Consider the following 57,671-nt stretch of genomic DNA (forward strand, 5'->3'; position numbering starts at 1 on the left):
TCCGTTACGTGCAAAGGCTATCCCGTGACGGCCAATTCCTTCATAAAGCGGATGGAAGAGGCAATGCCCCGGCTGAAACGGTCGAGTCCGAAATGCTCGTTGGGCGAATGGATGGCGTCCGAGTCGAGTCCGAACCCCATCAGCACGGTATCGAGTCCCAGCGCTTCCTGAAAATCCGCCACGACCGGGATAGAGCCTCCCTCCCGGATAAACACCGGCTGGCGACCGAACTCATCACGCAGCGCCCGAAAGGCGGCCTGCATGGCCGGGATGGAGCGATCTACAAGAACCGGCATGCCGCCGTGCAGATCACGGAAGGTCACCTTCATGGTGGGCGGCGTTTCCCTTGTGAAATAGCGCCGGAGCATGGCTGCCACTTCGTTCGGACGCTGGTCCGGAACAAGCCGCACCGAAATTTTTGCACCGGCCCGGGACGGCAGCACCGTTTTGGCGCCCTCCCCCTGGTAGCCCCCTCCTATACCGTTTACATCCAGCGCCGGGCGCCCGCGTGTGGCTTCCAGTACCGAATACCCCGCTTCGGTACGCGCTGAGGAGATCCCTATATCCCGTTTCCACGCCGCTTCATCGAAGGGCAGGCTGCGAAACGCTTCACGCTCCTCGTCGTCGAGCTCCCGGACTGCGTCGTAGAATCCCGGAAGCGTAACCCGGCCTTGCTCGTCGTGTAATCCGGCAATCAGGCGGGTCAGCACATGAATCGGGTTTTCGACGGCGCCCCCGTACACCCCCGAGTGCAGATCCCTGTTCGGTCCATCCAGAATCACCTCTACGTAAGCCATGCCGCGCAGGCCATACCCGATAGAAGGAAGGCCTTCGGCGAAAAGCGCCGTGTCCGAGATCAATGCTACGTCGGCCGCGAGGCGCTCCTGATGCGTTTCGAGAAAAGGACGCAGGTGCGCTGAGCCGCTTTCCTCTTCGCCTTCGATCAGAAATTTCAGGTTGACGGGCAGTTCGCCGGCGGTGCGCAGCCAGGACTCCGCAGCCTTGGCGTGCATAAAGAGTTGTCCCTTGTCGTCGCTGGCCCCCCGGGCGAACAACTGACCCCCGCGTTCCGTGGGCTCAAAGGGAGGCGTCTCCCACAAGTCGAGCGGGTCCGGCGGCTGCACATCGTAGTGACCGTACACCAGCACCGTCGGGCGCTGTGCATCGTGCATGTGTGCAGCGGTGACAATGGGGTGCCCCTCCGTTGCGTGGATCTGTACTTCACCGATGCCGATTTCGTGGAGATGGTCGGCAATCCATACGGCAGCGCGACGCACCTCTCCCGCATAGGCCGGGTCGGTGCTGACGGACGGAATGCGCAGCAGGCTCTTCAGTTCGTCAACGAACCGGGGTTCGTGCTTCACAGCGTAGGCAAGCGCACTGGAAACAGACATAGGCCATCGCGGAAAGACCGGGTATATGCAGATGTCGGACAGGACTGATCGGGCGCCTATAATTCGCTTTCGTCCCGCCACCGGAGGAGCTTCCAGACAGCAGACGTATCTTCTCGAATAATAAGAAAATTCACATTGCCATCCCCCCGAAAGACATCGCCCCCTTCGAGCGAAATGGTCAGATTGAAAGGCCGCACGATCCGGGCGCGCAAATCCTCTTCAAAGAGGGTCTGAGAAAGGATCTGGTTCCAGCGCAGATTCACAAGCGTCGCATTTTCGAAGAGGCGCCGGGTGGTTTCGAGTTCCTGAGCAAATCCCCACTCGCGTTCAACCTGGGCATCGAAGTCATAGTAGATGAAAATGAAGGAGGAATCCAGCAGCGATTCATAAAGCGTCAAGTCCCGGAGCTCGTAGGCATTCCGGAAATTGGTAAAGAAGCCGTCAATGGTGGTGGGATCGCCCAGCAGGTCACCGAACGGACTGCCTTCTTCGAGTGCGGGGGCAAAGGGATTGCAGGCCGCAACGAGCACGACCGGCGTCAGGATCGCAAGCATGGCGCTCCAGCGTGTCCCCATCGGATCGTTTGCTTATTTGATAAAGGCCGCCTTCAGATCGCTCCAGGAAGCGGCGGTGCCGGTCGAGTTATCCGTCCAGGTTGCAATGTACCACAGGCCGTCCTGCCCCTTTTCGATCGACCAGGCGACACGGCCCTGCAGCCTGTTCGGCAATTCGGTGCTGCGATGGTTAAACACCAGCACATACGAGGCATCCACCGTATAACGCTCAGGGCCCGCCGTTTGCTCTACGTCGGTCAAGCGCAACTCGTTGCCGCTGGTAAGGCGGGCCGCCTCCACCAGTGCCCGAAAATAACTTTCTTCTTCCTGAACGCCCCATCCGTTCCAGATGGCGGGGTCATTCGCCTCTGCTTCCGCAGTGGGTTGGAAGTGCAAATCGTCCGAAAATGAACGCCGGTAATTCGGGGCATTCAATTCGGCAATGGCGAAGCGCAGATTTTCCAGCACCTGGTCGGGCGTATCCGGCTGGAGAAACGTGCCGGTCTCCGTGCCCGGCGGTTCCGGTGTGCGCGTCGCGAACAGGTCGCATCCCGTCGCACACACCAGCATGATCAGCACGCACGTCCGAATGGTCGAGCGCGGATCAACACGTGTCCGTCTCTGGCTTTTCGGCATACAAAATGAGCCGGGGGCTGGCATTCGAATGAGGATTTCCTTCGTAATCGCCGTACGTATGCCGGATCTGCAGGTCTGCCGAGGCATACATCGCCCGAAAATCCTCCAGCGTATAGAGACGAACGGATTCGAGGAAGGACTGTTCGTTTTCGCCCGTGTGAATCGTAATCCGCTTGTTGATTCGTCCGTTTTCTACCCATCGCCGCTGATGAATGGCCGATCCGGCCCGATCGAATCGGTCTTCCGGAACAAGATGATCGAGCACATAGGGGACATTGAAGAAATCCTGCACGAACCAGCCACCGGGACACAGGGACCGGTGCATGGCCCGCAGCGCACGCACATGGTCGTCGTCGTCCGCAAAATATCCGAATGCCGTAAACACATTGATGACGCCGTCAAAACAACAATCGCATACCGGGTTGCGCATGTCGCCGCGTCGAAACAGGACCGTAAGCCCCTCTTTCGCAGCGCGCCGGGCGGCTTCTTCGATAGCGTATGTGGAAAGATCCACGCCGGTTACATGATACCCCCGCCGGGCAAGGGCCCGCGCATGCCGCCCGCGACCGCACCCCATATCCAGAATGGAAGCACCGGACACAGGCCGGACGATGCGTTCCAGGAAATCCACCATCCGTTCCGCTTCGTCCTCATCCCGGTCCTGGTACACGAGCTCGTACTCAGGATGATCGAACCATTCCTCGTACCACATGGAATCGACCGGATTTATGCCGCCTTCCCGGAGGCAAAAGGAGCCAGGGCTTCGTCCAGGGTGCGGACATCCTCCGTCCATGCGATCATCTTGCGAATAACCTCATCCAGCAACGCGTCAGGACAGGAAGCGCCTGCGGTGAGTACGACATTTAGAGGACGCAAGGCCGGAAGCCATTCGGTTGTAACCTTTACCGCCCCTTCCCCCGGGTCGAAATGCCGGATCATGTCCGGAGAGATGATTTCTTCGGCATCACGCACGAAATACGCAGGCATCTTCTCCGCGCAAAGATCGAACAGATGGCTGGTATTGGATGAGTTGTAGCCGCCCACGACAATGCCCAGATCGCCCCCCGACGCAATCAGTTCCAGGGTGGCGTTCTGGTTCTCGTTGGTAGCGTAGCACAGGGTGTCACTGGTGTCGGCAAAACGGTCAGGCAATTCCGCCTCGCCGTACCGCTCGAGAATAGCCTGCCGGAGCAAACGGGCAATGGCTTGCGTCTCGGTAGCAAGCATGGTGGTCTGATTTACCACACCGATACGTTGCAGGTCGCGGAGCGGGTCGAAACCGGTCGAGTATTTGTCGCGGAACCGATCGAAGAAAAAATCAGCGTCGGCTTCTCCGCGAACGATCCGGGCAATATCTTCCGCTTCGCGTATATCGCGTACGATCACGGCAGGGGCATCCCGGCTGGCGCGGGAAAACGTAGCCCGCAATTCCTCGTGGTACTGTTTACCGTGTATGACCACGGTATACCCGCCCTGGCCGATCCGCTTACTCTTGTTCCATACTTTCTCGACGAACGGGCAGGTCGTGTCATAGGTCAGGGTGTCGACGCCGCATTCGGCCAACTGGCGCTTGACATCGAGCGAAGTGCCAAAAGCCGGAATGATCACTATGTCATCGGGGGTGAGCTCCTCGAAAGGAATCAATTGCTTGCCGGTGGTTGTCCGCAGGAAACGCACGCCGGCTGCTCGCAAATCCCCATTCACGCGGGGGTTGTGAATCATCTCCGAGACCAGAAAAATGCGCCGTCCGGGATTCTCCTCCAATGCGCGCCAGGCAATGTCGATAGCATGTTCGACACCGAAGCAGAATCCGAAATGCCGTGCAATCTTGAAGCGTATCGGACCAAAGTCCAGTACGGACGGTGTGAGATCCCTTTTACGCGGATCGGCCGCGCCGCGCGCGGCCTTGACCGTCGATACGATCGAACTCGCGTAGGCGCTGGGAACGTTGAATTTTCGGGCGGCCATTGGGCAACGAGGTCTGGGGGCAGGCCCTGGCTGGTACAAGCCGGGGGTAAATCGTTAACGCCGGGAAAGGATTCAAGTTCGATAACGGGCTACGAAGGACAAGGCTGTTTTACTAATCACAGCCCGGGGTTGCAGGTTGACCTTTATCACAGCCTGCGGCTGCAGGTTGGTTTTGATCACAACCTTCGGCTGATGTGGGGGGCTATTTCCTTCTTCCAGGAAAAAAACGAACCGTCGAGGATGGTTGCGCGCGCCTTGCGCATCAGCCAGGTATACAGAGACAAGTTCTGTACGGATGCAATGTGCAGACCGAGAATTTCGTCCGCCATAAAAAGATGGCGCACATACGCTTTGGAGAAGGTCCGGGAAACATACCCGTCCAGACCGGAATCAAGCGGCGAAAAGTCGTCGCGCCACTTCCGGTTCCGGATGTTGACGATGCCCTCCGTCGTGAACAGCATACCGTTGCGCCCATTGCGCGTGGGCATGACGCAATCGAACATATCCACGCCCCGTGCTATGTTTTCCAGCAGATTTTCGGGAGTGCCCACGCCCATGAGGTAACGCGGCTTGTCCGCAGGCAGTATGTCGTTCACGACCTCGACCATGGCATACATCTCATGATCGGGTTCGCCCACCGAGAGACCACCGATGGCATACCCCGGAAAGTCCATGTCCACCAGCCGCCGGGCCGACTCCTGCCGGATATCCGGAAACACCGTACCCTGTACGATGGGGAAGAGCGTCTGATCATATTCGTACAGGGATTCCGTTTCTTCGAACCGTTTTTTGCAGCGGGCCGCCCAGCGCAGGGTCATCTCGTGCGAAGCCCGCGCATATTCCCGCGACACATCCGCCGCCGGACACTCGTCGAGGACCATCATGATATCCGCGCCGATGCTGCGCTGGATATCCACCGCCGATTCGGGGGTAAGAAAATGGGAAGAGCCGTCGAGGTGACTGCGGAAGGCTACGCCCTCCTCGCTCAGCGTCCGGTGGCTGCCGAGCGAAAAGACCTGATATCCCCCGGAATCGGTCAGGATCGGACCGGGCCACGCCATGAGGCGGTGCAACCCGCCGGCTTGTTCGATCAGCTCCGGGCCGGGACGCAGGTACAAATGATAGGCGTTCCCCAGTACAATCTGTGCCCCTACGTCCTCGAGCAACGTGCGCGAATCAACCGCCTTGACGCTTCCGAGCGTACCCACCGGCATGAATACCGGGGTTTCGATCGGACCGTGGTCGGTCTCGATCTGCCCGGCCCGCGCCTCGGTACGGGGATCCCTGCCGGATACGGAAAATCGCATGGCCGAATCAGGGCATGACATCCACCTCTTCGTCCCTCAACTCGAACCGGATATGATCCCGGTAGGTCTTGTAGGCAGCCATGATCAGCGCAGTGACGGGAACCGCGATGATCAGCCCGACCCAACCCATGAAATGCGCGAAAATGAAGAGCGAAAGGATGATCAGAACAGGGTGGAGCCCCATCTGCTTGCTCATGATATTCGGGACCAGCACCGTCGATTCAAGAATCGACTGGCCCATCAGAACAGCCACGATTTTGAGCACATCGACGTACCAGGGATCGCCGAGAAACAGCCCGATGCCTATCCCGATGATATTCGTGACGATAATGCCGATGTTCGGGATAAGATTGAGGATACCCCCAAGAATACCGATCACGAGGGCGAACGGCACGTCGAGAAGGGTAAGAACCACCGACACATTGAAACCGGCGATGGCGCAAATGATGAGTTGGCCGCGCAGGTAGTTTCCGACCACCTCGCCGGTTCGGAACAGATAGTCGCGGCGGCCTCCGAGGGTTGGAAACAGTTCGACGATCCGCCTTTTGATGGGCGGGAAATCTTTCAACAGGTAGTAGTGCACGACCGGCAGCACAGCCACGAGCGCCACAGCGCCAAGCACCGTGCCGATCTGCGTCAGAACGGATTGCAGAAGGGTCGGAATCCTCGTCGCCAGATTCGTAGCCTGTTCCTGCAGGAAACTGGTAAGATCCCGTACGATTTGATCCCGGTCGACCCCCACCTCTTCGAGATTGTCGAGCAACGTGGCAGATTGCAGCCAGGCGCGAAAGTCGTCCATGGTGTCCATCAAACGCAGAAACAGTTCTTCAAACTGGGTTAACAGCGTGGGAACGACCAGAAAGATGAAGGATGCGAAAACCCCGATCAGGGCAGCCGTCACAGCAAGGGAGGAGAAAGCGCGCCGGATGCCGAAACGGTCATGCAGCATGGTGACCAGCGGATCGAAGAGATACGCAAACAGATAGACCACCGCGAAGGGCATCAGAATGATGGCAAGGTCATTGAGCGCCCACAGAAACAGCATGACGGCGCCCGCTACCAGCAGGACCCGCACCGCGCGGATTTTCCGCAGAGGCCACAGCAGAACAGCCCCGGCAAAGGCGACAAGCGGGGGGCCGATAAAATCCTCGCCCATCTGGTAGATCATCCCCAGAAAAAGAAGAACGCCCCCCACGAGAAGTGCAGTCCGGAATGGGGTCAGGCGTTGATCCGGTACGGGCAGGAGCTTCGGCGATTCGTCGGGCATGCTGAATGGGGCCAATGCGGCTTCTATCTTCTACTTCTATGCACTCGCCTTGCGCTTTTCGTAGACGGGCTCGGCGCCGTGCAGCACCGTATCCCGTGTCACCCGGCAGGTCGCGGCATGCGGTTGGGTGTGGAGATCGTACATGATTTCGAGCATGATCTGCTCCATTACGGAACGCAACCCGCGCGCGCCGGTGCCGAGTTTTTTCGCCCGCTGCACGATGAGTTCGATCGCATCGTCGTCGAAGGCGAGTTGCACGCCGTCCATAGCGAACAGCTTCTGGTATTGTTTCACCAGCGCATTCTTCGGTTCGAGCAGAATCTCCCGCATAGCCTCGTCGGTAAGCGGATCCAGGGCGGCTACGACCGGAACGCGACCCACCAGTTCGGGAATCAGTCCGAATTTCAGGAGATCGTCCGGCTCGACGCTTTTCAGGATCCCAGGATCGTTGCGATCGAACACTTTGCGGCGCTCCGACATGAACCCGATGGTATTGATAGACATCCTGTGCGCCACGATCTCCTGGAGACCGTCGAAGGCTCCCCCCACGATAAAGAGGATGTTCCGGGTGTCGATGTTTATCAGACTCTGTTCCGGATGCTTGCGCCCACCCTTCGGCGGCACTCCGGCCACGGTACCCTCAAGGATTTTAAGCAACGCCTGTTGTACACCTTCTCCGGACACGTCGCGCGTAATGGAAGCATTGTCGCTTTTCCGCGCAATCTTATCGATCTCGTCAATGTAGATGATCCCCTGTTCTGCGCGTTCGACATTAAAATCGGAAGCGTGCAGGAGGTGGGTCAGAATGCTTTCGACATCTTCGCCGACATAGCCGGCTTCCGTCAGCGCCGTGGCGTCCGAAATGGAAAAAGGCACATCCAGAATGCGCGCCAGCGATCGGGCAAGCAGTGTTTTGCCGACCCCGGTGGGTCCGACCAGCAGCACGTTGGATTTTTCCAGTTCCACATGGTCGTACTCGTGCACATACCGGTCCGTGTCTATCCGCTTGTAGTGGTTATAGACCGCGACGGACAAAGCTTTCTTCGCATACTCCTGCCCGATTACGTATTCGTCGAGCGCTCCCTTGATTTCACGCGGGGCAAGCAGGCGCGGCTTGACGGGCGATGTCCGGGAAGCCGTCTGCGCCTCCGGAACGCTGCTGATCACGCTCGCCGCTTCACCGATACAACGGTCGCATATATATACGCCGGGTTCCCGAGCCTGCACCATGGACGCGGCACTGTCCACCGATTGCCCGCAGAAAGAACACTGGATGATGTTATGTCTGGTACTCATACAGGAAGAGAATGTATGCGTGTATGAGGAAGCGCCGGATCGCCGCCAGCCCGCTTTCGCTGCTTGTCTTCCGCTATAGATACCGCTGTTCGATTAGGCAGTGTACGCAAAACCTGTGTACACGCATAATTACGAATAAGGTAAGAGTTCCTGTGGAGCGATGCTGTCAAAAGACATATTACCCCCATATCGGCCAGTGCACGCCGAAACGGAAACGGCCCGCAGGAAGCGGGTATACCGGCACGAGCATGGTCCCTTCCACCAGCGATGCACCCGCCGGTACATGATCGTACACGAAAAAAAGACGGGCCGTGCGCACACGTACTTCCGCCACGATATTGCCTGTGTTCGAGGCGCCGAGCAATAGAGAAGACGCCTCCGGCACGGCAAGCAGCCCGGTGGGCGCATGGAGCGATCGACTGTGAAAAGCGGACCATGCCACGCCTTCCGCGTAAAGATCGAAGCGCAGATCGCCCTGGAAAAGCGCATACCGCACGCCAAGGCGCGCCCTTGCGAACCAGCGGGGAAGCGTACCGGCAAGACGTTTATGCAAAGGCGAGCCGCTCTGTTCGACAATGTGCGTAAAGGTAGGACGCGCCATCGCATAGAACCCGCGCTGGGCATGACGGCGCCAGCCGATATCCGCGTAAACAGCCACCTGTCGGAGGGGTGACGGCGCCATGGTCGTAACGACTTCCTCAGCGGCAACAAACACATCGACCGGATCACGGGCCTGGTACCCGAATGCCCCAAGCGCTATGACAAAGGGGCCTTTCCGTACGGACCCCTCCGTATACATCGAAAAGGTTCGTCCCGGCCGTACGTCGCGTTGTCCGCGCAGGGTGCCGAAACCGGTATCGTATGCGACGGGGGTACGCGGTTTGCCGGTCGAGGCGCCGACGCGCCAGGAAGTTCGGATTCCGCGGCGCGCCAACCGGACCGAACCGGCAAGGCCCCCGCTCCGGTGAAAAAACCAGCCTGCCGCCGGCTCCAGAGTCCATTTCCGTTCCTTTCCATCCTCACCGGGGCGCCCGAAACGCAGCGAATCGCGGGCCTCCACATACATGGCGAAGCGACGTACTGCGGATTCCCGGAATGTCCCTCGAGGCGCCATGTGCTCCGACCACCCCTCCATACGGATCGCAAGCCGGCTCCTGACAGTGCGCATCAGGGGCTGGTGGACACGCACCCCGGTACGCATCGAACGGGTACCGAGCGTGTCCAGGGCGTTGTGGTACCGGAATGTTTCTGTAGAATGATACACCGTCGAAGAAGTGACGCCGGCAGGGAACAACCGGGCGCGCACGATGCCCGCCAAACCGTTGCGCACGATACGCCGCTCGGCTTCCGGCATATCGACCTGGGCGATATCGCTCCGGTAGATCGCGTCGGGATCACCGGGCAGAACCAGGACTCCCTCGTGCGCGCCGATCCGGCGGCGCTGGCTCATATACAGCACCTCTGCCGACCAGGCACGCTGCGTATACCGCACGCGCAAGGTGGTGCGTCGTCCGCGCGCCAGATTGCTGCCCGGATACGGGACCTCTGTGGCCCGCCCGCCGTAGGCCCCGAGCACCTGCAGCAATCCGGGATGTCCCCTGAACGATCGCCGCCGTTGCTGGGCGTGCACTACATCTATGCTCTGGAGTCCCTCCCCATCGCGCCAGTAGGTGGCTTCGGTAAGGGGCGCCGGTCCTTCGTACGGCCGCAATTGGGCATGCACGCCGGCAGGATGCCCCCTCGCCCCGGCGGGGTCAAAACGGGGAGGCGCAACAAGAGCCAACGGAACCAGATCCCAGGCCGGGCGCCCGGTGAAAATGTCCGTAAACGGAATGCCGTCCAGAGTAAGCGGGCGCGTGTTGGGAGAAAGCCCGAACGGACTCCAGCCGTCGGGCCAGCCCGGACGATCGAAAAGGTAGGTGAAGCTGCCGGGCGCACCGGCAACAAGTTCGACAAGACGGATATCGGGCCGGAGCGCCGGGATCGAATCGGAAAGGGCCCATACGCCCCTGGTCTCCTCATGCAATGCATCCCCGAATCCCATCATATCAAGAGGCATCCGGGTAAGGGAATCCAAGGCGGCCGGCGCCGGGTCAATACCCAACGCCGTGGTATCCGGCTCTTGTGCGGCTACGGGAGCACACAACAAGCACCCAACCAGAACGATATACCGGAGGCGCCCGGCCAGAACGATACACCGCAGGTACGCCGTCATGCCGACCCCGATTTTCCGCGCCGTTTCAGGTAGGACAGGTTTTCCGGCGAAAACGGCTTGAATGCGAGGTCAAAATCCTGATAAAAAGCCGTGCTGTCGCAGGTGTTGCCCTCCATGAGCATGTCGAACTGGTCCAGGGAAACAGGAAGGATGCCTGTGCCGTCCAGAAAACGGATCACCGGGCGCACAAGAACGGAAGGGTTCGGGATTTTCAGTTTCCGGGCGTGTCCGATCGCATCCGTTATGCGGTCGAGCAATTCAAGGAATGTGATGCGCTCCTGCCCCCCGGCATAATAGATCTTGCCATGCGCCGCATCCAGCGTGAGCGCCTGCACGAACGCCGCCGCAATTTCCTCGACAGACACCGGCTGCATCTCAAAGCGGCCGTTGCCGAAAACGGGCAGCACCGGCAAGGGACGCACCAGGGTGCGGGCCAACTCGGACGCAAATTCGAAACCGCCCGGTCCAGGGTCTCCGAAAATGAGCGAGGGACGGAAAATCGTCCAGTGGGCAAAACCTGCCTGCCGGACATATTCTTCCGCATGCCACTTCGAGGTCTGATAGGCGGATACGCCATCGCGGCGGGCGCCATTCGCACTCATCTGGATAAATCGGGAAATGCCGGCCTTGCGGGCTTCGTCCACGACGGCTTTCGTGCCCCCAACGTGGATTGCATCGAAGGTAACGCCCCGTGCAGGATGTTCCTGAATAATCCCCACCAGATGAATCACGGCATCGCAGCCGTCCATGACTCCGTGCAACGTATCCGGGGAAGTCACAGAGCCGGATACCTGCTCTACACGGTCCGGCATCGCATCGGCTTTGTTTCGAACCAGACCACGCACGGTGTGCCCCTGCCGGAGCAGTTCACGGAGGATATAGCCTCCCACGAAACCCGTACTCCCGGTAAGAAAAACGGTCATAGTGTCACGAGTGGGGAATAATTCGGAGCCGGACGGACGCCGCTTGCGTCAGGTGACGACATCCTCCATATTGAAACTCTCGATGCGGCAATCGAAGTCGCGCGCACCGAAGGAAGTCCCGGTAGCATGGGCCGTAGCAATCATCGGATGGTCGAGGGGAATCATGCGGGTCTTGTTGGCGACCTCTTCGAAGGGGACACTCGTAAGCCGGTTGTTTTGCAACGCGACCATGTGCCCGAACCGCCCCTCGGCAATCATGGCGGCCGCATAGACGCCGAAGACCGTCGCCAGATCGCGATCATACGCCGTCGGCGTACCGCCCCGCTGCATATGCCCCAGAATCGTGGTGCGCACCTCACTGTCGATCTGCGTACTCAACGCCTGTTCGAGCACCTTGCCAACTCCCCCGAGGCGCACGGGGTCCGGGCTGTTTTCCACGATCTGTTTAACGACCATGTCGCCTCCCTTGGCCCGGGCGCCCTCCGCAATCATGATAATCGTAAAGTGCTGCCCTCTGGCTTCCCGTTGCCGGCAGACCCATGCCACATCTTCCACCGTGTATTCGATTTCGGGGATCAGGATGATGTCGGCGCCGCCCGCCACCCCGGCGTAGAGTGCAATCCACCCGGCGTAGCGTCCCATCGTTTCAATGATCATCACCCGGTCGTGGCTCTGTGCAGTAGTATGAATACGGTCGATTACGTCCGTGACGATCGAAACGGCGGTGTCGAATCCGAACGTGCGCTCCGTCCCCACCAAATCGTTATCGATCGTCTTGGGCACCCCGACGATCTGCATGCCCATCTGCGCAAGACCATTCGCAATGGACATCGAACCATCCCCGCCAATGACCACCAGCGCATCGAGTCCGATCAGGCGGGCGTATTCGAAAACCTCTTCCGAGACATCCGCATCGTCCCGTTTGTAGTACCTGAATGGATTGGCTATGTTACTGGTCCCGAGAATCGTGCCTCCGCGCGTGAGGATGCCGCTGGCGTCACGGTAGTGCAGGGGGCGGGTGCGCCGTTCGATCAGCCCGAGGAAGCCATCCTCGATGCCGATCACTTCAGCGCGATGCTGGAGAATGAGGCATTTCGTGACGCCCCGGATAACGGCGTTGAGCCCGGGGCAGTCTCCCCCGCCGGTAAGGACGCCGACTCGCATGGAAGCGGACATAATGTAAAAAAGAGATCGTGATGAAGGGTAGCGATGAACCCGATGTCCTGCTATAAAAAGAAGAAATGTCCCGTTACGTTCCGCCCCGGCGCATGCCACGGGGCAAACCGGGAAACGTCTCCCGAAAACGCGTCGGAAAAATGAATGCCCGGCAGGTTCCCGATACCCCGGCGCGGCACAGTGTGGTCGCGATTTTCATGGGGGTATCCGGTGTGGGAAAAACGACGGTCGGACAGGCTGCGGCAGAGCGCCTCGGGTGGTCCCTGTTTGACGGAGACCATTTTCATTCGCCGTCCAATATCGACAAAATGCGCCGGGGAATCGCGCTGAATGACGACGACCGTGCAGCATGGCTCGAAGCGTTGCGCACCCGGATCCGGCAATGTCTGGACGAAAAGGAACCGGCAATCATCACATGTTCGGCACTGAAAAAAAAGTACCGGGACCTCCTTCGAAGCGGCAATGAGGGGACGATCTTCGTCTACCTTCAGGCGAAGCGGGACATCGTTTGGAAAAGAATAAGCGCCCGCCGCGGCCATTATTTTGGAGAAGATCTGCTCGACAGCCAGTATGCGGCGCTCGAAGAACCGGAACATGCCTTCACGATCGATGCCGGAAAACCGCTTGACCGGGTTGCTACCACCGTGATAACCCTTCTCGAAAACGCCCTGAAAAACGCCCGCTGAAACGGCGCGGGAAACCGCCGGCCTGTTTTTCAGGCAATTAAGAGCCCCTCCTTTTTACGGAATGCCCCCCGAACCGGTTACGCATGGCCGAAAGAAGGCGGTATGCAAAAGACCGATCATCGCGGGACTGAATGCGCTGGAGCAGCGAGGCGGTAATGACCGGAGCTGGAACGTTGAGGTCAATCGCTTCACGAACGGTCCAGCGACCCTCGCCGGAATCGGGCACAAAGGGAGCGATGTCGTGCAACTCCGCATCCTCTTCGAGGGCGTCCGCCGTCAGGTCCAGCAGCCACGACCGGACCACGCTCCCATGCCGCCAGATCTGCGAGATGGCATGATTATCCAGATCGAAACGGTCGCTTTCCGCCATGATTGCGAATCCCTCGGCATAGGCCTGCATCATGCCGTACTCGATCCCGTTATGCACCATTTTCACGAAATGGCCGGCGCCGGCAGGTCCGACATGACCCCATCCCTCGCTGCCGTCGCACGCCAGCGCATCGAAAACCGGCACGAGCCGTTCGACAGCCTGCTCGTCCCCTCCCACCATCAGACAATATCCTTCCTCGAGGCCCCAAATGCCGCCACTGGTGCCTGCATCGACCAGCATGATCCCCTGATCGTTCAGTTCCCGGGCGCGGCGTATCGTGTTGCGATAATCGGAGTTGCCGCCGTCAATCAGCACATCCCCTTCCTCAAGCATCGGCGTAAGCGCGGCAATGGTGGCGTCCACTGCATCGCCTGCGGGCACCATCATCCAGATATGCCGGGGCAGGGTGCATTGCATCACCAACGTTTCCAGCGAATCGGCGCCGGTCATGCCGGATTGCTCGTATTCCGAAACAACCTCTGCCGAAAGATCGAATCCAATCGCATTGTGGCCATGCCGGAGAAGCCGGAGCACCATGCTGCCCCCCATCTTTCCCAAACCAATCATTCCAAGTTCCATCGTACCGATTATATGGTTGCGTAAGGAGCGCTCTTTGGAAGATAGGATCTTTTAGGGCCTGTTCACACTATGCAGCATGGCCTGTTTGATTCTTCCGTCCCGCCTGCGCTATTTTCAGGCATTCGCTCTTCCGGACCGATCATCGGTCACACCTGTCGAGAATACGCATGGATACCTCTTCTTCCGGAACGAAGTCCCCAACCTTTACGCCGTACATCCCGGCATCGCAATCCTTGCCCGAGATTACGCTCAAGGCAGTGATTCTCGGCTTTATCCTGTCGGCTGTGCTGGCCGGAGCGAATGCCTATCTGGGTCTCAAGGTTGGCCTGACCGTGTCCGCCTCCATTCCGGCGGCGGTCATTTCCATGGCGATCCTGCGCTTTTTCCGCACATCGAATATCCTCGAAAACAACATTGTGCAAACGGCGGCGTCGGCGGGCGAATCGCTGGCGGCAGGCGTGATCTTTACGCTGCCGGCCTTGCTGATGCTGCAATACTGGCAGGGGTTCGACTTTCTGGCCACGATGTCGATCGCGCTCACAGGCGGCGTGCTTGGCGTGTTGTTCACGATCCCGTTACGCAGAGCGCTCATCATCGAGGCCCAGCTGCACTTTCCGGAAGGCGTAGCCACGGGCGAAGTGCTGAAGGCAGGTTCGGAAGGGGGCGAAGGGGCCCGGTATATTGCTCTTGCAGGTGCGGCGGGCGCTGCGCTGAAACTGTGCCAGACGGGATTTCGCCTTGTGGCGGACTCGGCAGCGGGCGCGGTGCAGGCAGGCCGGGCGGTCTTCGGATATGGCACCGAACTGGGCGTAGCCCTGCTCGGCGTAGGGTACATCGTCGGGTTGAACATCGCCATACTGGTGTTTGGGGGCGGCCTGATTTCCTGGCTGTTCGGCATTCCCATCTATACAGCGTTCGCCTCGCCGGAGGAACTGGCGGCGATTACGGGGGAAGCCACGGGATACGAGGCGGCGCTTGCGGTGTGGAGCGGACGCATCCGGTACCTCGGCGTCGGCGCCATGGCCATCGGAGGCATCTGGGCGCTGCTCTCGCTCGTCAAACCCATTAAGGACGGCATTCTGTCTTCGCTGGACGCCGTCCGGCAGGCCCGATCGGGGCACCGTTCGGAAATGTTGCGGACCGACCGGGACACGCCGATTCATATCGTCCTGTGGGGCACCCTCGCCATGACCGTGCCGATTTTTCTCAGTTTCCTTTTCATTGTGGATCAGGAAGCGCTCGGCATCACAGCCGGTTTGTACGGGAGTACGCTTGCGCTCGGCCTGGTTTTCTCCCTCGTGGCCGGATTCGTTTTTGCTTCCGTAGCCGGATATATGGCCGGTCTTGTGGGGTCATCGAATAATCCCGTTTCCGGAGTCACGATCGCTACGATCCTGAGCACATCGCTGTTGCTCCTCTGGGTGCTCGGATCGCAAATCAATTTCGCCGTCGACGCGACGCAAGCCACCACGGCGGCAGCCACCGCCATTCTGGTCGGTGCGGTCGTATGCTGTGCGGCGGCGATCGCCGGAGATAACATGCAGGACCTGAAAGCGGGGTATCTCGTAGGCGCCACCCCGTTCAAGCAACAAATCATGCAGGTGGTGGGCGTCGTGGCCGCCGCCTTGGTGCTGGCGCCTATTCTGGACCTGCTGTTCCAGGCATACGGCCTCGGCGATGTGTTCCCGAGAGAGGGTATGGACCCGTCGCAGGCGCTTCAGGCTCCGCAAGCCACGCTCATGAGTTCGGTCGCGGACGGCGTATTCCGGCAGGACCTGCCGTGGAACATGATCATAGCCGGCGCGCTCATTGCCGCGATCATCATTGCCATGGACAAGTATCTGGAGCATCGCGGCGCCGAATTCCGCATGCCGGTGCTGGCCGTCGCCGTCGGCATTTATTTGCCGCTGGAGTTGACCGTCCCCATCTTCATCGGAGGACTGGTGGCCTTTTTCGCCAACCGTTCGTTGCGCCGGCGCAAGGATCAGATCGGCGGCGAGACCGCGTATGAGGAAGCCGTACAGCGGGCGGGCCGACGGGGATTGTTGTTCGCTTCCGGGCTTATCACGGGCGAGGCGCTCGTAGGCATCCTGCTGGCCATCCCGTTCGCTGCCGCGCAGAATACGTCTGTCCTCCAACTGGCGCCGGAGGGTTTCGAACCGGTAGCCAATGCCCTCGGACTGGTTGCGTTCGGCTGCTTCATTATATGGCTGTACCGCGTGGCCAAACGCGTCTGATCCCTAAACGCACCCACTGCACATCCAACCTTCATCAGGCGCTATCGGCCTTCATCATCACCTGTTTGAACCTATGAAACTCGTTTATTTCGGCCATTCCGCCTTCCAGCTCGAAACAATCGGCGCCACGCTTCTCGTGGACCCCTGGATCACCGGGAATCCGCGCGCAGAAGGCGTTGTATCCCCGGACGAACTGAACCCTGACGTCATCTTTCTTACGCATGCGCACGGGGATCATCTCGGGGATGCGCCGGAGATCGCCAAACGATCGGGGGCGCTCGTGGTCAGCAATTTTGAAATCACCAGTTATTTTTCGAGGGAGCACGGGCACGACCACGTACTTGCCATGAATACGGGCGGAGCCTGGACCTTCGACTGGGGCAAGGTCCACCAAACCTATGCCCGCCATTCGTCGTCCTTTCCGGACGGGGGGTACGGGGGCAACCCCAACGGGTTTGTGTTCGAGGTCGAGGGCAAGTCGGTGTACGCCGCGGGAGATACCTGCGCTTTCGCCGAAATGGAATGGATCGGCGACGACTTCGAGCCGGATCTCGCGCTGCTGCCGATAGGCGATTGCTTTACCTCGGGTATTCGCGATGCAGTGCGCGCAGCCGGGTTGGTGCGTCCCGATCTCACCGTGCCGGTGCATTACAATACGTTTCCGCCCATCGAGGTAGACGTGAGCGAATGGGAGCAACTTATGGACGAAGCGGGTTTCGCTACGCGGGTGCTCGAACCCGGAGATGTTCTCGAAATATAGGATACCCCGTCATTAGCCCGTCAATGCATTGTAACCGGACACGCCTGTGAAGCTTGGCATCATCTCGGACACGCACGGCTATTTTCATCCGGCGATTCCAACCTACTTCGATGGGGTGGACCGCATCCTGCATGCCGGGGATATCGGCGAAACAGACATCCTGGAACGACTCGAAGAGATCGCGCCCGTACAGGCCGTCTGGGGTAATATGGACGGGCCGGGCGTCCGTTACCGTACCGTAGAGGTGTTGCGAACCGAAGTGGAGGGCGTACGCATTTGCATGACACATATCGGGGGAAGTCCGGGGCGCTGGGACTCCCGGATCGCCAAAGCGCTCGCCGCCGACCCCCCGGATATCTTCATTTGCGGACACAGCCACATCCTGCGCATCGAACGGGTGAGCAATCCCCCGAATATGCTGTACCTCAACCCCGGGGCGGCCGGGCGCCAGGGATTGCACCGGGTCAAGACATGTGTGCTGCTGGAAGTAGCTGAGGGCAGCGCCCGGAAAGCGGATGTCGTGCACCTCGACGACAAACCGCCTCAGGATCCTTCCCGCTGATGGGTACTGATTCGGACACATCTCCCATGCGAAGCGAACGGTTCGACCTGCGCGCGCTGTACGAGACGAGCCGCCTTTTGAGCACATCTCTCGATCTGCAGTTCGTGCTGAACAGTTTGCTCCTGACGGTCATGAGCAAATTGCTGACGACCCGGAGCGCTGTGCTGATGTACGATCCGATCGAAAACGGATACCGCGTAGCCGCCACACGCAACGTAAAGACCCTCGCAGAAGGAACCGTCCTCCATATGCCCGAAATGCCGGAGGATGCCGTGCTGACGGGAGATCAGGTACCGGCAGAATTGCTGGAACACGGTCTGGAACTGGCGGCGCCGATACGTTTCGGGAGCCGGGAAATCGGCATCCTGACCGCCGGAAAAAAAGCGACAGGCGAGCCCTACACCCCGTTCGAATTGGAGTTTGTCCGATCGCTGGTGCATATGTCCTCCACGGCGGTGCACAACTCCCTGATGGTGGAAGAACTGCAATTGGCGAACCGCGACCTCGATGCAAAAATTCAGGAGTTGAACACCCTCTTCGATCTGTCGCAGGAATTCAATGCAACCATCGATCGGGAGCGTCTCGTCAAGCTGTTATCTTTTGCCCTGATGGGACAACTCCTGGTATCCCGCCATCTGTTTCTGGTGCGCCGGGACCGGACCAACGAAGACAATCCGGGCCTGTTCGTAACCACCTCCGGAGGCCTGTCGGAGCAGATTGCGCCAGCGCTGGCCGAACAGCTCTGCACGCTGGAGCAACTCGTGCTTCTGGATAACGACTCGGCGGCGTCTGCCGACATCGCTTCTTCTCCTGAAACGGTTTCCGACGATACCTGCCAGGGACTTCGCGACCTCGGGTTGATGCTGGCGCTGCCCCTGAAGCACCAGGGGACGCCTTGCGGCGCATTATGCCTCGGGCCCAAGCGAAGCGGGCAGCCGTATACCTCTGCAGACATCGAATTCCTGTCCGCTCTGGGGAATCTCACCCTTGTTTCGGTGCAAAATTCCTTTCTGGTCGAAGAGCAGATCGAGAAAAAGCGGCTTGAGGAAGAAATGCGTATCGCGCGGCGCATCCAGGAACGGCTCCTGCCGCAACAAACGCCCGATATAGGACACTACGAGGTGGCCGCGCTGGCCAGACCAAGCCGCCTCGTAGGGGGCGACTACTACGATGTCGTTCGAGTCAAGGACGAACGGCTCCTGCTCGCTATTGCCGACGTGACAGGAAAAGGCATGCCTGCGGCCCTGCTCATGGCAAACCTGCAAGCCAGCCTGCATGTCGTGCTGCCCATGGAGATGACGATCGAGCAGGCTGTGGGACATATCAATCGTGTCATATGCCAGAATACCGATACGGACCGGTTCATTACGTTCTTTCTGGCCATCCTGCACCTCGATTCCGGGGAAATGGAGTACGTGAACGCCGGACATAATCCACCCATGGTCTTACGCCAAAACGGCTCCATAGAACTGCTGGACAAGGGGGGGCTGCTCCTGGGCGTGCTCGATCAGATCGGCTACGAGCGCGGCACGGTCAAACTGGATCCGGGCGACATCGCCGTACTGTTTACCGACGGCGTGACAGAGGCCATGGGAGATGCCGGCGAGGAGTACCACGAAGACCGCCTCGAAGCTGTGCTGAGGCGGGTGCAAACACAATCCGCGGCGGACATCGTAGATAGCGTCCATAAGGACATTGCCGAATTCACCGGAAACGTCGAGGAATTGTCCGATGACCTCACCATGTTGATAGTCAAGCGGGTCGTGAAAACGGGGTCATCGGCATAAGGATACTCTGATTAAGTCCGCGAAGTACGAAAAGGCTCGAATCCCAACGCCCCGTTGCGTATCCTATAGGGACAGCCCCTTCTCGTATCTTCTCCGCTCAAACCGTCGCTTGGTCATGAAATTTTTTGTAGACACCGCGGATCTGGAGGAAATCCGCGAGGCCGCATCCATGGGGGTACTGGACGGCGTAACCACGAACCCGTCCCTCATGAAAAAGGCGGGCAACGTCAATTTTCACGAGCACATCTACCGCATTTGCGAACTGGTGGATGGAGATGTCTCCGCCGAAGTTACCGCCGTCGATTACGCCGGGATCATGGAGCAGGCGCGGCAACTGGCCCCCATCCACAAAAATGTGGTGGTGAAAATCCCGCTCATTCCCGATGGGATCAAGGCATTGAAAACCTGTTCGGAAGAAGGCATCCGGACGAACTGCACGCTTTGCTTCTCGCCCACGCAGGCACTTATCGCCGCGAAGGCAGGCGCCAATTACATCAGCCCTTTCATCGGACGCCTCGATGACATTTCCTCAAATGGCATGGAGCTTATCGACCAGGTGGTCCGGATATACAGGCAGTACGGCTTCGCCACAGAAGTGCTGGCTGCATCCATTCGGCACCCGTTGCATGTGGTCGAAGCGGCCCTCATGGGCGCCGACGTAGCCACAATGCCGCTCGGCGTGATCAAGAAGCTGCTCCATCACCCGCTGACAGACATCGGCCTGGAGCGGTTCCTGGCCGACTGGCGGGAGTACGAAGCCGCCTCCGTCACGCCGTAACGCCGGGCACGGATGCAATTCGTTTCTCTGGGGAAAACGGAAGCCATCGGCGCCAGTTGCTATCTTGCGCTGATCGGGAATACAGGCATCCTCATCGACGCGGGAGCCGACCCCGACGAGGAAGGACCGGCCTCGTTGCCGGATTTCGACCTGATCCACAAGCGGTCCGACTGGCATGTGGATCATGTGCTGGTTACGCATGCCCACCATGATCACATCGGCTCGCTACCGGTGCTGGTGCGGCACTTTCCGCATGTGCGCGTCCACATGACACGCGCTACGCGCGACCTGACGGATTTTGTGCTTCCCGCTTCCGCACGGTTGCAGCGGCGCAAACTCCAGGAAGGCAATTCGATCCATGCGCCCCTGTTCAAGGAGGAAGAACTGGAAGAACACCGTTTTCTGTACGCGCCCCACGACCTCAACGCGGATTTCGACGTAACCGGCCTTCGCGGCCAATGCGAAATCACGGCGCGCTTTTACCATGCCGGGCATGTGCTGGGCGCAGCCGGGGTCCTTTTTTCCTGGGAATCGGAAGGAGAAATCCGGCGGGCGTTTTACACGAGCGATACCAATCAGCATCCTCAATCCATTGTCCCGGGGGGAAATTATCCGGAGCCCCCCGTAGATATATTGATTCTCGAATCCACCCTCGGGGCGGATTCCGACGCCGAGTTGACCACACGCAAGTCCGAGGAAAAGAAATTTGCCGACGCCCTGGCGAATGTACTGGCCCGCGGCGGCACGGTGCTCATTCCTTCGTTCGCTTTCGGACGTGCGCAGGAAATCCTTGCCCTTCTTCACCGCTTCAAGGAATTGGGGCGGATTCCTTTCGATATTCCGGTCTATACGGCAGGCTCCATGCGGGCCTTTGCGGATATCTACGACCGCACCCGCTTCAACACGCCGCGCCTCGACGAGGAATTCAGGGTGTTCGACGTAGAGCAGATGCGCCTCCCCAGGAAACCGGGTTCGCTCAACAATGCATTGCAGGGTCCGGCTATTCATCTGGCGGCCAGTGGCATGATGTTCGAACGCACCACATCCAATGACCTTGCTCGGCGGCTGATCGAGGACGAAAAGAACGCGATCTTTCTGGTAGGATTCGCCAAGGAAGATTCTCCGGCGGCCCAACTTCTGGCTGCAGCGGAGGAGGGCGACGACGCCGAGGTGCAACTCGATCGGATGAAACCGGCGCAACCCGTCCGCTGCGAAGTCCGACGGTTCCGCTTCAGCGGACACAGCCACCGGCGCGATCTCATCAAACTGGTCGAACGATTGGCGCCGAAAACCGTCGTACTCGTGCACGGCGAAACGAACGCGAGAACGTGGATGGCCGAAAACATCCGCTTTTTTTATCCGGACATACGCGTTGTGGTCCCTGAAGAAGGGACGCCGGTCGACCTGTAAGATTTGTTCGCAAGGACCAGGGCCTAAATGGAGGGGACACGCATGAACGATGCGTTGCAGGAATTTCGGCACGCACTCGCTCCCCGTATCGCCGGCGAGCTGCTTTTCGACGAGATGTCGCGCGCACTGTATGCGACCGACGCCAGCATATATCGCATGCAGCCGCATGCCGTGCTGGTTCCGCAAACGATGGACGATGTCCAGGCGGCGATCGAGGAAGCCGCCCGTTTCGCCATGCCGATCCTGCCGCGCGGCGGGGGATCGTCGCTGGCCGGACAGACCGTGGCGGAAGCGCTGGTCATCGACTTTACGAAGCATCTCGACCACATCCTTGAGATAGATGAAGAAGCGCGTCTGGTGCGCGTACAACCCGGCCTGGTGTTGGACCGGCTCAACACGGCCCTGCTGCCTGCCGGGCTGATGGTGGGACCGGACCCCGCCAGCAGCAACCGGGCGACGCTGGGGGGCATGGTCGGCAACAATGCGACAGGCACCCATTCCATTCTGTACGGGAATATCGTCGATCATGTGCAGGCACTGGATGTGTTTCTCGACGACGGCGCCTCCGCCCGCTTCCAGGAAACCGGCGCCGAGCGCTGGAACCAGCATATCCGCTCCAAAGGACGCGAGGGAGCCATCTACCAGGGCCTGGACCGGCTCTTGCAGGCAGGGGCGGAAACGATCCGCCGGGACACGCCCCGGCACTGGCGCCGCAACAGCGGGTACCGCCTGGAACATCTGCTCGACAAAGCGGCCCGCAATCCGGCGCGTCTCCTGTGCGGCAGCGAGGGGACCCTCGCGATCACGAAAGAAATCGTGTTGCAGGTGGTCGAGCGTCCGAAGAGGTCGGCGCTCGGCGTGGTCCACTTCAACTCATTACGGGAAGCGCTAGAATCCGTAACGACCATTCTCGAAACAGATCCTTCGGCGGTTGAACTGTTTGACGGCATCGCCATCGAACAAACCCGGCGCGCACCGGGCTTTGCACCCCGCCTCACGTTCATCGAGGGAAATCCGGAGGCGGTGCTCATCACGGAATACTTCGGCGACAGCGAACAGCAGCTGACCGCCCGGCTGAACGACCTGAAGCGGGTGCTCGCACGAAGCAAAGCCGGCTACGCGGTCGTGCCGGCCCGCACGCCGGAAGAGATCGCCAATGTGTGGGCCGTGCGCAAGGAGGGTCTTGGCCTGATCATGGGGGTCGAAGGCGAACACAAGCCCATCGCCTTCATCGAGGACGCGTCCGTGCCGGTCGAGCATCTGGCGGAGTACGTGGCAGCGCTCATGCTGCTTCTGAAAGACACCCGAACCGTTCTGTACGCCCACGCCTCCGCCGGCACTCTGCACATCCGTCCGTTCATCAATACGAAGGACGCGGAAGACGTGGCGAAGATGCACGACATTGCGCAGGGATCGATGGAACTCGTGCGGCGGTTCGGCGGAACGGTCTCGTCCGAGCATGGCGACGGACTGGCCCGCAGCGAATTTCTCGAACCGCTCCTCGGATCGGAACTGTACCGCGTCTACGAGGAAACGAAAAATCTCTTCGATCCGCGCGGCCTGCTCAATCCGGGCAAGATCGTCGGGGCGCCCCCCATGACCGAAAACCTGCGAATGGGGCCGGAATACGAAACGCTTCCGATCATGGAACAGCTGGATTTTTCCGACCAGGGCGGGTTTGCCCGATCCATCGAGTTGTGCAACGGCAGCGGAGCGTGCCGCAAACTCGACACCGGCACCATGTGCCCCCCGTTCATGGTAACGCGAAACGAGGAGGACAATACGCGGGGACGGGCCAATGCACTGCGCGAGGCATTATCGGGCGGGCTTCCCCGGGAAGCGCTGACCGGAAAACGCATGTATGAGGTGATGGACTTATGCATTCAGTGCAAAGGATGCAAAACGGAATGCCCCTCGAACGTGGATATGGCCCGGATCAAGTCCGAGTGGCTCGGCATGTACTGGCAAAAACATGCTCCGTCGCTGCGTACGCGGCTTCTTGCGCACATGCCGCTGATGGCGCGGCGCATGAATGGAAGCGCAGCGCGCCTCGTCAACGGGTTGAACAGGCAGCGGGGCATCCGGCGGCTCCTCGAACGCACCATGGGGCTATCCCCGCATCGCACGCTGCCTTCCTTCGCCGCCGAGCCCTTTACGAAACGGTTTGCGAAACAGGAGACGAAAAACGCTCCTGCGGACGGCCCGCTCGTGCTTCTTTTCGTCGATACGTTCAATAACTGGAATCATCCCGAGACGGCGCAAGCGGCAGCGGAATTTCTGCGCCGCGCCGGCTTCGCCGTACGCGTCGCATCGGAAACGCTCTGCTGCGGACGCCCCCTGTTCACCAAGGGCTTCCTGAAGGAAGCGCGCAAACAGGTCCGGCAGGCCGTGGACGCCCTGTATCCATGGGCCGAACAGGGTATCCCCGTGGTCGGACTCGAACCGAGTTGTATCCTTACGTTCCGCGACGAAGCCCGGGCGCTCCTGCCCGGAGATGCCCGCGTAGACACCCTCGCCGGGCAAGTGTTTACCTTCGAGGAATTCGTAATCGGGAAGGCGGATTCTTTTACCGGAGCGGTGCAATGGACCGACGAAACCCGCGACGTGCTTCTGCACGAGCATTGCCACCAGAAGGCGCTTGCGGGAACGGCCGCAACCACGGCATGCCTTGGCCTGCCGCCGAACTACAAGGTGCACACCGTCGATTCAGGATGCTGCGGGATGGCCGGCGCATTCGGCTACGAGGCGGAACACTACGATCTGTCCATCGCCATGGCGGAGCGGCGTCTTGCGCCGGCTGTCCGGAAAACGCCGGAGGATACGCTGATCGCCGCTGCCGGCACATCGTGCCGCACCCAGATTTTCGATACTACAGGGCGAAAGACATTCCACCCGGCGGAAATTCTGCTGGATGCGCTCCGGTAAGGAGTCAATCGGCCTCTTCGTCCCGGAGCCAGTTATTGTTTGAAATATCCACGTCCGGCAACAGGTTTTCCGGATCGATGACGACGCGCACCACAGGGCTGTCCGTGGCAAGCGTAAAAGAAGCGGTGGTCGCGCCATTCAGCCAGGACGTAACGGGAATCCGCCTCCCGATCACTTCGCCGGACTCCAACTCGATACCGAGGAAAACCGGCATAGGCGCCAGTCCGTTGTCACGCACCGTAATGGTCGTTTCGCCCCCCTCTATCTGCACTGCTTCAATAGCCTGGTCAAGCGTCCAGGTTTCGTAATACCATGGCCGCCAGAACCAGTCCAGATCGCGCCCGGAAACCCACTCGAACGTATTGAAAAGGTCCCACGGGTACGGATGCTTGTACGCCCAGTCGGCGATGAACGCCCGGGTGGCTTCGTAAAACACCTCGTCACCCAGCACCGCGCGCAAGGCGGCCAGCATCGTGGCAGGCTTCATGTAGGAAGCGATCGTAAAAGCAAGCGGCGTGGCGTGATAGCCGGAATGCCGCATGATCGCTCCCTCGATACGCTGCCGGGCTACCGTGGTGTAAATCTGCTGATCGGGGAGATAATGGTTGAGGCCCGGGTGATAGTCCATACGGGCATCGTTCTCGTGGAAGGTCGTGAATCCCTCGTCTATCCAGCTGAATTGCCGCTCGTTCGTACTCACGATCATCGGAATCCACATATGGGCCAACTCATGCGCCGTGACGTTGTACAATGCACTGTCGCCGCGCGCGTTGTAATCCCCCATCAGCGTCATCATCGGATATTCCATCCCTCCGCCGATGATCTCCGCGCCTTCCACGGCAGTCATGTGCGGCCACGGATAGGCAAAGCCGGTATTCGCGGAGTGATACCGGATCGCATGCTGCTGATATTCCGTCACGTTCGCCCAAAGCGGCGCCTCTTCCCGATAGAACGTGTTGATCCTTGTAAAGTCCTCTTCCCCATCCCCGTCACGGTCCCCGACGGATGTGCGGCCTGCCTCCCAGATAGACTGCTTTGTCGCGCTGAACGCGGCATCGCGGACGTTTTCAGCCACAAAACGCCACCGCAGCAAACCATCGTCGGTCATGGCCGTACCCGCCTCGCCGAAATCTTCCGGCCCGATTACCTGCAGGACGCTATCGCTCTCCCATGCCGCATGCGCACGATTGAGGATGTGCGGCGCCAGCACCTCCTCAGGGTTCTGCAATTCGCCGGTCGAAGCCACGATCCACCCTTCGGGAATCTCGACCGTGATGTCGTAATCGGCGAAACCGTGGTAAAATTCGGATATGCCCGTAAACGCCTCGGTGTGCCAACCCGCCACATCGTCGTACACAGCCATGGTCGGATACCAGTAGGCGAGAAAGAGCAGATTATCCCGATCGCGCCCCAGGCGTCCTCCGGCGCCGACGCGCGGAATATCGAAGCGCCATTCGATATCGATCGTCACGGTTTCTCCCGGCGCCATCGGCTGCGGCAGCGTCAGAATCATATTGGTCCCGCTGATCCGGTAATGCGGTCCTTCGGAAAAGGGATCGAACGGCAGTTCTTCTCCCTGTACGACCACGCGCCGGACAAGCATGCCCCCGGTGACCTCCGCCGCTTCGGCGCGGCGCACTCCGGGCAAATGAAAATTCTGCGTGATCTCCATGTAGAGCTGGGCAAGCGTGGCAGGCGAATGGTTCGTGTAGGTGATCGTGCCGCTCCCGTCAAGCACGCCGGACAGGGGAAAAACGCGGGCGTTCAACACATAGTCCGTCTCCTGCACCCAGTGATTCAGGCCGGGTTCTCCGGTAGGGGAACGCGTTCCCTGAAGAACAGCCTGCTGATAATTGATGGGAGGCGTAATCTCCCAGGGGATGGGCCGATTCGCCACCTGCTCGATATGGGTCGTTTGCGCCACCCCGGCAAGGTTGGGCGCCGCGCACCCTGCAAGAAACATGATACCGGCTGCCGCAAAAAATGGAGCGAATGAGAAGCGATAGGGCATAAAACGCGCTCCGGCGGCAGGTTGTATGGAACCGGGGAATGGGGAAATGAAGAACGCTATCGCCGATTTGCCGGACGATCGGTTTCCGGCGGGGGCGATTCCTGCCAGGACGCAAGTCCTTCGGCAAGGCCCCACAAGCCCAGCGCCGCCCTCAGTTCCGGATCGATTTCCTTATAGACGCCATACCACGCCTTGTACCCGAAAAGCTCCTGGGCGATACGTCCGCGCAGATACACCTCCAGTGTCTCGCGATGCGTATGCAATGCGTCCGCCGTAACCCCCCGCGTGCTGTCCGCTTCTTCGGAAGCCTCCGTCGGCGAATCATCGGTATCGGTGGCGTGCGCTACAAAAGCCGCCCAGAGTTCTTCGGACACATCGAACGCGGAGGCGAATTCCGCTTCCCGGTCACGCCATCTTTCCCGTACGGGCTGTTCGTTTTGCCGGAACCACTGCCGGGCAAAACTCCTTGCGAAACCACGTCCCAGTACCGCGCGCAGGGCCGGCGTGGTATCCGGCTTCACAATGTAATCGGGAAGAATGCCGCCCCCGCCGAACACGTCGCGGCCATGAGCGGTTTTGAAACGCAGCGAATCGGGGATGCTGTCCGAATACTCGCCGGGACGATAGGTCGCCTGCTCCAGCGAAGAAAACTTCTCTTCGTAATAATCTTCCTGGTCGCCGTCCTTGTACGGGGTCTGGATGAGTCGCCCTGAAGGCGTGTAATAGCGCGCGACCGTCATTTGGAGAATACTCTGGTCGGGCAGGGAAAACTGGTGTTGAACGAGTCCCTTGCCGAACGTGCGTTGCCCCACGATGAGTGCGCGGTCATGATCCTGCAGGGCGCCGGCCACGATTTCGCTGGCCGAGGCCGAGTAGGCGTTCACCAGTACGATAACCGGTTCCTTTTCGAGAATGCCGGTGCGCCGCGTCCGGTAGGTACTGGTGGTTTCCGGCCGCCGGCCCCGGGTATAGACCACGGTCTTGCGCCCGGGCACCATCTCGTCGACAATCTTTATGGCCTCGCTCATATACCCGCCGGTATTGGACCGGAGGTCCAGCACCAGCCGCTCCATGCCCTCATCTTTCAACGCCCGCACATGCTCTATGAACTCGTTGTAGGTCTCCTGGGAAAAACGCGACACGCGAAGGTATCCCGTCACGGTATCCACCATGTACGAGGCATCCACCGTGTACAGCGGAATCGCATCCCGCGTAAGCGTGAATTCCAGCGGCGCACGGGTTCCATGCCGCTGGATAGTGACCTCTACCTGCGTTCCGATCTCTCCCTTCAACTTCGAGGTAACCTCGTCTTCCGACAGGCCCACCGCCGTGGAATCGTCAATGCGGATAATGCGGTCTCCAGCCATCAAACCGGCCCTTTCGCTGGGGCCGTCCCCGATGACCGACATCACCCGTACCGTGTCGTCACTCAGATCCTCGTCGTTACGGGAAATTTCAAACCAGATACCGATACCGCCGAACGAGCCCTGAAACCGCTCCTGCATATCCTGCGCATCTTCGGCGGAAACATAGACGGAATGCGGATCCAGTTCGTCCAGCATGCTCGTAATGGCTTCTTCCGCCAGGGTCGCCGCGTCGACAGGTTCGACATACTGCTTGTTGATGAGCAGAAACGCCTCTTCGAGTTTGCGAAGTTGCGCCATGGTGTCCTCCCCGATACGTACGGAACTGATCGTGAGCCCGAGAAGCACGCCCGCCAGAAGAAGGGCCGCAACGGGAAAAATCCGAAATCGTTTTGGGGAAACGGACATAATGTCAAGCGTGCTGCGACAAGGCACTTCGCCTCGAATATACCCTGTACGAGACCATTTTCGTAAAGTGCCCATTCGGGCGGGAATAATTTATCATCGCAACTCCGACGGCGCCTTGTCGTACCTTTTTTAGGATACTCTGATCAAAACCGCTTCGATCAGCGCTTCACGTTCGTGCGTGAAGCGCCCTTCGGGAGACTGCGAGAAGCACGCTGACTGCGTCATTCCTCATTATGTGGGACCTGCCACATTGCTTCGTCATTTCTTGACAACGCACTTCTCGCAGCCTCTGAACTTTGCGGACTTAATCAGAGTATCCTATATCGCAGGAACACTCCGGCGTGCCTGCACTCTTTCCTTACCGATCATTAATTCGCAGTGCGATGCGCAGCAAAGGAACGATTGCCCTTCTTCTTGTTCTTCTTATCGTGCTCTTCGGCGGATGCATGGGATGCAATGCATACAATGGCATGGTCGAGAGCGAAGAGATCGTCGAGCAATCCTGGGCAAATGTCGAAACGCAGTACCAGCGACGCGCCGACCTGATTCCCAATCTGGTCAGCACCGTACGCGGGGCCGCCGACTTCGAGCAGGAAACGCTCCAGGCGGTAACGCAGGCGCGGGCCGAGGCCACTTCGATCCGGCTGACCGTGGACGATCTGGAAGACCCCGCCCGCCTGCGCGAGTTCGAAGCCGCGCAAAGCCGACTGGGCGGCGCGCTGGGCCGACTGCTTGCCGTTTCCGAGAATTATCCACAACTGCGCGCCACGGAATCTTTCCGGGATCTGCAGGCACAACTCGAAGGGACGGAGAACCGGATTAACGTGGCCCGGCGCGATTACAACGACTCGGTGCGCCGCTACAACACACAGGTACGCCGCTTTCCCGGCGCTGTGTTCGCCTCCATTTTCGGCTTCGGACGACGTACTCCCTTTGAGGCGGAAGCAGGAGCCGAAGAAGCGCCCACCGTCGACTTTTCCTCCTGAACCGGATGCCCAGGCAGTGCAACACAGCGTGTGTGGAGCAGGGCATCGGGACATATCTCCCTGCCCGGCGCCTGACGCAAGTGCTTCCGCACATGCTGCTTCTTACGGGGTTGTTTCTGGCGGGGTTGTTCCCCCTCGGCGTAGCGCACGCCCAGGGGACCGTGGACGTGATTCCTTCCACGAACCGCCTTGTGACGGATCAGGCTGACCTGCTTACTTCTTCCGAAGAGCAAAGGTTGACCGCCAAGCTGACCGCGTACGAGGATACCACCTCCACACAGATCGTTGTCGTTACGATCCCGTCGCTCGAAGGCGTGCCTGCCGCAGAATATGCGCTGGCTCTGGGCCGTAGTTGGGGCGTAGGGCAGGCGGGGCAGGATAACGGCGTGGTGATCCTCGTGGCCCGTGACGACCGGGAAGTGCGTATCGAAACAGGTTATGGTCTCGAGGGCGCCATTCCCGATGCGGTGGCGGCCCGGATTTATCGCAACGTCATGGTGCCGTACTTCCGCGAGGGACGGTTCTACGAGGGACTTTCCGGCGCTGCGGACCTGCTGATCGCTGCCGCGGCCGGTGAATTTACCGCAGAAGAGGCCGCGCCAAGACGCGCCGGGAGACCCCCGATCGATCCCTCCGCGCTGATGGGATTGTTCTTCCTTTTATGGTTCATCATCTCGTCCATCCGCCGGCGCAAGGGAGGAAACGATGGAGGCAAGCGCTACCGGCGCCATGGGTACGGCCCCCATTTCATTGTCTGGGGAGGAGGATTCGGTGGAAGCGGCGGCGGATTTGGCGGCGGGCTGGGTGGAGGAGGCCTGGGAGGCGGCTTCGGCGGATTTGGCGGAGGAGGGTTCGGCGGCGGCGGCGCAGGAGGCGGATGGTAAACCTGTCCGGTAATTTTTCAAGGCATGGTCGGCCCGGACCTGCCCGGCAAGATTTCTCCCGTCATGATGCAGGCTGACCGGCTACAGGCGCTGCAAGCATTCCACGAAGAAGATCCCGACGATGCATTTGTCCGGTTCGCGCTGGCGCAGGAATATCTCAAGCGTGGAGACATCGAGGAGGCGCTTCGTTTTTTCGAGGGCCTCGTTTCCGAAGATCCCGAGTACGTGGGGACCTGGTACCATCTCGGGAAACTGTACCAGGAACTGGGCCGCAGGGAAGACGCCGTACGGACCTATACGCAAGGCATCGAGGTCGCGGGGCGGCAACGCGACACCCACGCGCAGGCCGAACTCCGGGACGCCCTGATGCAGATAGAAGGAGTGGGGTTCGACGACTGAAATCATGACCGGTGAAGCCATATACCAACCCGGCGTCTGGAACAAGTATCACAACGCCTCCCGCTCGGCCACCTACGGGTTTCTGGCCGCGCTCCCCCTGCTGATTCTGTACGAATTCCTGATCGTTTTTGCGAACCGCAGCGCCGTGGCGCAGGTGCGCGTTTCGTCCGAGATGTGGCTCAAGCAGTTGCTGCTGGTGGTAGGGGACCACGGTCTGACGGCCTTCGGGATTGCCGTCCTGCTCGCCGGGATCGCCGTATTCTGGTACGACCGCAAGAAAAAGGTGCCCTTCAATCCCCGGTATTTCCTGTGGATGTTCCTCGAAAGTACGGTGTATGCGGTAGTGATCGCAGTCATCGTTTCCGGACTGGTCTCCGTGATCCTGCCGGCCCTGGCGCAATCCGGACCCGGGGAGGGACTCTCCATGAAACTGGCGCTTTCGGTCGGGGCGGGCCTGTACGAGGAGTTGCTGTTTCGCGTACTGCTGGTGGGCGCCTTATTCTGGGTGCTGCGCTGGTTCATGGGAGACCGGGTACTGGCCTATATTCTGGCCGCGGTCGCCGGGGCCTTTCTTTTCAGCCTGATGCACTACATCGGGCCTCTGGGCGATGCGTTCCGCCTGAACTCGTTCCTTTTCCGGATGCTTTTCGGGCTGGCGCTGAACGTCCTGTTCCTCGTGCGGGGGTTCGGCATCGCCGCCTGGACGCACGCCCTCTACGATGTGATGGTCATGGTCGTGCTGGACGGGTAGGGTATCCAATAGACGGCGGGCGAGTTTAAGCCAATCATGGACGCATTCGCCAAAACGGATGAGGCAGTTTCGGTCATACTGCCTCTCCCTCCGTGTGAAGCTCTGGGAACGGGTTCGGGAGCACTGCCCAGGCTTTGCTGTCAGCGGCGGCGAGGCGCTCGTCGAGCAGGCACGCGTCTAGGCGAGCGCGCATCGCCGCCTCGTTCATCTGCTGGCCGATGAAGACGAGCTGCTGTGCGCGATCGCCGAAGCGGGGATGCCAGCCCGGCCGCTGATCAGGTCGCTGACCAGCAGGATACCTCCAGTGTTCGCGAGGCACGGCCGCCCACCACATCCCGACGGGGTTCACGTTGCTGACGCCACCGGCTTGAGCCCACTCGTAGGCGACCCGATGGTCAGCGGCGACCCAGAAGAAGCCCTTCGAGCGGAGCACGCCGCGCCAGTTCTCGTCGTCGTGCAAAAACGCCCACAGCTTCTCGGCGTCGAAGGGCTGCGGCGTGCGGTAGGTGAAGCTCGATATCCCGTACTCTTCGGTCTCCGGCGTGTGCTCGCCCTGCAGTTCTCGAATCCAGCCGGCGGAGCTCGCCGCCTTCTCGTAGTCGAACAGGCCCGTGTCGAGCACGCGTTCGAGCGGGACCTGTCCGTGCGTTGTCCCGAGAATCTCCGCGCCGGGGTTGAGCGCCTTCACGATGGCCTCGACTTCGAGAGCCTGATCGTTGCTCGCGAGGTCGAGCTTGTTGAGCACGATGACGTCCGCGAACTCGATCTGGTCGATCAGCAAGTCGGTCACCGTCCGCTCATCTTCCTCGCCCAACGATTCGCCGCGGTCCTGGAGTGCTTCGGCGGCGTTGTAGTCCCGCAGGAAACTCGCCGTGTCCACGACCGTGACCATCGTGTCGAGGCGCGAGACCTGACTCAGGCTCACACCGTTCTCGTCCTCGAAGGTGAAGGTCTGTGCGACGGGAATGGGCTCCGAAATCCCCGTGGACTCGATGAGCAGATAGTCGAAGCGTTTCTCCCGCGCGAGTTGGGAGACCTCGGCGAGCAGGTCGTCTCGCAGTGTGCAGCAGATGCAGCCGTTCGACATCTCGACCAGCTTCTCCTCAGTCCGCGAGAGTTCCGCGCCGCCGCGCTCAATGAGCGCCGCGTCGATGTTGACCTCGCTCATGTCGTTCACGATCACCGCGACGCGACGGCCCTCCCGGTTGTTGAGTACCTGGTTGAGGAGTGTGGTCTTTCCCGCTCCGAGGAAGCCCGACAAGACGGTGACGGGGAGGCGTGAATGGTTGAAACTGGTCTCTTGGTTCAGGGGCATCGTCATGTGGAACGACCGGGCTTGGTGTATTTCGATGACAAACCGCGAATATTACGGACTTTGTTCAGGGTGGGCCAAGGAATGTGGACAAGTTGTTGACAAGTAGGCCGCTTCGCGCAAGGTGGCCAATCGGATGCCCCTTGAGGTTTTCCACCCCAGTTATTTAATGCCAAATTCCTGTCGTTTTACAGCGGGGTGGGAAGATATCCGGTCAGAAGGTCATATTCTTCGCGTTTTCGTGTCTGAACAAGCAATCGCCTTTATGCGCACAGCGTGTAGCATATTTCAGGATCCGGAGCGGCCCGGTCGAGTTTCAGGAAGTCATAGCGGATGTTCGATATCCGGCATTACACCACCGAAGACGCCCGCGATCCGGTGCAGAGCTGGCTGGACGATCTGCGAGATCAGGAAGCAAGACACCGAATTTCATCAAGGATTGGTCGCCTCCAAAGAGGTATTCTTGGCGACTCCAGAGCCGTAGGAGGTGCAATACGGGAACTGCGGATTCATTATGGCCCCGGATACCGGGTATATTTCGCTATGATGGATAAAGAAGTAATCCTTCTTCTGTGCGGCGGCGACAAGAAAACGCAGCGCGCCGACATCGCCCTGGCGCAGAAACGGCTCAGGGACTGGAAATCGAAACATCGAGAAACCAAACCATAACATCTCGGAATCATGAACGACATGGGCGTAGACCACTTCGAATGGCTTCGGGGAGAATTCCGGAAAGATCCTTCACTGGCAATCGGATATCTGAAGGTGGCCACGGAAGAGGAACCTGTTATTCTTCTGGATGCGCTTAAGAACGTCGCCGATGCATACCGGGAACAGCATCCGGATATAGCCAGGAAGGCAGACAATCTGCGGGAGCGTCTGAACGACATGCGGTGGCCGACACTTGCCGTGGGGTATCCGCTGCCGGAAACAGCAAAGAACCGCCGCATCTCCAAAGAGCCCGCTTCCACAAGCGTACGCCGTTCCCGTCGCCGGATGGATCAGGCCCGGACGCCGGCAACGGAAACCGGGGGGTAAGGCATGGTCATTCGTTATCCGATCACGAATGAGGTCCGGAACGCTTTGCAGCGTTTCCCGCGCATTGCGGAGGAGATCAGGAGTAAACTGCCCGGATCCGGCCGGAGCGAACTGGAAATTGTCCGCCTGCTTGGCAACACGCATTACGAACATATCGAAGCGCTCCTGGCCTTCATAGACGACAAACTTCCCACGTCCGGGAGTATTGGCAAGCGCGTTCTCGATGAGAAGGATTTATTGAAATTCCATCGAGCGCTGTCGGAATTCGATTTGCTTGTGCATCTTCAGGATACCGCAGGAACGGCAAGCGCGTATGAAGATAAAGTTTCCCCCCGATCCAACGCCAAACGCTACGACATCGACCTCACCGCCGGCGGATCGCAAATACGCATCGAGGTCTATTGTCCTGCGGATTTTTTCGGCTACCAACTGGTCGGACGGTATCTCCCAATGATGTTCAAGTACCTCGAAGTCGATATGGGCTTCGAGGTAGCGCTTCGGCTCGAACACAAAAACGAAAACCACGGTTCATGGAATCCCTTCTTCGCCAACGATATAGGGGGCCAAACAGATGTCGACCCATGGCTCGACAGTTTGAATGCGGAAGCAAAGCAATGGATAATGGAGGCGAAAGCGGGAGATCATCTTCAATTTCCGGGGCCCATCGAATCGCTTCTATTGTCCGTAACGCTTGAACACAGGGACGAAAATCCCGATTGGCGCCTGGTCAGCTTTCTTCCCCCCGGACAATCGTCCGACACCCGACTGTTTTTCGAGATGGATACGCCAAAAAGCACAGCCGGGACCCAGTGGGGACCTAAACTGCTGGACAAGCTGCAAAAGCGCCAGTGCGGTCCACCCTCGCCCGATTATCTTCGCCTGCTTGTCGTCGACTTTTCGCTGGCCGATACGGGATGGCCGGATTTCATCTGCTGGCCCGATACGGCGAAGCGGCTTGCCGAAACGTTCGACTTGCTTGTCGAGGAAACCGGACCTCCGCTTCCCTATGACGCGGTGCTCCCCGCGCAACTCGGCCGGGAATGCGGCTTCGGGAGGGTCATTCCATTGGACAACCAACGCACGAAGGAAATAGAAAGGGTGGTTCAAGCCGCATCGCTCGATCGTCCTTGCATACCTCACCCTGCAGGAGACCAGAAAAAAAAGATGGAAGAAATGCGGCGTTACGCGGCGTCACGCCAGCGGCCTGCTCCATCCGATCAGCACATCAAGAACGATCCCGACTTCCGGGAGTTGCTCGACAGCATTTCCGCCCTACAGCACGGACATTCCGGATAGTCCGGCAAGGCAAAAACCCCTCTCCTACTCCATTTCTTCCTCGGCCGCTTCCCCAGACGAACCAATCCGATTCCAGACCTCTTCGAGCCGGAAATCGAGAATGTGGCCTACGTGGTACCATGTATCCCCTTCGACGCGGGCTTCAAAAACGACGGACTGCCCCGCCAGCCCCGCAGAACTGTGCCAGGTGATGTGCTCGGTGTAGGTTTCCCCATCGAATGAATAGGTGCCCCCGCCGGCGAACACCTCCTCGTCCAGGATCTGCCGTCCGAAGGCGAAATGCGTGGAGTTGAGGATCTTGATGGTATACGGTATCTGATCGGTCCGGTCCACGGTGCTGTCCGGATACACAACATGCTGGGAAACCATTTCCCACGTTCCTTCGAGCGGGTTGGCCGGAAGCTGGCCCAGCGCTCCGGATACGGCGAACAGGGAAACTATACCGATAAATACTGCGCGTCTCATACAGAAACCTCCATGTCTTTGCGGGGGAGCATTGCAAAGACATATTACGCAAGCATTGCTTCAATAACAATTCACACGAAGGAAAATGGCGCGCTTTGCTATTTCCCGCAATGCAACGGAATCACGAGCCCTGCGGATCGCCGCGGATGCATGACCCGCCGGCGGCTATCCCTTAAGAGTGCAGCGCGAAACGGGCGCCCTGCGGATCCACGCAATGGGCAATCCAGCCCCCGCCGGGCACTTCCATCGGCCCCATGACCACCCTGCCGCCGTGTTCCGCGACATCTTCGACGCTCCGGTCAATGTCTTCCACCGAGATATATAACGCCCACCAGGGAGGCGGCGGACCGGGCATGCTGTCGAGTTTGGTGAATATGCCCCCGTAGACAAGATCGTTCTGACCGTACATGCGATAGATGCCTGAATCGCCCATATCCATTTCGCTCGTGATCTCCCAACCGAACAGGGCCTGGTAGAAATCGAAAGCGGCCTGGTAATCCGAGGTGGCCAGTTCGTGCCAGGAAAACTCGCCGACTCCCGGCTGCGCTTCCATGTCCGGCTCTCCCGTGGTCGATGCGAACACCGCAAAAACCCCGCCCTGCGGGTCGGTGGCTATGGCAAAACGGCCCGCGCCCGGAACGTCCTGCGGCGGAACGTGGATATTCCCGCCCAATTCCTGGATTTGTCCGACCGTCTCATCCACGTCCGGCGTGGAAATGTAGGGAAGCCAGTGGGGCGGAATCTCCCCCATTTCCGGTTCGATCTCCATGAGACCGCCGAAGGGCATCCCGTTATTGGTGAGCATCGTGTAGGGCCCGGGGCCGCCCTCGAATGCCTCGGTTCCCCAACCGATGATGTTTCCGTAAAATTCTATTGCCGCTTCAGTGTCGGTGGTGATCAGGTCGTACCATACGAAACGACCCGACTGCTGGTGTTCTGCCATAATTGCGGTGCCGGACAGCGTTTGGTGAAAGAAATACGGGACAAAAAACAAACCGGACGGATACACCCGTCCGGCTCGACTCATTCCGTGGAGCTAAGCGGAGTCGAACCGCTGACCTCTGCAGTGCGATTGCAGCGCTCTACCAACTGAGCTATAGCCCCATTGATTGTCGCTATCCGAACGAGATTCGCTGCGGTGCGGTTCCGGGGGGAGGGCTATTCTATTCTCCGCAAATTATGCGTAGAATAGGAATATGAGCGCATACCGGCTGCCTCTGAACTGGAGTGTGCCCCTATTCACCGCATATATTGCGTAGAATAAGGTGGTGATACGTAATTTCGATCCATAAATGCATTTTAATCATGAAAATCCATAGTGACATTTTAAATTTTCATGTATATTCAGGGCATGATACCACGCAACGAACACGAAACAGCCCTTCGCGGCCTCCTGCAGCAGTTTCCTGTCGTCGGCATCGTTGGCGCCAGACAAGTCGGCAAAACCACGCTCGCCCGGCGCCTTGTCAGCGACCGGAAGTCTCCGGTCCATTTTTTCGATCTGGAAGACCCAACGCACGAAGCGGCGCTCGCCGACCCGAAGCTCGCGCTCGAATCCTTGCGCGGGCTGGTCGTCATCGACGAAGTGCAACGCCGGCCCGGACTCTTTCCCCTGCTGCGGGTACTCGTAGACCGCCCCGGCAACGCCGCCCGCTTTCTCGTGCTCGGCAGTGCAAGCCCGGACCTGTTGCGCCAATCCTCGGAGACGCTTGCCGGACGCATCGCGTACTATGAACTGCCGCCGTTTCGCATGGACGAGGTCGGCGAAAATATGGCGGAAAGACTCTGGTTGCGCGGAGGGTTTCCCAACTCGTTTCTTGCCGCAGACGACACGCAGAGCTTTGTCTGGCGCACCGCATTCGTCCGCACCTTTCTCGAACGCGACCTGCCGCAACTCGGATTTTCGGTTCCCGCCGAAACCATGCGCCGCTTCTGGACCATGCTGGCGCACTATCACGGCAACCGCTGGAACAGCGCCGAACCCGGACGCGCCCTCGGCGCGACCAGCCCCACAATCAGCGCCTGGCTCGACATGCTCGTCGATGCGCTGATCGTGCGCAAATTGCCGCCGTGGTACGAAAATCTGAAAAAGAGACAGGTCAAGGCGCCCAAAATATATATCGGCGATACCGGACTGCTCCATGCCTTGCTTGGAATCGACGCTAAAGAAATACTCATGGGGCATCCCAAGTCCGGCGCATCCTGGGAAGGATTCGCAATGCAGGAGATCGCCCGCATACTGGGTGTCGCCTGGGACCAGTGTTACTACTGGGCAACCCATCAGGGAGCGGAACTGGACCTTCTGATAATGAAGAACGGACAGCGAATCGGCTTTGAATTCAAGCGCACAAGCGCGCCCGCCATGACGCGCTCCATGCATTCGGCCCTGGACGATCTCAAGCTCGACCGCCTCTTCGTCATCTTCCCGGGAGATACCCGCTTTCCCCTGCACGAACGGGTAGAAGCGACAGGGCTGTCCCTTGCCTGCGCCGAAGGGCTTGGACCGTCTTGATCCATCTTCTCCCCCGAACAATTCGGCCCTCTGGCGAGTATCTGTTTCCTGCGTTAGCATTTGCGGCATGACCGTCCGGAATACCCCCGAATCGCCTCACCCGCCGCTCCGATACCACCTGAAACGGAATTATGAAAAAAGACCCCTTCGGCGCTCGCGAAACCTTCGATACGGGATCGGGCAATGCGTACCTCTACCGGCTCGACCGCCTTGCCGACCATGGCTTCGGCGGACTGGACCGCTTGCCGTTCTCCATCAAAGTGCTGCTCGAAGCGGTGGTCCGGGAATGCGACGGGCGCGCCGTCACGGAACAGGATGTCGAACGCCTCGCCACGTACGATCCGAAGGGGCCGGCCCGCGAGGAGATTCCCTTCGTGCCTGCCCGTGTCCTGCTGCAGGATTTCACGGGGGTGCCGGCGGTGGTGGATCTCGCCGCACTGCGCTCCGCAGTAGCGCGGCTTGGGGGAAATACGGACGCCATCAATCCGAGGGTGCCCGTTCATCTGGTGATCGACCATTCTATTCAGGTGGATCATTTCGGAACGCACGAGGCGCTCCGCCTCAACTCGGACATCGAGTTTCGCCGCAATCGGGAACGGTACGCTTTTCTGCGCTGGGGACAGCAGGCCTTCGAGAATTTCTCGGTGGTGCCCCCCTCCGGCGGCATCTGCCACCAGGTCAATCTCGAATATATCGCCCGGGGCGTCTGGACGCGCCCCGAAGACGGGTTGGAGGTCGCCTACCCGGATTCCCTCGTCGGGACGGACAGCCATACGACCATGATCAACGGGCTCGGCGTGCTCGGCTGGGGCGTCGGGGGTATAGAGGCGGAAGCGGCCATGCTGGGGCAGCCGATCTGCATGCTCATGCCGGAAGTGATAGGATTCCGGATGACGGGCCGCCTTCCCGAAGGCGCTACGGCCACCGACCTGGTGCTGACCGTCACGCGCCGCCTGCGCGCATACGGCGTCGTGGGCCGGTTCGTGGAATTTTTCGGCCCCGGCCTCGATCACATGTCCATCCCGGACCGCGCCACCATTTCCAACATGTCGCCGGAATACGGCGCGACCATGGGATTCTTCCCCGTGGACGGAATTACGCTGGACTACATGCTTCGCACGGGCCGCGAGCCGGCGCTCATCGACATGGTGGAACGATACGCGAAGGAGCAAGGGCTTTTCCGTACCGCAGACACCCCCGATCCGGAATTTCTCGATGTCCTGGAGCTCGATCTCGGGGAGGTCGTGCCCGGCGTCGCCGGACCGAAACGCCCGCAGGACCTGATCCCCGTGCCGGAACTCGGCAAAACCTTCGCCGCTACGCTTACCGCCCCTGCCGGACCCCAGGGATTCGGCCTTTCTCCGGACGCGCTGACGCGCACCGGCCGGTACCGGGACGATCAGGAAAACGACATGCCCCTGCGGCACGGCGATGTGGCCATCGCCGCCATCACCAGTTGCACGAATACGAGCAATCCGTCGGTGATGATCGGCGCCGGTCTGGTGGCGAAACACGCCGTGGAACGCGGGCTTCAGGTGCCGCCGTACGTCAAGACGAGTCTGGCGCCCGGCTCTCGCGTCGTAACCCGCTATTTGCATGAGGCCGGGCTGCTTCCGTACCTGAATCAACTGGGATTCAACCTGGTGGGATACGGCTGCACGACCTGCATCGGCAATTCGGGGCCGTTGCCGGAACCCGTGACCGAAGCGATCCGCGAGGGTGATCTCGTCGTGGCCGGCGTGCTTTCGGGCAACCGGAATTTCGAGGGCCGCATTCACCCGCATGTGCAGGCCAATTTCCTCGCCTCTCCGCCGCTCGTCGTGGCGTATGCGCTGGCCGGTACCGTCGATATCGACCTGATGAACGACCCCATCGGCACGGACTCGGCGGGCAACGACGTATACCTGCGCGACATCTGGCCGTCCTCCGGGGAAATTCTCGATGCGATCCGGGAAGTCGTCACCCCCGAACTGTTCCGGGACGAATACGAAGGCATCGAAACGTCCAGCGAGACGTGGAACGCCATTCAGACGGCCGAAGGCTCTCTTTGCGAATGGGACGACGCCTCGACCTACATTCAGGAGCCGCCCTACTTTGTGGATATGGACCCGGAAACACCTGCCATTCAGGAAATCAGGGGCGCCCGGGTGCTTGCGAAACTGGGCGATTCAACCACCACGGATCACATTTCGCCCGCAGGCTCCATTGCCCGCGACGCGCCTGCCGGGAAATACCTGACGGAGCGGGGCGTGGCGGCGCACGCGTTCAATTCGTACGGATCGCGCCGCGGAAACCACGAGGTGATGATTCGCGGGACGTTCGCCAACATCCGCATCAAAAACCTGCTGGTTCCGGGGACGGAGGGCGGCATCACGCGGTACTTCCCTACGAACGAAACGATGTCCATCTACGACGCCGCGATGAAATACGCCGACGCGGGCGTGCCGCTGGTCGTGCTGGGCGGCAAGGATTACGGGATGGGATCGAGCCGGGACTGGGCGGCGAAAGGCACGCTCCTGCTCGGCGTCAAGGCGACCCTTGTGGAAAATTACGAACGCATCCACCGGTCGAACCTGATCGGCATGGGCGTGCTTCCCCTGGAATTCCGCGAGGGCGAAACCGCTGCGAGCCTCGGGCTGACGGGCGAAGAAACCTTCGACATCCCCGTGAACGACCAGGTGGCGCCCCGGCAGGAATTCGAAGTCACGGCCACGAAACCCGACGGAACACAGACGACCTTCCAGGCCGTGGTCCGCCTCGACACCGACGTCGAAGTCGATTACTACCGGAACGGCGGCATCCTCCACTACGTGCTCCGGGACTATCTGCGGCGCGAGCAAGTAGAGGCATGAGGGGTGATCTTATCGGGGTCGGGCAGCGGCGGAACGATGCGGGCGTTCGCCGGTCAACAGGCCCACGCGGTCCGCACGGATCTTATTGAGGTCAGGCAGCGGCGAAACGATGCGGGCCCGCCTCTACAGAACATTCCGGGAATGTCTGGGGGGCTCCCCCCTCATATCCTGACATCCGGCGCGGCGCGTTCCGCATCCAATGCGGCGCGCCCCGTTTCCACTGCTTCCGTGGCGACCTCCTCCAGGTGCTCGAGTTCGGTCTGCCATTCGCCGTAGGCCCGCGAAGCCGACATCCATGCATGGGGAGCGTACAGCCCCCCCGCGGCTTTTCTGGCGCTTCGCTTCAGCCCCTTGACTTTCCGGGTACCCTCCCGGGCCAATTTCTGCAATTCCAGCATACGATCGGTCCATGCCCGCACGTGGTCCTCGGAACGGTATTGCATATCGGCCATGTTGGCGGTTTCCGAAGCAATGTTCGCGGAGAATTTGCGCGTGTTTTCGGCGGCGAGCCGGGCTATCCGCTGATGCTCTTCCGCCATACGGACATTGTTTTCATCTCTCAGTTGCGCAAGACCCTCAAGGTCCTCCATATACCGCGCCAACTGAGCTATCTGCACCTGTGTCGTATCCTCGACAAAAATATCCGGGGACTGCGCCCGGGTTTCAGGGGCCAGTGCGAAGACGGCAAGCACAGCGATGGCGATATGCCTCTTCATTCGGATCTCGTACGGTTCCGTGAAAGAGCTTGGGGAGAAGCAGCCGGAAATCGTCCGTAAAAACCGGGAAGCGCTCATAAAAAACCGGCCAGGGCATCATCCTGTTTATTGGATGTCCATGCGCGACAGCGGTTCCGGTTGAAGGCCCCATTGCCCAAAGGATACGCGATTACATCCTCGAACATCCGCGCTCCGGACCCGGCGCTGCCTCCATGTTCGCCACATCCACAATCTCCTTTACGCACCCTGTGTATAGTAGCACCATCGGGGCGCCTGCGCAACACTCTATAGACTATTTTTCATTCCCTGCCCCAACCCCCGCCGCCCGGCGTTTCGATCCGCAGCACATCGCCGGCTTCGAGCCGCCGGCTGAACTTCGCGGGCAGCGTTTCTTCCCCGCCGCCGGGCCGTACGAGCGTATTGCGTCCGCAGGCGCCGGGCGCACCGCCCTGCAACCCCCACGGAGGCGTCTCCCGCCGTTCGCTGATTACCGTAACGGTGGCGGGCCGGAGCAACCGGTAGGCGCGAATCAGACCATCTCCGCCCCGTCGCTCGCCCGCCCCGCCGCTCCCCCGGCGCAGCGCATAGGTCTCGATGCGAAACGGAAACGTCATCTCCAGCGCTTCGACCGGCGTGTTCAGCGTGTTGCTCATGTGTACGTGTACGCCGCTCAGACCGTCCGCCCCGGCGGAAGCGCCCATGCCTCCCCCGATGGTTTCGTAGTACGCATAGGGCGACCCGTCGGCGCGGGAGCCCCCGATGGTCAGGTTGTTCATCGTGCCCTGCCCGGCTGCCGACACGCGCGCCGGCATGGCCTGTGCGAGGGCGCCGAAAACCGCATCCACGATGCGTTGCGAGGTTTCGACGTTGCCGGCGGACACCGCATGGGGCGGATCGGCGTGCACGAGGCACCCCGGCGGAGCCGTAACCCGCACGGGCGCAAAACATCCCGCATTCATGGGAATGTCGGAGGCGGCCAGACAGCGCACCGCATAGTAACAGGCGGACTCCGTGATAGGGAGCACCGCGTTCAGCGAACCGGTCACGGCGGGGGAAGTCCCCTCAAAATCGAACGTGACGCCGTCCCCCTCGATACGGGCCGCCACCCGGATAATCGCCTCTTCCCCGTTCGGCGCTTCGCCGGGAGCGATTTCCAAGGTATCCTCGAACCGGAAAACCCCGTCCGGCCATTGCCGGATATGCTCGCGAAGCAGGCGTTCGCTCCAGACCGACAAATGCGCCGCATACGCTTCGACCTCAGCCGCGCCGTGGCGGTCGATCAATGCCGCAAGCCGCGTCTCGGCCACCGAGTGCGCCGCCTGTTGCGCAGCCAGATCGCCGCGCCGCTCTTCCGGCGTGCGGACATTACGCAATACGAGTTTCTCCAGGTCGGCTGCGAGCCTGCCCTCGTTGCGCCATTTCACGGGGGGGATAATGACGCCTTCCTGGTACAATTCGCCCGAAAGCGGAAGCGACCCGGGACTCATGCCCCCCACGTCGGCGTGGTGGGCCCGGCTGGCGGCAAAGAACACGAGGCGGTCGGCCACGAACACCGGGGAGATCATGGTGATGTCCGGCAAGTGCGTGCCGCCTGCATAGGGATCGTTCAGAATGACCGTGTCGCCGGGGCGCCATACATCGATGGCGTCCAGCGCGGCTTCGAGGCTGCGCGGCATGGCGCCGAGATGTACCGGAATGTGCGCCGCCTGGGCCACCATCCCGCCGCGGCTGTCGAACACGGCGCACGAGAAATCCAGCCGCTCCTTGATATTGGGCGAATAGGACGTGCGCTGCAGCGTAACGCCCATTTCCTCAGCGACCCCTGAGAAACGATGCCGGTAGAGTTCGAGGAGAATCGGGTCCATCACATTCTCGAGAAATGCAGATTACGCCAGGCATCCACTTCGACATGCCACGAGGGAGGAACGAAAACGGTCGCATCGTACTGGGCCACTACGGCGGGACCGTCGAACGCATGTCCGCAGCGCAACCGGTCGCGGTCGTACAGCGCCGCCATGACCTCCTCGCCGCTATCCAGCACGACCGGGGTCTCTCCGACCTGCGCGGCTTCGGAGGTCTCCGACGCCCCGGCCCGATCCGTGTCCTGCGGCAGAACAACCTCGGCCCCTGCCGCCGTTCCCCGCACGCGCAGCGTCACGATCTCCACGACGGCGTCCCGCATCGCGTACCCGTACCGGCGGGCGTGTTGTTCATGAAAACGCTCCCGGGCACGCTCAGGGCTCGCGGGGTCCATCGGTACGGTCAATTCGTAGCTCTGCCCCCGGTACCGCATATCCGCAAGGGTTTCGATGGCGGGCGTCCCGCCATCCTCCCCGGCAAAGACATTCAGAATTCGTTCGGTTTCCTGCGCATAGAGGGCTTCGAGGCCGGTCGTGTCGTCGGGAGCCGAAACGGACGTATCGTACACGATATCCGCCATCAACAGGCCCAGCGCGCTCAGTACGCCCGGCTGCGGAGGAAGCAGAATGCGACGGATCGAGAGCGCATCCGCCAGTTCGCAGGCATGCAGCGGGCCGGCGCCCCCGAACGGGACCAGCGTATAGTCCTTCGGATCGTACCCGCGCTCCACGGATACGCGGCGCAAGGCGCGCTCCATCGACGCATTCGCGATCCGGACGATGCCCAGCGCCGTCTGGTGGAGGGACAGCCCCAGCGAACGGCCCAGTTTTTCCACGGCATCCCGCGCCGTGCCGGCGTCAAGGGCGAAATCGCCCCCGAGAAACCGGTCGGGCAGGATCCGGCCCAGCGTCACATTCGCATCCGTGACGGTAGGCGCATCGCCGCCCCGCCCGTAGCATGCCGGGCCCGGTACGGCGCCGGCGCTCTCGGGGCCGACATGAAGCGCTCCCGCTGCGTCGGCATGGGCAATGCTCCCCCCGCCGGCGCCCACCGTATGGATATCGACGGATGGAAGGCGCAGCGGCAATCCCGCAATGGCGCTTTCGGCGGTGCGCGGTATTTCGCCGGGACACAACGCCACGTCCGTACTGGTGCCTCCCATGTCGAGGGTGAGAATCTTCGGAGCCTTTTCGCCGAGCGCGGTTCCGGCAAGCCGGAAGGCCCCCACGACCCCGCCGGCCGGCCCGCTGAGCACCAGGCGGGCGGAACGGCGAGCCGCCTGTTTCGTGCCGATGACGCCCCCGTTCGATTGCATGATGCGCACCCGCCTGGGCGCCACGGCGCGTTCGAGCCGGTCCAGATACCGCGCCACGATGGGCTGCACATAAACATTCACGACCGTGGCGGCCGTCCGTTCGTATTCCCGGTATTCCGGCAGAATATCCGCGCTCAGCGAAAATCGCGCATCGGGAAGGTATCCCTTCAGAATCTCCGCCGCTTTGCGTTCATGTTCCGGATACAGAAACGAGAAGAGAAACACGATGGCCACACCGGCCACGTCAAGATGTTGCAGCGTTTCCCCCAGTTCGGCCACTTCGCGCTCGTCCAGAGGGGTCAGGATCGAGCCGTCGGCGGCCACCCGCTCCGTGACTTCAAACCGGAGGTCCTCCGGCACGAGCGGGGGCGGACGGCGCTGGGAAAGCGCATACAGTGCGGGACGATTCTGGCGTCCGATCGCCAGGACATCGCGGAAACCTCTGGTCGTCACGAGGGCGCACCGCGCGCCGCGATGTTCGAGAAGCGCATTCGTGGCCGTGGTGGTGCCATGCGCAATCGCCGCCGCTTCGCCGGCCCCGAGCAACCGTACGCCTTCCCCCACGGCGCGGCTCTGGTCATCCGGTGTGGTGGCCGTCTTGCGAATGACGGGCGCCCCATCCTTGAGGTGCACGAAATCCGTGAACGTCCCGCCCGTGTCGATCCCGATGCGTTCCGTCATGCCGGATAACTGCGAGGCGGGCCGTACGTATGGTGAATGCCGCTATGGTTCACATGCCCTACGTATCGTCCCAGCACCCGGACTTCCTCGAAAATATCCGGTTTGATGCGGATGTCCTCGTATTCCTCGTTGGCCGGTTCGAGGCGCAACCCGTGCTCATCGTAGTATACCCGCTTCAGAGACGTCTCGCCATTGTAGAGAATGGCGCCGATGCCTCCGTTGGGAATATCGTCGTCTACCAGCAGCACATAATCGCCGTCATGAATGTCGGCGCCGATCATCGATTGCCCCGATACGCGGATCGCAAAAATGCGATCGAGATTGGGAAAGAGCGTCTCGAGCGTAATAGTCCCCAGATCCGCATCGACGGCTTCCTGCAACTGTCCCGCCGATATAATGCCGCGCACGGGAATGCCCGCCGCGCTTGTCAGAAAGTCGTCTTCGTTGATGAGGCGGTATCCCCGGCTACCCCTCGTGAGAAATTCCTTCTTCCAGAGGGCTTCGAGGTTCTGGGTGACGCTGTTGGGGGACCGGAACCCGAAATGCGCGGCAATCTGACGGTAGGTGGGCCACACCCGGTGGACACGCACGTACCCCGAGATATAACGGAGAAATTCGTATTGCTTCGATGTCAGCTTTTTACGGCTCATGACGGTTTGACGCGCCGGTTTTTATGACACGAAGAGGAGTATGGAGACGCCGCGACAGGGGCGATTATACGGCGGAATACCCGACATCTTGTACATATAACGTACAGTATATGATTGTTTCCTTGCAACGTCAAGAGAAACGACAAAAAAAATCTTCCGAATGCGGGGCGCTTTAAGGATACGCTGATTAGGGCCTGTTACCACTGTGCAGCGGCGCTTTGCGGGGCCTGTTTTCCTGCCAGGCCAGGCGCTACGAGGGGTGGTTTTGATCAGCGTATCCTTATTACCTGGGGTTGAGGAGTTGCTTCACCACGCGGCTGCCGCGGGTTGGCCAGGTGTCCTCGACGTGGTATCGCAGAAAATCCTCGATAAGCCGGCCCAGCTCCGCAGCCGTGCGCTCGTCCATGCGCATCTGCATGATCGTATCGGGATCGGCGCAGGCGACGATGGCGAACGCGCGCAGGGTCCGGCGCGTGGCAAAGCGCATGGTTTCGCGGTTCCGGCGCCCCTCGGACGGCTCCACCGAGCCGGTTTCCAGCAGGAGCGCGCCGCCGGATTCAGGGATGCGCTCGACGGCTTCCCGGTCGATGTGCGGCGCAAAACCAAGGATTCCCGCCAGCCGCAACTGAAAAAAATAGAACAGGTGCTCGGCTCGGTCCGCATGACGATTCAGCCGGTCCAGCACATCGATCAGAAGCTGAAACACAAGCAGGTTTTCGTCTTCGTCCTGCATCAGCGCCTGCACGAGTTCGACCACGCGCTGGCCGTACGCAAGCGCCGCAAGATCCTTGTGCAGGTCCCCGAATGTCCGGATGTGGCTGCTTTCGGAAAGGGTCTGCACATGCCGGGTATCCTTCCAGTACAGCACGGCCTGCACATACGACATGGGTTGCAGGGTCGATCCGAATCGGCTTTTGGGCCGCAGCGCGCCCCGGGCCATAACGGCCACCTTGCCCTTCTCCCTGGTGAAAAGCGTGACGATCCGGCTGGTCTCGCCGTACTGGATGCTTCGGAGCACGATGGCCTCAGTACGAATAATCATCACGAACAATCATTTTGAGGGGCCGAAGTTATATTCGCGGCTTCCTTGTGTCTGTGTCAGGAAAAAACCATGCGACTGCTTCATCGCTTGCAGCAACGGCTGAGCCTGACGAGACACGAGGCCATGGCGCTCTCGTGTCTGTCCGGATTGCTCATTATCGGCATTATTGTACGTCAAGTCCAGCAACAGGCCATATTGCTGCCGCCGGATGCCTACGACGAACTGGACCGCATCTTTTTCGAGCGGTCGGGGATGCAAATCGGCGGCGCGGCGGATACGACTTCGCCGGCGCTTGCAGCCTCCGCCAGCGAAGCGGATTCCGGCAAGTACGAGGCCGCAGCGACGGCCTCCTCGACCCGCGAACCCCCCGGCGAGCCATCCGGTTCGGGAGCGCTGCACATCGACATAAACCGGGCGGGCGCATCGGAACTCGAAAAACTGCCCCGTATCGGACCGAAGACGGCCGAACGCATTCTTGCGTTTCGCGACGCCTATGGAGCGTTTCGCTCGGCAGACGATCTGCAACAGGTGAAGGGTATCGGACCAAAAACCCTCGAACTCCTGCGGCCCCATGTTTACGCAGGAGCGCATCCCCCATCCGTCGACTCGTCTTCCGGCGATTCATCGGCCGAACCATAGGGGTCTTCCGTCCAGGCTTCGGCAACCTTTTCCTCGCGCTTCAGAAACCGGTATACCGGCACCAGCAGCAACGCGGCCAGCGCCGCAAAACCGACCAGTGCAAGGAGAATGACCCCGTTATACTCATTCATGGAATCATGCAAAAAGTCATCGAAACAGGAGGTTCGCCCCTATGAATAACGCCTCTGCGCGCATGTTGATCGTCGACGGCGACGTAAAAACGTCTATGAACCTGTGCAGCATCTTCGAACGGCAGGGATATGCCGTAACCGGGGTCCGGGACGGTGAGCAGGGCCTCGATCTCCTGACCGGGACCCCTTCATACGACATCGTACTGCTCGAAACCGCGATGCCGCGAAGGAACGGGTTCGATGTCTTGCGCCAGGCCCGGCTCGCCGGCGTCACCACTCCGATCATCATGCTGACGTTTCGGTCAAACGCCAACGACAAGCTGCGGGCGTTCGATATCGGCGCAGACGATTACGTCACGAAACCGTTTCACATGGAGGAGCTCGCGGCCCGGGTAAAGGCCATGCTCCGGCGCAGCAGCCTGCCGGCCGAACACCCGTTGGATATCTACGATTTCGGGGAGCTGCATGTGAATTTCAGCAGTCACACGGCCCACCGCAACGGCGATGTCGTTCGACTCACCGCCAAAGAGTTCGATATACTCCGGTATTTTATCGAACACCGGGGCCGGACCGTCAGCCGGGGACAGATTTTGCGCAACGTATGGGGCATTCCGTTCGACGTGTCGACGCGGACCATCGACCGGCATGTTTCGGCGCTCCGCAAGAAAATCGAACCCGACCCCGAAGACCCGACGTGGATCAAGACCGTGTACGGCATAGGGTACCGGTTCGTGCAGCGCCCGCGCCATGCGGAAAACGTGAAACAGAACGCCGAAAACGGTATACTAACCTTAAGCCACCCGAAAACGCCATGATCAACACCCTTTCCATCGCCCGCGATCTTTCCGAAGCAGGCATCGAAAGGTCCCACGCCGAAGCGATTGCACACGCTATGGGAACCCGACAAGGAGACGTTGCCACGAAAGATTTTGTGCACGCTGAAATAAGCACGCTCGAAGCCCGCCTTGTGCGCTGGATAGTCGGAACGGTTTTCGCAGCCTCCGGCATGCTGTTCGCCGCCCTGCGGTTCATACCGTAAACCCGCCGTTACCCCGGACTTCCGTGCGGCAGCCGAGGTCCGGAAATTCATGCCGGGCGATCCCGCCGTCCTCCCTGCGGAAACCGTACTCCGTATGGCCGCTATGGATTTGCGAGATCAGCGTTCAGCGCGTCCCGCACGACATTTCATAGCACCCCCGGAATCAGCGCCTTGCGATCGGCGGGGTAGTCGTCGAACCGGTCCCGGTACCACTGGTGGTTGCTGAACGCGCGCGGGCCGAGGTTGGCCACCGCATACACGAAGAACGCGAGCCCGGCTGTGGACCACGTGGCCAGCGCCCAGCCGCCCCATTCAAGAATTTCGCCGAGGTAATTCGGGCAGGAGACGTAGCGGAAGCCGCCGCCCCGGGGGATTGCGTAGCCCCCGCCGTCCTTTCGCAGCCTCAGGAGGATGTTGTCAGATTGGAGGTTGAGGGCGAATCCGCCCAAGAAGATCACGATGCCGGCGACGAACCGGGGGTCGGTGAGCCACTCGGCGCCGTACTCGCCAAGGTGTGAGATGAACCGGGCGTTGATGTACGCATTGAGCACGTTGAATACGAACCCGCTCAGTACGACGATCACCGGCATCCTCTTGCCGGAAGTTCGCGTGCGAAGGGGATACACGAAGGTCCGATTCAGATAGTGGCACTGCCATATGCCGAGCAGTATCAGGGGAATCGTCTTGCCCGCGGCCTGTCCCAATGCGTAGATGCAGGCGAAAAGCACCGGAGCCGGAAATTCCATCACGATCCAGCCGAGCTTGTTCGGAACGGCCGGTCCCCAGCCCTTGCCGTCATAGTGGCGTCCGTAGGGGGCCCTGAAGCGCAGGAGGCTCGCGAAGGTCAGGACCGCCAGGGCGAAAACGGCCCACACGAGCGTGTTGTGCAGTGTTGCCTCGGTCATTCGTTACGATGCCTCCCGACTTGCTATTCACGCCGGCTTCCATGAGGCCGGAGCACGAAGGCCCCGGAAATCCTGTCGTTGGCCTGCCCCGCCCTTCTTACTGCTTCGGCTCGGCGATGCCGTCGCGATGCCGGTATGCAAGCGCGGAGGCAGCCGCTTCGTCCAGCAGAATGTGGGCATGGGGGTGCATCTGCAGCACGGAAGCCGGACACAGGGCGGTCACGGGACCCTCCAAGGCATCGCGGACGGCGGCGGCCTTGCCCGTTCCGCTCGCCAGCATCAGGAGTTTGCGCGCCTCCATGATGGTGCCGAGTCCCATCGTGACGGCCGTGCGGGGCTGCGTTTCCCCCTCGCCGAAAAAACGGGCATTGTCGGCCAGCGTTTTCGCGGTCAGCGTCTGGACGCGCGTGCGGGATCCGAGCGAGGAGCCCGGCTCATTGAACGCAAGGTGTGCATTGGACCCGATACCGAGAATCTGCAGATCGATGCCCCCGGCCTCCTCGATACTTTGCTCGTACGCGGCGCAGGCGGCGTCCAGATCGTCGGCCATTCCGTCCGGAATATGAATCCGGTCGTCGGCGATGCCTACGTGATCGAAAAGATGCTCCCGCATGAAACGCCAGTAGCTCTGCGGGTGCTCGCGAGACAGCCCCACGTACTCGTCGAGATTGAACGTGGTGACCCTGGAGAAATCCGGGCCTTCTTCCCCATCGCCTGCAACCAGGCGCTGGTACAGACCGATCGGCGTACTCCCCGTCGCGCAGCCGAGAACCGCGCGCCCTGTACGTAACGAGCAACGGCGTATCTCTTCGGAGACAAGCCGGGCCGCCCGCTCGCTGAGGGCGTCATAATCCGGAAGTATTTCGACCAGCATGGGAGCCTGAAAACGTCGTTAAGACCCCGTTAAAACGACCCGGTGGACGCCTCGAGTTCAAAGAGGTGATCCGGGAGCTCGACGTTGATCTCGGTCTCCAGTTCCGTAGAACCTGCCGGAGCGCCATCCATATAGGTTTCAAGCCTGCTTGGAAGCCGGACGCCCCCGACCTCCTGCATTTCTGTGATGAGCGCGAGCGCCTGCACGGGCCCCTCGCTATACCGCACCCCGACCGGTTCGTGCGTATCCGGATCAAGCAGCAACTGGATGGGATTCGCCATGCCGGGTACCGTAATGGAAAGCACATCCACTGTCTGCCCCCCCTCGAGTTCTTCCAGCCCCAGATGCTGCACCGTGAGATCGTCGCGGCCCAGTATGGAAATGATGTCGCGATCTATTTGCGCTTTGATCGGTTCGCTTACCATTGGCGGCGCAGGCATCACGCCCTGGGGCGTATCAAGCATTATGTCGTCCCCGTTCACCACGATAGTGATCGGTCCCAGGCCCGGCTGGTTCATTTCCAAGCGCACCCGATCCGGATAGGCCACATACTGCATCATCTCCACCTCGAACTGCTGGCCATCAGGGGTGGACCCTGCCGTCGTAAGAGCCTGACGCAAGGTTTTGATGGCCGCAAAGGCTTCTCGCCCGCCGAGCGTATCCACGGCTTTCTCAAAGAGTTCCTGCCCTTCCGAAAGGGTTTCCTCGGTGGCCTCGGGGGCCGGCTCCAGACCTGTAGGAATGGTAATGTCTATCGTTTCCACCTCGCCGAGATCGGTAAGCGGGCGCCCGAAATCATCCCCGTTGCCGACGGCGATGATCTTCATATCGTCCGGACGGAGGTACTTCTGCGCCACGCGGTGCACCTCGCTCGCATCAACGGCCTGCACGCCTTCCCGCACCTGATTCAGAAAATCCAGCGGATAATCGTAGTACGCATAGGTCATCATGCGATTCACGATCTCCTGGCGCGTATCGAAATTGAAGACGAAACTGTTCAGGTAGTTGTCCTTCGCCAGTTGGAGTTCTTCCTCGGACGGAGGCGCGGCGCGCATCTTTTCGATTTCCTCGCGCACGGCTTCCGTCCCGTCCACCGTCGATTCCGACTTGGTCATGATGCCCGCATAGAACTGCCCGGGCCGCTCGAAATTGGCGGTGTAGGCGCCGAAGACCGCGTAGGCGAGGCCCTTGTCGTCGCGCACGTTCTGGAACAAGCGCCCGGTAAACCCGCTCAGCACCTGGTTCATCACCGTGACCGCAAAATAGTCCGGGTGATTCATGGTGATCTCGCCCGGGTGCCCCATCAGTATGGTGCTCTGCGTCACATCCGCCTTGGGCGCATAGTACACCCCGTACTCGGACCCCGTATCGGGGATCGGCTGCGTCGGACGCACGAAATCCTCCTGCGCTTGCCATGCGGCAAAGGCGCTTTCGAGCTTCGCCACCATCTCGGCCGTATCGAAATCCCCCCATACGCCGAGAATAGTGTTGTTCGGGAGGAAATACTCTCCGTGAAAATCGATCAGATCCTGGCGTTCGATGGCGTCGATGGTCGCGTACTCGGTATGCCGCGCGTACGGGGAATCGGCTCCGTACACCAACTTGTCGAATTCGCGGTTCACGATGGACTGGGCCTCGTCGTTGCGCCGTGAAATGCCTGATTTCGCCTGGGTTTTCGCCAGGTCTATCTTGTCCTGGGGAAACGCGGGATGCATGACCACATCGGCGAAAAGCGGCAGCACCTCATCCACCGTCTCGGTCAGGGAGGACATGAACACCTGGCCCGAAACCGTCCCGATCGAAGCTTCGATCTGGGCGCCCATGTTTTCCAGCCGGAGGTTCAGGGCGTCGGCGTCCACGTTTTCCGTGCCGCCGGTGCGCATGACCTGGCCGGCGATGGAGGCCAGACCGACCTTGCCGGCCGGTTCGTAGACCGCGCCCGCGCCCACGCGCGCCGACATGGAGATGAGCGGCAATTCATGATTCTCGATGAGAAAGACGATCATGCCGTTGGGAAGCGTTACCTGCTCCGGTTCCGGAATGTCGAATTCGGGAAGCGGCGGCGTGTCGATATCCGCATAATGGGATTGCGCGAAGGCGGGCAGCGTGCACAGGGCGGCAACGATGCAGGCGGTCAGAATCCGATACACAGAGCGTGTCATGGCGTCACGGGATTGGGTGCTTGAAACGGGGGTTCCGGGAAAGGGTGTGGTCGGGTGATTCGTGTGCAGTCGCATGTCAGTTCGAGGCCTCCTCGTCCATGTCTTCTTCCATAGCCTCTTCGTCTTCCATTTCCTCCATATCGGGCGTCGTGGTGCTGATCATCGCAACGGTCCGGTTGGACTTCGTAAAGGTTTCTCCAATTACGCGCTGGATATCCTCGCCGGAGACCTGCTCGATCTCATCGAGATAGGTGAAAATGTCGCTCCAGTCGCCGGTCACCGCCTCGTGATAGGAAAAGAGCACGGTCAGCCCGGTGTTCGACTGCAACTGGCGCACCAACTGGGCGCGGGCCTGCGTTTTCGCCCGTTCGATTTCTTCCTCCGTGACACCGTGCTCCCCGATGTCCTCGAGGATCGCATACGCCGCCTCTTCGAACGCTTCCGGCGTATGCCCCTGATTGATCACTGCGTAGATCAGGAACAGGTGCGGATACTTGTTCATGCCGGGGAAACCGTTCAGCGCCTGCGCCTGCAGGGCGATCTGTTTGTCTTCGACGACCTCCCGGTACAGACGGCTGGTCCGCCCGTCGCTGAGGATGCGTTCCAGGATGTCGTACACGGCCTGATCGGGATGATTCACGCTGCCCTTGTGCCATCCGGCGATGACGATCGGCTGGCTCTGCTCCTCGATCACGACGCGCCGTTCGGCAATCTGCGGGGGTTCGACCGTTTCCACGGGATCGGGCCGGTCGCCTTCGGGAAGCCTCCCGAAATAGATTTCGGCCAGCGTACGGATTTCGTCCGGATTCACATCTCCGGCGATCGCCACGATCAGGTTGGCGGGGTTGTAGAATTTATGGAAGAAATCTATGGCCTCGGCCCGCGTGTAGGACTGGATATCCGACATATGGCCGATGCCGGGCTCGCCGTACGGATGGGCCTTGAACGCGGTGGTCCAGAACTCTTCGAGCAGACGTCCGAAGGGATTGCTCTCGGTGCGCATGCGGCGCTCCTCGGCCACCACGTCGCGTTCGATGTAGAACTCCCGCAGGACAGGGTCCAGAAAGCGTTCCGACTCCAGAGAAAACCAGAGTTCGGTCTGATTGACCGGCAGGCTCACGAAATAATCCGTGCGGTCGTTCGCGGTGGTTGCGTTGAGCCCCGTGCCTCCGTTGCGCTCAAGCGCCTCCTCGAATTCGGGGGTGCTGTAGGTCTGCGCTTCGTCGCGGGCCGCAGCGAATGCCGCTTCCAGCTCGGCGATTTTGTCGGGGTCGGCGTGGAGGCCCTTGTGCTGCTCGGTCTTGAGCATGTCGTAGGCGGCATCCACCTTGTCGAGGGCGACCTGTTCCGCGGCATAATCCGTCGAGCCGATGGTGGAGGTCCCCTTGAAGGCCATGTGCTCGAACATGTGCGCAAGCCCCGTAATGCCCTTGACCTCATCCACCGACCCTACGTCGGCATAGGTATAGAACGTGGCGACGGGGGCGTCGTGGCGTTCGATCACGATGAAGCGCAACCCGTTGTCGAGGGTAAACTCCGTGACGCGCTCTTCGAAGCGGGCGAGCAGGTCCGATTCCTGCTCTTGCGCGGGCGCCATGTACACGGGGAGCATACAGGCGAGAATAAGGAAAAAGATGACCAGAATGGTACGGGCGCTCATAGGTAATGGCGGATGAATGATGGAGGCGTGGGTGGGTGGTTCGCGTTGATCCGGATCCCCGGCGGGGGATAGAACTGCTCAGAACGCCGGACAGTGCGGACACAATAATATGGGGCATACGGTACGATTTCGTCAAAGTTTGGGTTTCCGGGTGAATTCGGAGGGGAGAAATCGCGTCCTGACAGGCGGCAAGGGATGCGGGCGCAGCACCCCCCTGTTTCATTTTTCAGGTTCTGCCCACCGCGCGAACCGCACCGCCCGCAAGGACGTACCAAGGCGCATGGGTCCGCTCGCCGATCTAAATAAGTACTACTGGAAGTACAAGCATCTCTTCATTCCGGGATTGCTGTGCGCCATCGTATCCGCCGGGTTTTCCGTCACGGTGCCTATCGTGGTGCGCATCGCGGTCGATAGCATTCCGCGCCTGGTGAACCTGTACCACGTGTACGAGGGGACGCCGGTCCGGGGTTACCTGTATGCGAGCTTCTTCGTGGGATTGCTGGCGTTCGGTCTGATCATCATTGCGTTGAGCCTGCTGAGCGGCACCTTCTCGTTCCTGCAGCGGCAGACGGTGGTCGTGGCCTCGCGGCATATCGAGTTCGATCTGCGCAATGCGCTGTACGATCAGTTGCAGCGGCTGTCGCAGGGATTCTATCACACCTATTCGACGGGAGACGTGATGGCCCGCGCCACGAGCGACATCGAGAGCGTGCGGCGCTACATCGGCCCGGCCATCATGTATATCGTGCGCGCGGGGGTGGTCATTGTCACGGCCATGACGGTGATGTTCATTATTTCGCCGACGCTCACCCTGTATGCGCTGATTCCCATGCCTTTCCTGGCGGTGGCGGTCTTCTTCATGGCAAGCATGCAGCACCGCCGCAGCGATGCGCTCCAGGCGCAGTATTCCCGGCTCACCAGCCGGGTGCAGGAGGCGCTCGCGGGAATCCGCGTCCTGAAAGCCTATACGCGGGAAGACTCCGAGGCCAAAGCGTTCGAAGAGGAAAGCGCGGCCTACCGCCAGCGGAATCTCGATCTGGCCGTGGTCGATGCGGGATTCCGGCCCGTGTTTCTGCTGCTGGTGGGGATGGCGGGCATCATCGTGATCTGGCTGGGCGGGCGGCTGGTCGCCGAGGGTTCCATCACCATCGGCAACATCGCCGAATACATGATCTATGTGGCGTATATGACCTGGCCGGTGGCCTCGATGGGCTTCGTGGTTACGATGATCCAGCGGGCATCCGCTTCGATGATCCGGCTGAACCGCATTTTCGACACGGAGCCGGACATCGCCGATACGGAAGAAATGGTCGCGTCCGTTCGGGAGATTCGCGGCACGATCCGGTTCGACAATGTCTCTTTCCGCTACGGAGAAGAGGGACCCTGGGTGCTGCGGGACGTGTCGTTCGATGCGCCCGCCGGCACCACGCTGGCCGTGGTGGGGCGCACGGGTTCCGGGAAGACGACGCTCATCGAGATGATTCCCCGGCTGCTGGAAGCCACGCGGGGGACGGTGCGCATCGACGACCGGCCTATCCGGCACATTCCGCTGGATGTGGTTCGTTCATCAATCGGGTATGTCCCCCAGGATGTGTTCCTTTTCAGCGACACGGTAGGAAACAACATCGCCTTCGGGGCGCAGGGCGCGGGTGAAGAGCGCATCGAAGAAGCCGCCAGAGAAGCGGCGCTGCTGGAGAATGTGCGCGACTTCCCGGAAGGATTCGAAACGCTCGTGGGGGAACGGGGCATCACGCTTTCCGGCGGGCAGAAACAGCGGGCTTCCATTGCGCGGGCGCTCATTCGCCGGCCCGCCATTCTGATTCTGGACGATGCGCTTTCGGCAGTGGATACGAACACGGAGAGCGAATTGCTGGGGCATTTGCGCCGGTACTACGGCTCCTGCACGGTCGTCATCGTGAGTCACCGTATTTCTTCGGTGATGGACGCCGATCTCATTCTGGTGCTGGAAGACGGGATTATTTCCGAGCGGGGATCGCACGAAGAACTGCTGCGCCGCGAAGGGTTGTATGCGGACCTGTACCGGAAGCAGTTGCTGGAGCAGGAGATTGCGGAGTTGTAGGGGGCGGCGCCTTACGCTTGCGGGCAAACATTGGCCGTTTTACAGGCTATTCCACGATAGCGGCAACCGCCGGGCGATACATCAGGGTTTCCGTGCAAGCGTTGCCGGGGGCGTCGTGCGGCCTTCTTCCTCCGCGGCGCCTATGTCCCGTGCCGGCGCATTCCATTCAACGGACGCAGGTAAAGGCGTCCGGCCCGATCCCCTCGGCGAAAAACGCAAAAACACCGCCCCCTCCTCAGGCAGGCGGTCCAACGGAATGCTCACCCGGCTGCGCGTGTAGACCAATATCTCGGTGCGGCCCAACTCACGACCGTCTCCGTCGTACGCAACCACCTCGCCCGCAAACGGATGATCCGCCGTCTCCAACAGGAATGTCGCGGACAAGGAACCTACATACGAGATCGACGACAGCCGAGCGCGTAGCTGCGATGCCCCTTCCCTGGGTACATACACTCCCGGTACGCGCATCGTCACGCGAGCCGTACGGTCCCCGGTAACCTCCTCAGGCATACGGTCCATATCCGCGTACCGGCGCGGAACGGACACGACATCGAAGAACGCAGCGTATCCCTGCCCCGACATAGCCGCATGCGCCCCTTCCTTCATCCCGTACCGGATGAAACCCTTCTCGCCGGGCATCAGCACCAGCACGCCCGGATGAATGTCCACCACCTCGGACAAATCGCCCAGATCGGAATCTGCAACATCCTCTACCACCACCTCGCGGCCTGTCTCCGTCGCCTCCGTATACCCGAAACGGGCCGACACCGTGACCTCCAGCGGCACAAGCGACGGGTTCGACAGCTCGA

Annotated in this window: 48 protein-coding genes and 1 tRNA gene; 21 read left to right on the forward strand and 28 right to left on the reverse strand. The window is 60.4% G+C overall.

Going from position 1 to position 57,671, the window contains the following annotated elements; translation table 11 throughout:
- Positions 1-17: 17 nt before the first annotated feature.
- The 11 genes from F4Y00_06030 to F4Y00_06080 form a co-directional block, all read right to left on the reverse strand.
- Positions 18-1,394, reverse strand: coding sequence for a dipeptidase (locus F4Y00_06030; GenBank protein ID MYE04511.1), 1,377 nt, complete (start codon positions 1,392-1,394; stop codon positions 18-20).
- A gap of 56 nt (positions 1,395-1,450) precedes the next feature.
- Positions 1,451-1,948, reverse strand: a complete 498-nt coding sequence (locus tag F4Y00_06035; protein ID MYE04512.1) for a hypothetical protein — start codon at positions 1,946-1,948, stop codon at positions 1,451-1,453.
- 33 nt (positions 1,949-1,981) lie between these two features.
- Positions 1,982-2,584 carry a hypothetical protein gene (locus F4Y00_06040; protein ID MYE04513.1) on the reverse strand — a complete coding sequence of 201 codons (603 nt, stop codon included), beginning with the start codon at positions 2,582-2,584 and terminating at the stop codon, positions 1,982-1,984.
- Positions 2,553-3,296 carry a class I SAM-dependent methyltransferase gene (locus tag F4Y00_06045; protein ID MYE04514.1) on the reverse strand — a complete coding sequence of 248 codons (744 nt, stop codon included), beginning with the start codon at positions 3,294-3,296 and terminating at the stop codon, positions 2,553-2,555. Before F4Y00_06045 ends, F4Y00_06040 begins: the two co-directional genes overlap by 32 nt.
- Before the next feature lie 14 nt (positions 3,297-3,310).
- Entirely contained in the window at positions 3,311-4,552 is a 1,242-nt protein-coding gene (locus F4Y00_06050) for a 4-hydroxy-3-methylbut-2-enyl diphosphate reductase (GenBank protein MYE04515.1), read from the reverse strand.
- 176 nt (positions 4,553-4,728) lie between these two features.
- A complete protein-coding gene (tgt, locus tag F4Y00_06055; GenBank protein MYE04516.1) occupies positions 4,729-5,859 on the reverse strand; it encodes a tRNA guanosine(34) transglycosylase Tgt in 1,131 nt (376 codons plus the stop codon).
- Positions 5,860-5,866: 7 nt separating this feature from the next.
- Positions 5,867-7,126: an AI-2E family transporter gene (locus F4Y00_06060; GenBank protein ID MYE04517.1), complete on the reverse strand. Its 1,260-nt coding sequence runs from the start codon at positions 7,124-7,126 to the stop codon at positions 5,867-5,869.
- Between the two features lie 36 nt (positions 7,127-7,162).
- Positions 7,163-8,422 (reverse strand): ATP-dependent Clp protease ATP-binding subunit ClpX, encoded by a 1,260-nt coding sequence (clpX, locus tag F4Y00_06065; protein MYE04518.1) that lies wholly within the window; start codon positions 8,420-8,422, stop codon positions 7,163-7,165.
- Positions 8,423-8,600: 178 nt separating this feature from the next.
- Positions 8,601-10,637: a hypothetical protein gene (locus tag F4Y00_06070; protein MYE04519.1), complete on the reverse strand. Its 2,037-nt coding sequence runs from the start codon at positions 10,635-10,637 to the stop codon at positions 8,601-8,603.
- The gene (locus tag F4Y00_06075) at positions 10,634-11,560 is read right to left on the reverse strand and encodes a complex I NDUFA9 subunit family protein (GenBank protein MYE04520.1); all 927 of its coding nucleotides are present in this window, start codon (positions 11,558-11,560) and stop codon (positions 10,634-10,636) included. The genes F4Y00_06070 and F4Y00_06075 overlap by 4 nt, the downstream gene beginning before the upstream one ends.
- A gap of 48 nt (positions 11,561-11,608) precedes the next feature.
- Complete coding sequence (locus F4Y00_06080; protein ID MYE04521.1) at positions 11,609-12,739, reverse strand: ATP-dependent 6-phosphofructokinase; 1,131 nt, start codon at positions 12,737-12,739, stop codon at positions 11,609-11,611.
- A gap of 179 nt (positions 12,740-12,918) precedes the next feature.
- Between F4Y00_06080 and F4Y00_06085 the strand changes: the two genes are divergently transcribed.
- On the forward strand, positions 12,919-13,422 hold the full coding sequence (locus F4Y00_06085) for a gluconokinase (protein ID MYE04522.1): 504 nt from the start codon (positions 12,919-12,921) through the stop codon (positions 13,420-13,422).
- 37 nt (positions 13,423-13,459) lie between these two features.
- Here F4Y00_06085 and gnd read toward each other — a convergent pair whose 3' ends face one another.
- Positions 13,460-14,371: a decarboxylating 6-phosphogluconate dehydrogenase gene (gnd, locus tag F4Y00_06090; protein ID MYE04523.1), complete on the reverse strand. Its 912-nt coding sequence runs from the start codon at positions 14,369-14,371 to the stop codon at positions 13,460-13,462.
- A gap of 167 nt (positions 14,372-14,538) precedes the next feature.
- On the opposite strand from gnd, the gene F4Y00_06095 reads away from it, so the two are divergent.
- The 7 genes from F4Y00_06095 to F4Y00_06125 all read left to right on the forward strand — a co-directional run bounded on the left by F4Y00_06095 (position 14,539) and on the right by F4Y00_06125 (position 24,830).
- The gene (locus tag F4Y00_06095) at positions 14,539-16,608 is read left to right on the forward strand and encodes an oligopeptide transporter, OPT family (GenBank protein ID MYE04524.1); all 2,070 of its coding nucleotides are present in this window, start codon (positions 14,539-14,541) and stop codon (positions 16,606-16,608) included.
- Positions 16,609-16,681: 73 nt separating this feature from the next.
- Positions 16,682-17,368, forward strand: a complete 687-nt coding sequence (locus tag F4Y00_06100; protein ID MYE04525.1) for a metal-dependent hydrolase — start codon at positions 16,682-16,684, stop codon at positions 17,366-17,368.
- A 46-nt stretch (positions 17,369-17,414) separates the two neighbouring features.
- On the forward strand, positions 17,415-17,930 hold the full coding sequence (locus F4Y00_06105) for a metallophosphoesterase family protein (GenBank protein MYE04526.1): 516 nt from the start codon (positions 17,415-17,417) through the stop codon (positions 17,928-17,930).
- Positions 17,930-19,717 (forward strand): SpoIIE family protein phosphatase, encoded by a 1,788-nt coding sequence (locus F4Y00_06110; protein MYE04527.1) that lies wholly within the window; start codon positions 17,930-17,932, stop codon positions 19,715-19,717. The genes F4Y00_06105 and F4Y00_06110 overlap by 1 nt, the downstream gene beginning before the upstream one ends.
- A gap of 115 nt (positions 19,718-19,832) precedes the next feature.
- Positions 19,833-20,495: a fructose-6-phosphate aldolase gene (fsa, locus tag F4Y00_06115; protein MYE04528.1), complete on the forward strand. Its 663-nt coding sequence runs from the start codon at positions 19,833-19,835 to the stop codon at positions 20,493-20,495.
- A gap of 12 nt (positions 20,496-20,507) precedes the next feature.
- Positions 20,508-21,905 carry an MBL fold metallo-hydrolase gene (locus tag F4Y00_06120; GenBank protein ID MYE04529.1) on the forward strand — a complete coding sequence of 466 codons (1,398 nt, stop codon included), beginning with the start codon at positions 20,508-20,510 and terminating at the stop codon, positions 21,903-21,905.
- A gap of 27 nt (positions 21,906-21,932) precedes the next feature.
- Positions 21,933-24,830 carry an FAD-binding protein gene (locus F4Y00_06125; protein ID MYE04530.1) on the forward strand — a complete coding sequence of 966 codons (2,898 nt, stop codon included), beginning with the start codon at positions 21,933-21,935 and terminating at the stop codon, positions 24,828-24,830.
- Positions 24,831-24,834: 4 nt separating this feature from the next.
- Here the strand turns inward: F4Y00_06125 and F4Y00_06130 are convergent, their stop codons facing one another.
- Together F4Y00_06130 and F4Y00_06135 are read right to left on the reverse strand one after the other, a co-directional pair.
- Positions 24,835-26,841, reverse strand: coding sequence for a M1 family metallopeptidase (locus F4Y00_06130; GenBank protein MYE04531.1), 2,007 nt, complete (start codon positions 26,839-26,841; stop codon positions 24,835-24,837).
- A 56-nt stretch (positions 26,842-26,897) separates the two neighbouring features.
- The gene (locus F4Y00_06135; protein MYE04532.1) at positions 26,898-28,613 is read right to left on the reverse strand and encodes a S41 family peptidase; all 1,716 of its coding nucleotides are present in this window, start codon (positions 28,611-28,613) and stop codon (positions 26,898-26,900) included.
- 383 nt (positions 28,614-28,996) lie between these two features.
- Between F4Y00_06135 and F4Y00_06140 the strand changes: the two genes are divergently transcribed.
- The 4 genes from F4Y00_06140 to F4Y00_06155 all read left to right on the forward strand — a co-directional run bounded on the left by F4Y00_06140 (position 28,997) and on the right by F4Y00_06155 (position 31,633).
- A complete protein-coding gene (locus F4Y00_06140) occupies positions 28,997-29,599 on the forward strand; it encodes a LemA family protein (GenBank protein ID MYE04533.1) in 603 nt (200 codons plus the stop codon).
- Positions 29,600-29,691: 92 nt separating this feature from the next.
- Positions 29,692-30,483, forward strand: coding sequence for a TPM domain-containing protein (locus F4Y00_06145; GenBank protein MYE04534.1), 792 nt, complete (start codon positions 29,692-29,694; stop codon positions 30,481-30,483).
- Between the two features lie 66 nt (positions 30,484-30,549).
- Entirely contained in the window at positions 30,550-30,882 is a 333-nt protein-coding gene (locus tag F4Y00_06150; GenBank protein MYE04535.1) for a tetratricopeptide repeat protein, read from the forward strand.
- 4 nt (positions 30,883-30,886) lie between these two features.
- Positions 30,887-31,633 carry a CPBP family intramembrane metalloprotease gene (locus F4Y00_06155; protein MYE04536.1) on the forward strand — a complete coding sequence of 249 codons (747 nt, stop codon included), beginning with the start codon at positions 30,887-30,889 and terminating at the stop codon, positions 31,631-31,633.
- A 73-nt stretch (positions 31,634-31,706) separates the two neighbouring features.
- Here the strand turns inward: F4Y00_06155 and F4Y00_06160 are convergent, their stop codons facing one another.
- A complete protein-coding gene (locus F4Y00_06160; protein MYE04537.1) occupies positions 31,707-32,948 on the reverse strand; it encodes a GTP-binding protein in 1,242 nt (413 codons plus the stop codon).
- Between the two features lie 330 nt (positions 32,949-33,278).
- On the opposite strand from F4Y00_06160, the gene F4Y00_06165 reads away from it, so the two are divergent.
- The 3 genes from F4Y00_06165 to F4Y00_06175 are packed head-to-tail and all read left to right on the forward strand — an operon-like array spanning position 33,279 to position 35,279.
- A complete protein-coding gene (locus F4Y00_06165; GenBank protein MYE04538.1) occupies positions 33,279-33,614 on the forward strand; it encodes a type II toxin-antitoxin system RelE/ParE family toxin in 336 nt (111 codons plus the stop codon).
- A 12-nt stretch (positions 33,615-33,626) separates the two neighbouring features.
- Positions 33,627-33,983 (forward strand): hypothetical protein, encoded by a 357-nt coding sequence (locus F4Y00_06170; protein MYE04539.1) that lies wholly within the window; start codon positions 33,627-33,629, stop codon positions 33,981-33,983.
- Positions 33,984-33,986: 3 nt separating this feature from the next.
- Positions 33,987-35,279 (forward strand): hypothetical protein, encoded by a 1,293-nt coding sequence (locus tag F4Y00_06175; protein MYE04540.1) that lies wholly within the window; start codon positions 33,987-33,989, stop codon positions 35,277-35,279.
- Positions 35,280-35,303: 24 nt separating this feature from the next.
- Here the strand turns inward: F4Y00_06175 and F4Y00_06180 are convergent, their stop codons facing one another.
- The 3 genes from F4Y00_06180 to F4Y00_06190 all read right to left on the reverse strand — a co-directional run bounded on the left by F4Y00_06180 (position 35,304) and on the right by F4Y00_06190 (position 36,848).
- Positions 35,304-35,744 carry a hypothetical protein gene (locus F4Y00_06180; protein MYE04541.1) on the reverse strand — a complete coding sequence of 147 codons (441 nt, stop codon included), beginning with the start codon at positions 35,742-35,744 and terminating at the stop codon, positions 35,304-35,306.
- A gap of 172 nt (positions 35,745-35,916) precedes the next feature.
- On the reverse strand, positions 35,917-36,771 hold the full coding sequence (locus tag F4Y00_06185; GenBank protein ID MYE04542.1) for a VOC family protein: 855 nt from the start codon (positions 36,769-36,771) through the stop codon (positions 35,917-35,919).
- Positions 36,772-36,775: 4 nt separating this feature from the next.
- Positions 36,776-36,848, reverse strand: a tRNA-Ala gene (locus F4Y00_06190).
- Positions 36,849-37,095: 247 nt separating this feature from the next.
- Here F4Y00_06190 and F4Y00_06195 point away from each other — a divergent pair.
- Both F4Y00_06195 and acnA read left to right on the forward strand, forming a co-directional pair.
- Positions 37,096-38,256 (forward strand): ATP-binding protein, encoded by a 1,161-nt coding sequence (locus F4Y00_06195; GenBank protein ID MYE04543.1) that lies wholly within the window; start codon positions 37,096-37,098, stop codon positions 38,254-38,256.
- Positions 38,257-38,387: 131 nt separating this feature from the next.
- A complete protein-coding gene (gene acnA / locus F4Y00_06200) occupies positions 38,388-41,108 on the forward strand; it encodes an aconitate hydratase AcnA (protein MYE04544.1) in 2,721 nt (906 codons plus the stop codon).
- A 161-nt stretch (positions 41,109-41,269) separates the two neighbouring features.
- Here acnA and F4Y00_06205 read toward each other — a convergent pair whose 3' ends face one another.
- The 5 genes from F4Y00_06205 to recO all read right to left on the reverse strand — a co-directional run bounded on the left by F4Y00_06205 (position 41,270) and on the right by recO (position 47,372).
- Complete coding sequence (locus tag F4Y00_06205) at positions 41,270-41,824, reverse strand: hypothetical protein (GenBank protein ID MYE04545.1); 555 nt, start codon at positions 41,822-41,824, stop codon at positions 41,270-41,272.
- Positions 41,825-42,123: 299 nt separating this feature from the next.
- The gene (locus F4Y00_06210; GenBank protein ID MYE04546.1) at positions 42,124-43,689 is read right to left on the reverse strand and encodes a hydantoinase B/oxoprolinase family protein; all 1,566 of its coding nucleotides are present in this window, start codon (positions 43,687-43,689) and stop codon (positions 42,124-42,126) included.
- Entirely contained in the window at positions 43,689-45,680 is a 1,992-nt protein-coding gene (locus F4Y00_06215) for a hydantoinase/oxoprolinase family protein (protein ID MYE04547.1), read from the reverse strand. Before F4Y00_06215 ends, F4Y00_06210 begins: the two co-directional genes overlap by 1 nt.
- Entirely contained in the window at positions 45,677-46,330 is a 654-nt protein-coding gene (locus tag F4Y00_06220; protein ID MYE04548.1) for a repressor LexA, read from the reverse strand. Before F4Y00_06220 ends, F4Y00_06215 begins: the two co-directional genes overlap by 4 nt.
- 283 nt (positions 46,331-46,613) lie before the next feature.
- Positions 46,614-47,372, reverse strand: coding sequence for a DNA repair protein RecO (recO, locus tag F4Y00_06225; GenBank protein MYE04549.1), 759 nt, complete (start codon positions 47,370-47,372; stop codon positions 46,614-46,616).
- A 69-nt stretch (positions 47,373-47,441) separates the two neighbouring features.
- On the opposite strand from recO, the gene F4Y00_06230 reads away from it, so the two are divergent.
- A complete protein-coding gene (locus F4Y00_06230; GenBank protein ID MYE04550.1) occupies positions 47,442-48,011 on the forward strand; it encodes a helix-hairpin-helix domain-containing protein in 570 nt (189 codons plus the stop codon).
- On the opposite strand, the gene F4Y00_06235 is transcribed toward F4Y00_06230, so the two are convergent.
- Entirely contained in the window at positions 47,948-48,142 is a 195-nt protein-coding gene (locus tag F4Y00_06235) for a hypothetical protein (protein MYE04551.1), read from the reverse strand. The genes F4Y00_06230 and F4Y00_06235 overlap by 64 nt on opposite strands.
- Before the next feature lie 41 nt (positions 48,143-48,183).
- Here F4Y00_06235 and F4Y00_06240 point away from each other — a divergent pair, with 41 nt between their 5' ends.
- Positions 48,184-48,957: a response regulator transcription factor gene (locus tag F4Y00_06240; protein MYE04552.1), complete on the forward strand. Its 774-nt coding sequence runs from the start codon at positions 48,184-48,186 to the stop codon at positions 48,955-48,957.
- Positions 48,954-49,181: a hypothetical protein gene (locus F4Y00_06245; protein MYE04553.1), complete on the forward strand. Its 228-nt coding sequence runs from the start codon at positions 48,954-48,956 to the stop codon at positions 49,179-49,181. The genes F4Y00_06240 and F4Y00_06245 overlap by 4 nt, the downstream gene beginning before the upstream one ends.
- A gap of 146 nt (positions 49,182-49,327) precedes the next feature.
- Here the strand turns inward: F4Y00_06245 and F4Y00_06250 are convergent, their stop codons facing one another.
- From F4Y00_06250 to F4Y00_06265, 4 genes are all read right to left on the reverse strand, one after another.
- Positions 49,328-50,086 (reverse strand): DUF1295 domain-containing protein, encoded by a 759-nt coding sequence (locus F4Y00_06250; protein MYE04554.1) that lies wholly within the window; start codon positions 50,084-50,086, stop codon positions 49,328-49,330.
- 97 nt (positions 50,087-50,183) lie between these two features.
- Entirely contained in the window at positions 50,184-50,960 is a 777-nt protein-coding gene (gene nagB / locus F4Y00_06255; protein MYE04555.1) for a glucosamine-6-phosphate deaminase, read from the reverse strand.
- A gap of 29 nt (positions 50,961-50,989) precedes the next feature.
- The gene (locus F4Y00_06260) at positions 50,990-53,197 is read right to left on the reverse strand and encodes an insulinase family protein (protein ID MYE04556.1); all 2,208 of its coding nucleotides are present in this window, start codon (positions 53,195-53,197) and stop codon (positions 50,990-50,992) included.
- A gap of 1 nt (position 53,198) precedes the next feature.
- On the reverse strand, positions 53,199-54,689 hold the full coding sequence (locus tag F4Y00_06265) for an insulinase family protein (protein MYE04557.1): 1,491 nt from the start codon (positions 54,687-54,689) through the stop codon (positions 53,199-53,201).
- Positions 54,690-55,062: 373 nt separating this feature from the next.
- Between F4Y00_06265 and F4Y00_06270 the strand changes: the two genes are divergently transcribed.
- Positions 55,063-56,862 (forward strand): ABC transporter ATP-binding protein, encoded by a 1,800-nt coding sequence (locus tag F4Y00_06270; GenBank protein ID MYE04558.1) that lies wholly within the window; start codon positions 55,063-55,065, stop codon positions 56,860-56,862.
- Positions 56,863-57,671 lie beyond the last annotated feature (809 nt).

The sequence above is a fragment of the Bacteroidetes bacterium SB0662_bin_6 genome (assembly GCA_009839485.1).
Classification (GTDB): Bacteria; Bacteroidota; Rhodothermia; order Rhodothermales; family VXPQ01; genus VXPQ01.

Bases quoted from the DNA above. Each gene is read 5' to 3' on its own strand.
- F4Y00_06030 (MYE04511.1), bottom strand. From the start codon at position 1,394: ATGTCTGTTTCCAGTGCGCTTGCCTACGCTGTGAAGCACGAACCCCGG.
- F4Y00_06035 (MYE04512.1), bottom strand. From the start codon at position 1,948: ATGCTTGCGATCCTGACGCCGGTCGTGCTCGTTGCGGCCTGCAATCCC.
- F4Y00_06040 (MYE04513.1), bottom strand. From the start codon at position 2,584: ATGCCGAAAAGCCAGAGACGGACACGTGTTGATCCGCGCTCGACCATT.
- F4Y00_06045 (MYE04514.1), bottom strand. From the start codon at position 3,296: ATGTGGTACGAGGAATGGTTCGATCATCCTGAGTACGAGCTCGTGTAC.
- F4Y00_06050 (MYE04515.1), bottom strand. From the start codon at position 4,552: ATGGCCGCCCGAAAATTCAACGTTCCCAGCGCCTACGCGAGTTCGATC.
- tgt (MYE04516.1), bottom strand. From the start codon at position 5,859: ATGCGATTTTCCGTATCCGGCAGGGATCCCCGTACCGAGGCGCGGGCC.
- F4Y00_06060 (MYE04517.1), bottom strand. From the start codon at position 7,126: ATGCCCGACGAATCGCCGAAGCTCCTGCCCGTACCGGATCAACGCCTG.
- clpX (MYE04518.1), bottom strand. From the start codon at position 8,422: ATGAGTACCAGACATAACATCATCCAGTGTTCTTTCTGCGGGCAATCG.
- F4Y00_06070 (MYE04519.1), bottom strand. From the start codon at position 10,637: ATGACGGCGTACCTGCGGTGTATCGTTCTGGCCGGGCGCCTCCGGTAT.
- F4Y00_06075 (MYE04520.1), bottom strand. From the start codon at position 11,560: ATGACCGTTTTTCTTACCGGGAGTACGGGTTTCGTGGGAGGCTATATC.
- gnd (MYE04523.1), bottom strand. From the start codon at position 14,371: ATGGAACTTGGAATGATTGGTTTGGGAAAGATGGGGGGCAGCATGGTG.
- F4Y00_06095 (MYE04524.1), top strand. From the start codon at position 14,539: ATGGATACCTCTTCTTCCGGAACGAAGTCCCCAACCTTTACGCCGTAC.
- F4Y00_06100 (MYE04525.1), top strand. From the start codon at position 16,682: ATGAAACTCGTTTATTTCGGCCATTCCGCCTTCCAGCTCGAAACAATC.
- F4Y00_06110 (MYE04527.1), top strand. From the start codon at position 17,930: ATGGGTACTGATTCGGACACATCTCCCATGCGAAGCGAACGGTTCGAC.
- fsa (MYE04528.1), top strand. From the start codon at position 19,833: ATGAAATTTTTTGTAGACACCGCGGATCTGGAGGAAATCCGCGAGGCC.
- F4Y00_06120 (MYE04529.1), top strand. From the start codon at position 20,508: ATGCAATTCGTTTCTCTGGGGAAAACGGAAGCCATCGGCGCCAGTTGC.
- F4Y00_06125 (MYE04530.1), top strand. From the start codon at position 21,933: ATGGAGGGGACACGCATGAACGATGCGTTGCAGGAATTTCGGCACGCA.
- F4Y00_06130 (MYE04531.1), bottom strand. From the start codon at position 26,841: ATGCCCTATCGCTTCTCATTCGCTCCATTTTTTGCGGCAGCCGGTATC.
- F4Y00_06135 (MYE04532.1), bottom strand. From the start codon at position 28,613: ATGTCCGTTTCCCCAAAACGATTTCGGATTTTTCCCGTTGCGGCCCTT.
- F4Y00_06140 (MYE04533.1), top strand. From the start codon at position 28,997: ATGCGCAGCAAAGGAACGATTGCCCTTCTTCTTGTTCTTCTTATCGTG.
- F4Y00_06145 (MYE04534.1), top strand. From the start codon at position 29,692: ATGCTGCTTCTTACGGGGTTGTTTCTGGCGGGGTTGTTCCCCCTCGGC.
- F4Y00_06150 (MYE04535.1), top strand. From the start codon at position 30,550: ATGCAGGCTGACCGGCTACAGGCGCTGCAAGCATTCCACGAAGAAGAT.
- F4Y00_06155 (MYE04536.1), top strand. From the start codon at position 30,887: ATGACCGGTGAAGCCATATACCAACCCGGCGTCTGGAACAAGTATCAC.
- F4Y00_06160 (MYE04537.1), bottom strand. From the start codon at position 32,948: ATGCCCCTGAACCAAGAGACCAGTTTCAACCATTCACGCCTCCCCGTC.
- F4Y00_06165 (MYE04538.1), top strand. From the start codon at position 33,279: ATGTTCGATATCCGGCATTACACCACCGAAGACGCCCGCGATCCGGTG.
- F4Y00_06170 (MYE04539.1), top strand. From the start codon at position 33,627: ATGAACGACATGGGCGTAGACCACTTCGAATGGCTTCGGGGAGAATTC.
- F4Y00_06175 (MYE04540.1), top strand. From the start codon at position 33,987: ATGGTCATTCGTTATCCGATCACGAATGAGGTCCGGAACGCTTTGCAG.
- F4Y00_06180 (MYE04541.1), bottom strand. From the start codon at position 35,744: ATGAGACGCGCAGTATTTATCGGTATAGTTTCCCTGTTCGCCGTATCC.
- F4Y00_06185 (MYE04542.1), bottom strand. From the start codon at position 36,771: ATGAGTCGAGCCGGACGGGTGTATCCGTCCGGTTTGTTTTTTGTCCCG.
- F4Y00_06195 (MYE04543.1), top strand. From the start codon at position 37,096: ATGATACCACGCAACGAACACGAAACAGCCCTTCGCGGCCTCCTGCAG.
- acnA (MYE04544.1), top strand. From the start codon at position 38,388: ATGAAAAAAGACCCCTTCGGCGCTCGCGAAACCTTCGATACGGGATCG.
- F4Y00_06205 (MYE04545.1), bottom strand. From the start codon at position 41,824: ATGAAGAGGCATATCGCCATCGCTGTGCTTGCCGTCTTCGCACTGGCC.
- F4Y00_06210 (MYE04546.1), bottom strand. From the start codon at position 43,689: ATGGACCCGATTCTCCTCGAACTCTACCGGCATCGTTTCTCAGGGGTC.
- F4Y00_06215 (MYE04547.1), bottom strand. From the start codon at position 45,680: ATGACGGAACGCATCGGGATCGACACGGGCGGGACGTTCACGGATTTC.
- F4Y00_06220 (MYE04548.1), bottom strand. From the start codon at position 46,330: ATGAGCCGTAAAAAGCTGACATCGAAGCAATACGAATTTCTCCGTTAT.
- recO (MYE04549.1), bottom strand. From the start codon at position 47,372: ATGATTATTCGTACTGAGGCCATCGTGCTCCGAAGCATCCAGTACGGC.
- F4Y00_06230 (MYE04550.1), top strand. From the start codon at position 47,442: ATGCGACTGCTTCATCGCTTGCAGCAACGGCTGAGCCTGACGAGACAC.
- F4Y00_06235 (MYE04551.1), bottom strand. From the start codon at position 48,142: ATGAATGAGTATAACGGGGTCATTCTCCTTGCACTGGTCGGTTTTGCG.
- F4Y00_06240 (MYE04552.1), top strand. From the start codon at position 48,184: ATGAATAACGCCTCTGCGCGCATGTTGATCGTCGACGGCGACGTAAAA.
- F4Y00_06245 (MYE04553.1), top strand. From the start codon at position 48,954: ATGATCAACACCCTTTCCATCGCCCGCGATCTTTCCGAAGCAGGCATC.
- F4Y00_06250 (MYE04554.1), bottom strand. From the start codon at position 50,086: ATGACCGAGGCAACACTGCACAACACGCTCGTGTGGGCCGTTTTCGCC.
- nagB (MYE04555.1), bottom strand. From the start codon at position 50,960: ATGCTGGTCGAAATACTTCCGGATTATGACGCCCTCAGCGAGCGGGCG.
- F4Y00_06260 (MYE04556.1), bottom strand. From the start codon at position 53,197: ATGCGACTGCACACGAATCACCCGACCACACCCTTTCCCGGAACCCCC.
- F4Y00_06270 (MYE04558.1), top strand. From the start codon at position 55,063: ATGGGTCCGCTCGCCGATCTAAATAAGTACTACTGGAAGTACAAGCAT.